The sequence below is a fragment of the Tepidiphilus thermophilus genome, assembly GCF_001418245.1.
Taxonomy (GTDB): domain Bacteria; phylum Pseudomonadota; class Gammaproteobacteria; order Burkholderiales; family Rhodocyclaceae; genus Tepidiphilus; species Tepidiphilus succinatimandens.
Window position 1 is genome coordinate 1 of sequence record NZ_LIPU01000014.1, and the last position, 49,115, is coordinate 49,115.

51 protein-coding genes are annotated in these 49,115 nt (G+C 66.5%); 39 read left to right on the top strand and 12 right to left on the bottom strand.

What is annotated here, in order from left to right; translation table 11 throughout:
- Together ASC37_RS09460 and ASC37_RS09465 are read left to right on the top strand one after the other, a co-directional pair.
- Nucleotides 1–467 (top strand): alpha/beta hydrolase-fold protein (locus ASC37_RS09460; RefSeq protein ID WP_267885682.1); only part of this gene is annotated, 467 nt, incomplete at its 5' end.
- Between the two features lie 238 nt (nt 468–705).
- Nucleotides 706–1,815, top strand: a complete 1,110-nt coding sequence (locus ASC37_RS09465) for a porin (RefSeq protein WP_072247984.1) — start codon at nt 706–708, stop codon at nt 1,813–1,815.
- A gap of 15 nt (nt 1,816–1,830) precedes the next feature.
- Here the strand turns inward: ASC37_RS09465 and fur are convergent, their stop codons facing one another.
- A complete protein-coding gene (gene fur, locus ASC37_RS09470; RefSeq protein WP_055424150.1) occupies nt 1,831–2,265 on the bottom strand; it encodes a ferric iron uptake transcriptional regulator in 435 nt (144 codons plus the stop codon).
- 154 nt (nt 2,266–2,419) lie between these two features.
- Between fur and ASC37_RS09475 the strand changes: the two genes are divergently transcribed.
- From ASC37_RS09475 to greA, 5 genes are all read left to right on the top strand, one after another.
- Complete coding sequence (locus ASC37_RS09475) at nt 2,420–2,863, top strand: outer membrane protein assembly factor BamE (protein WP_072247981.1); 444 nt, start codon at nt 2,420–2,422, stop codon at nt 2,861–2,863.
- Nucleotides 2,860–3,666 (top strand): 4-hydroxy-tetrahydrodipicolinate reductase, encoded by an 807-nt coding sequence (gene dapB, locus ASC37_RS09480; RefSeq protein ID WP_055424151.1) that lies wholly within the window; start codon nt 2,860–2,862, stop codon nt 3,664–3,666. The genes ASC37_RS09475 and dapB overlap by 4 nt, the downstream gene beginning before the upstream one ends.
- A 133-nt stretch (nt 3,667–3,799) precedes the next feature.
- Nucleotides 3,800–4,951, top strand: a complete 1,152-nt coding sequence (carA, locus tag ASC37_RS09485) for a glutamine-hydrolyzing carbamoyl-phosphate synthase small subunit (RefSeq protein WP_232424760.1) — start codon at nt 3,800–3,802, stop codon at nt 4,949–4,951.
- Nucleotides 4,952–5,024: 73 nt separating this feature from the next.
- Nucleotides 5,025–8,258, top strand: coding sequence for a carbamoyl-phosphate synthase large subunit (gene carB, locus ASC37_RS09490; RefSeq protein ID WP_055424152.1), 3,234 nt, complete (start codon nt 5,025–5,027; stop codon nt 8,256–8,258).
- Nucleotides 8,255–8,728: a transcription elongation factor GreA gene (gene greA / locus ASC37_RS09495; RefSeq protein ID WP_028875069.1), complete on the top strand. Its 474-nt coding sequence runs from the start codon at nt 8,255–8,257 to the stop codon at nt 8,726–8,728. Before carB ends, greA begins: the two co-directional genes overlap by 4 nt.
- Here the strand turns inward: greA and yhbY are convergent.
- A complete protein-coding gene (gene yhbY, locus ASC37_RS09500) occupies nt 8,725–9,165 on the bottom strand; it encodes a ribosome assembly RNA-binding protein YhbY (protein ID WP_028875070.1) in 441 nt (146 codons plus the stop codon). The two genes, greA and yhbY, sit on opposite strands and share 4 nt — an antisense overlap.
- Before the next feature lie 45 nt (nt 9,166–9,210).
- On the opposite strand from yhbY, the gene ASC37_RS09505 reads away from it, so the two are divergent.
- The gene (locus ASC37_RS09505) at nt 9,211–9,834 is read left to right on the top strand and encodes an RlmE family RNA methyltransferase (protein WP_028875071.1); all 624 of its coding nucleotides are present in this window, start codon (nt 9,211–9,213) and stop codon (nt 9,832–9,834) included.
- Nucleotides 9,835–9,945: 111 nt separating this feature from the next.
- On the opposite strand, the gene aceA is transcribed toward ASC37_RS09505, so the two are convergent.
- The 6 genes from aceA to ASC37_RS09535 form a co-directional block, all read right to left on the bottom strand.
- The gene (gene aceA, locus ASC37_RS09510; RefSeq protein ID WP_206202240.1) at nt 9,946–11,241 is read right to left on the bottom strand and encodes an isocitrate lyase; all 1,296 of its coding nucleotides are present in this window, start codon (nt 11,239–11,241) and stop codon (nt 9,946–9,948) included.
- A gap of 146 nt (nt 11,242–11,387) precedes the next feature.
- Nucleotides 11,388–11,867 carry a ribonuclease E activity regulator RraA gene (rraA, locus tag ASC37_RS09515; protein WP_055424153.1) on the bottom strand — a complete coding sequence of 160 codons (480 nt, stop codon included), beginning with the start codon at nt 11,865–11,867 and terminating at the stop codon, nt 11,388–11,390.
- Nucleotides 11,868–11,942: 75 nt separating this feature from the next.
- On the bottom strand, nt 11,943–14,225 hold the full coding sequence (gene clpA / locus ASC37_RS09520) for an ATP-dependent Clp protease ATP-binding subunit ClpA (RefSeq protein ID WP_055424154.1): 2,283 nt from the start codon (nt 14,223–14,225) through the stop codon (nt 11,943–11,945).
- 2 nt (nt 14,226–14,227) lie between these two features.
- On the bottom strand, nt 14,228–14,536 hold the full coding sequence (clpS, locus tag ASC37_RS09525; protein WP_055424155.1) for an ATP-dependent Clp protease adapter ClpS: 309 nt from the start codon (nt 14,534–14,536) through the stop codon (nt 14,228–14,230).
- 68 nt (nt 14,537–14,604) lie between these two features.
- Nucleotides 14,605–14,841, bottom strand: coding sequence for a hypothetical protein (locus ASC37_RS09530; RefSeq protein WP_055424156.1), 237 nt, complete (start codon nt 14,839–14,841; stop codon nt 14,605–14,607).
- Between the two features lie 43 nt (nt 14,842–14,884).
- Nucleotides 14,885–16,093, bottom strand: coding sequence for an amino acid aminotransferase (locus ASC37_RS09535; RefSeq protein WP_055424157.1), 1,209 nt, complete (start codon nt 16,091–16,093; stop codon nt 14,885–14,887).
- Nucleotides 16,094–16,193: 100 nt separating this feature from the next.
- Between ASC37_RS09535 and uvrB the strand changes: the two genes are divergently transcribed.
- Entirely contained in the window at nt 16,194–18,281 is a 2,088-nt protein-coding gene (gene uvrB / locus ASC37_RS09540) for an excinuclease ABC subunit UvrB (protein ID WP_055424158.1), read from the top strand.
- A 95-nt stretch (nt 18,282–18,376) separates the two neighbouring features.
- Here uvrB and ASC37_RS09545 read toward each other — a convergent pair whose 3' ends face one another.
- Entirely contained in the window at nt 18,377–21,415 is a 3,039-nt protein-coding gene (locus tag ASC37_RS09545) for an Rne/Rng family ribonuclease (protein ID WP_055424159.1), read from the bottom strand.
- 472 nt (nt 21,416–21,887) lie between these two features.
- Here ASC37_RS09545 and ASC37_RS09550 point away from each other — a divergent pair, with 472 nt between their 5' ends.
- Together ASC37_RS09550 and ASC37_RS09555 are read left to right on the top strand one after the other, a co-directional pair.
- Nucleotides 21,888–22,844: an RluA family pseudouridine synthase gene (locus ASC37_RS09550; protein ID WP_055424160.1), complete on the top strand. Its 957-nt coding sequence runs from the start codon at nt 21,888–21,890 to the stop codon at nt 22,842–22,844.
- A complete protein-coding gene (locus tag ASC37_RS09555; protein ID WP_232424761.1) occupies nt 22,841–23,527 on the top strand; it encodes an HAD family hydrolase in 687 nt (228 codons plus the stop codon). Before ASC37_RS09550 ends, ASC37_RS09555 begins: the two co-directional genes overlap by 4 nt.
- On the opposite strand, the gene ASC37_RS09560 is transcribed toward ASC37_RS09555, so the two are convergent.
- Nucleotides 23,474–24,187: an SAM-dependent methyltransferase gene (locus ASC37_RS09560; protein WP_082438449.1), complete on the bottom strand. Its 714-nt coding sequence runs from the start codon at nt 24,185–24,187 to the stop codon at nt 23,474–23,476. The genes ASC37_RS09555 and ASC37_RS09560 overlap by 54 nt on opposite strands.
- Nucleotides 24,184–24,765: a Maf family nucleotide pyrophosphatase gene (locus ASC37_RS09565; protein WP_055424161.1), complete on the bottom strand. Its 582-nt coding sequence runs from the start codon at nt 24,763–24,765 to the stop codon at nt 24,184–24,186. The genes ASC37_RS09560 and ASC37_RS09565 overlap by 4 nt, the downstream gene beginning before the upstream one ends.
- A gap of 61 nt (nt 24,766–24,826) precedes the next feature.
- Between ASC37_RS09565 and ASC37_RS09570 the strand changes: the two genes are divergently transcribed.
- The 8 genes from ASC37_RS09570 to fabF all read left to right on the top strand — a co-directional run bounded on the left by ASC37_RS09570 (nt 24,827) and on the right by fabF (nt 30,971).
- The gene (locus tag ASC37_RS09570) at nt 24,827–25,303 is read left to right on the top strand and encodes a YceD family protein (RefSeq protein ID WP_141056352.1); all 477 of its coding nucleotides are present in this window, start codon (nt 24,827–24,829) and stop codon (nt 25,301–25,303) included.
- A gap of 62 nt (nt 25,304–25,365) precedes the next feature.
- A complete protein-coding gene (gene rpmF / locus ASC37_RS09575; protein ID WP_055424163.1) occupies nt 25,366–25,545 on the top strand; it encodes a 50S ribosomal protein L32 in 180 nt (59 codons plus the stop codon).
- An 82-nt stretch (nt 25,546–25,627) separates the two neighbouring features.
- Nucleotides 25,628–26,686, top strand: a complete 1,059-nt coding sequence (plsX, locus tag ASC37_RS09580; RefSeq protein ID WP_055424164.1) for a phosphate acyltransferase PlsX — start codon at nt 25,628–25,630, stop codon at nt 26,684–26,686.
- On the top strand, nt 26,683–27,648 hold the full coding sequence (locus tag ASC37_RS09585) for a beta-ketoacyl-ACP synthase III (protein WP_055424165.1): 966 nt from the start codon (nt 26,683–26,685) through the stop codon (nt 27,646–27,648). Before plsX ends, ASC37_RS09585 begins: the two co-directional genes overlap by 4 nt.
- 14 nt (nt 27,649–27,662) lie before the next feature.
- Entirely contained in the window at nt 27,663–28,607 is a 945-nt protein-coding gene (gene fabD / locus ASC37_RS09590) for an ACP S-malonyltransferase (protein ID WP_055424166.1), read from the top strand.
- A 21-nt stretch (nt 28,608–28,628) separates the two neighbouring features.
- Complete coding sequence (gene fabG / locus ASC37_RS09595) at nt 28,629–29,381, top strand: 3-oxoacyl-ACP reductase FabG (RefSeq protein WP_055424190.1); 753 nt, start codon at nt 28,629–28,631, stop codon at nt 29,379–29,381.
- Between the two features lie 83 nt (nt 29,382–29,464).
- Nucleotides 29,465–29,704, top strand: a complete 240-nt coding sequence (acpP, locus tag ASC37_RS09600; protein ID WP_055424167.1) for an acyl carrier protein — start codon at nt 29,465–29,467, stop codon at nt 29,702–29,704.
- 28 nt (nt 29,705–29,732) lie between these two features.
- Entirely contained in the window at nt 29,733–30,971 is a 1,239-nt protein-coding gene (gene fabF, locus ASC37_RS09605) for a beta-ketoacyl-ACP synthase II (RefSeq protein WP_055424168.1), read from the top strand.
- A gap of 360 nt (nt 30,972–31,331) precedes the next feature.
- Here fabF and nadB read toward each other — a convergent pair whose 3' ends face one another.
- Nucleotides 31,332–32,942 carry an L-aspartate oxidase gene (nadB, locus tag ASC37_RS09615; RefSeq protein WP_055424170.1) on the bottom strand — a complete coding sequence of 537 codons (1,611 nt, stop codon included), beginning with the start codon at nt 32,940–32,942 and terminating at the stop codon, nt 31,332–31,334.
- A gap of 143 nt (nt 32,943–33,085) precedes the next feature.
- On the opposite strand from nadB, the gene rpoE reads away from it, so the two are divergent.
- The 20 genes from rpoE to dnaB all read left to right on the top strand — a co-directional run bounded on the left by rpoE (nt 33,086) and on the right by dnaB (nt 48,620).
- Nucleotides 33,086–33,688 (top strand): RNA polymerase sigma factor RpoE, encoded by a 603-nt coding sequence (gene rpoE / locus ASC37_RS09620; RefSeq protein ID WP_028875091.1) that lies wholly within the window; start codon nt 33,086–33,088, stop codon nt 33,686–33,688.
- Between the two features lie 8 nt (nt 33,689–33,696).
- Nucleotides 33,697–34,233 carry a sigma-E factor negative regulatory protein gene (locus ASC37_RS09625; protein WP_055424171.1) on the top strand — a complete coding sequence of 179 codons (537 nt, stop codon included), beginning with the start codon at nt 33,697–33,699 and terminating at the stop codon, nt 34,231–34,233.
- A gap of 5 nt (nt 34,234–34,238) precedes the next feature.
- Nucleotides 34,239–35,201, top strand: coding sequence for a MucB/RseB C-terminal domain-containing protein (locus ASC37_RS09630; RefSeq protein WP_218054559.1), 963 nt, complete (start codon nt 34,239–34,241; stop codon nt 35,199–35,201).
- A 1-nt stretch (nt 35,202) separates the two neighbouring features.
- On the top strand, nt 35,203–35,460 hold the full coding sequence (locus tag ASC37_RS09635) for a glutaredoxin family protein (RefSeq protein ID WP_072247982.1): 258 nt from the start codon (nt 35,203–35,205) through the stop codon (nt 35,458–35,460).
- Nucleotides 35,461–35,518: 58 nt separating this feature from the next.
- Nucleotides 35,519–37,312 carry a translation elongation factor 4 gene (gene lepA / locus ASC37_RS09640; protein WP_055424192.1) on the top strand — a complete coding sequence of 598 codons (1,794 nt, stop codon included), beginning with the start codon at nt 35,519–35,521 and terminating at the stop codon, nt 37,310–37,312.
- Nucleotides 37,313–37,346: 34 nt separating this feature from the next.
- Nucleotides 37,347–38,135, top strand: coding sequence for a signal peptidase I (gene lepB / locus ASC37_RS09645; RefSeq protein WP_055424173.1), 789 nt, complete (start codon nt 37,347–37,349; stop codon nt 38,133–38,135).
- 14 nt (nt 38,136–38,149) lie between these two features.
- Nucleotides 38,150–38,527, top strand: coding sequence for a DUF4845 domain-containing protein (locus ASC37_RS09650; RefSeq protein ID WP_055424174.1), 378 nt, complete (start codon nt 38,150–38,152; stop codon nt 38,525–38,527).
- On the top strand, nt 38,524–39,210 hold the full coding sequence (gene rnc / locus ASC37_RS09655) for a ribonuclease III (protein WP_055424175.1): 687 nt from the start codon (nt 38,524–38,526) through the stop codon (nt 39,208–39,210). The genes ASC37_RS09650 and rnc overlap by 4 nt, the downstream gene beginning before the upstream one ends.
- 40 nt (nt 39,211–39,250) lie before the next feature.
- The gene (gene era / locus ASC37_RS09660) at nt 39,251–40,156 is read left to right on the top strand and encodes a GTPase Era (protein WP_055424176.1); all 906 of its coding nucleotides are present in this window, start codon (nt 39,251–39,253) and stop codon (nt 40,154–40,156) included.
- Nucleotides 40,157–40,162: 6 nt separating this feature from the next.
- The gene (gene recO / locus ASC37_RS09665; RefSeq protein WP_055424177.1) at nt 40,163–40,867 is read left to right on the top strand and encodes a DNA repair protein RecO; all 705 of its coding nucleotides are present in this window, start codon (nt 40,163–40,165) and stop codon (nt 40,865–40,867) included.
- A complete protein-coding gene (locus ASC37_RS09670) occupies nt 40,864–41,613 on the top strand; it encodes a pyridoxine 5'-phosphate synthase (protein ID WP_055424178.1) in 750 nt (249 codons plus the stop codon). The genes recO and ASC37_RS09670 overlap by 4 nt, the downstream gene beginning before the upstream one ends.
- Nucleotides 41,610–42,017: a holo-ACP synthase gene (gene acpS, locus ASC37_RS09675; protein WP_055424179.1), complete on the top strand. Its 408-nt coding sequence runs from the start codon at nt 41,610–41,612 to the stop codon at nt 42,015–42,017. Before ASC37_RS09670 ends, acpS begins: the two co-directional genes overlap by 4 nt.
- Before the next feature lie 13 nt (nt 42,018–42,030).
- The gene (nagZ, locus tag ASC37_RS09680) at nt 42,031–43,092 is read left to right on the top strand and encodes a beta-N-acetylhexosaminidase (RefSeq protein ID WP_055424180.1); all 1,062 of its coding nucleotides are present in this window, start codon (nt 42,031–42,033) and stop codon (nt 43,090–43,092) included.
- 12 nt (nt 43,093–43,104) lie between these two features.
- The gene (gene uvrC, locus ASC37_RS09685) at nt 43,105–44,904 is read left to right on the top strand and encodes an excinuclease ABC subunit UvrC (protein ID WP_055424181.1); all 1,800 of its coding nucleotides are present in this window, start codon (nt 43,105–43,107) and stop codon (nt 44,902–44,904) included.
- Between the two features lie 34 nt (nt 44,905–44,938).
- The gene (gene pgsA / locus ASC37_RS09690) at nt 44,939–45,511 is read left to right on the top strand and encodes a CDP-diacylglycerol--glycerol-3-phosphate 3-phosphatidyltransferase (protein ID WP_055424182.1); all 573 of its coding nucleotides are present in this window, start codon (nt 44,939–44,941) and stop codon (nt 45,509–45,511) included.
- Nucleotides 45,512–45,620: 109 nt separating this feature from the next.
- Nucleotides 45,621–46,004: a 30S ribosomal protein S6 gene (rpsF, locus tag ASC37_RS09695; RefSeq protein ID WP_055424183.1), complete on the top strand. Its 384-nt coding sequence runs from the start codon at nt 45,621–45,623 to the stop codon at nt 46,002–46,004.
- Nucleotides 46,005–46,019: 15 nt separating this feature from the next.
- Nucleotides 46,020–46,331, top strand: coding sequence for a primosomal replication protein N (gene priB / locus ASC37_RS09700; RefSeq protein ID WP_072247983.1), 312 nt, complete (start codon nt 46,020–46,022; stop codon nt 46,329–46,331).
- Nucleotides 46,324–46,572, top strand: coding sequence for a 30S ribosomal protein S18 (gene rpsR / locus ASC37_RS09705; RefSeq protein ID WP_028875107.1), 249 nt, complete (start codon nt 46,324–46,326; stop codon nt 46,570–46,572). The genes priB and rpsR overlap by 8 nt, the downstream gene beginning before the upstream one ends.
- A 13-nt stretch (nt 46,573–46,585) precedes the next feature.
- Nucleotides 46,586–47,035, top strand: coding sequence for a 50S ribosomal protein L9 (gene rplI, locus ASC37_RS09710; RefSeq protein ID WP_055424184.1), 450 nt, complete (start codon nt 46,586–46,588; stop codon nt 47,033–47,035).
- 208 nt (nt 47,036–47,243) lie between these two features.
- Nucleotides 47,244–48,620 carry a replicative DNA helicase gene (gene dnaB, locus ASC37_RS09715; protein ID WP_055424185.1) on the top strand — a complete coding sequence of 459 codons (1,377 nt, stop codon included), beginning with the start codon at nt 47,244–47,246 and terminating at the stop codon, nt 48,618–48,620.
- Nucleotides 48,621–49,115 lie beyond the last annotated feature (495 nt).

Genomic DNA, 49,115 nt, shown 5'->3' on the forward strand with positions numbered 1-49,115 from the left:
AACCCCGGCGTCATGACCAACACCACGGAAATTTACAGAAAAAAGGTTGCACAACCGGCGGGCACGGCGCGCTCGTCTGTGCCCTGAAAAATCCTGGCCGCTACGCCTCGGTCTCGGCGTTTGCTCCCATCGCCAACCCCAGCCGCTGCCCTTGGGGGCAGAAAGCGTTTCGCGCCTACCTCGGGGACGATCCCCAACGCTGGCGGCAATGGGACGCCTGCGCGCTCATCGCCCAGGCCGAGGAACGCCTGCCTCTGCTCGTCGATCAAGGGGCAGCGGACGAATTCCTCGCCGAACAGCTCCATCCGGAAGCGCTCGAAGCCGCCTGTGCCGCAGTCGGGCATCCGCTGCAGCTACGGCGTCACCCCGGCTACGATCACAGCTATTACTTCGTGGCTACTTTCATCGACGATCACCTCCGTCATCATGCACAGGCCCTTCTTGGAGATTATCCAAAAGCATATTAGCTGCCAAAGGCATCTTCCGAGACCGAAACGATGCTAGGCGCACAGCCTGTGCGTCTTGTCTAGCTCGGTTTTTTTCTGATCGGCCCGGCGAGCGTCCTCGAAGCACGAGGCGCTCGCGGGCCTTTTTTACGCATGAAATGATTCGGATCGAAGAAATTTGTGTAAAATCGCCGACGTTTGCAGAAATTAAGAGATTTTCATGCAAAAAACAGGTGCTTTTGCTTTCGCATCGCTCTGGATGATGATGTGGGTTGCGCCGAGCGTCGCTGCGGCGGGAATCGAGCTCTACGGCGTGGCCGATGCCTTTGTGAAATTCGGCGAGTGGCGCGGAGACCAGACCGTTGGCGTCGACGACAGCTGGTTTTCCGGCGACCGCATTGGCTTGCGGGGCAAAGAATCGCTTGGTGATGGGCTCGTCGCCACGTTCGTGCTCGAACAGGGCTACGCGCTGGATACGGGCAAGTCGGAGGTGATGAGCCGCGAGGACTCCCTGAAAAACGAGGGCAGTGAAGTGCTCACGCGTCAGGCGTGGGTCGGGCTGGAAGGGGCGTTCGGGCGGGTGGCGCTGGGGCGGCAGTACGCGCCGGGCTATTTCACCTACGCCTACGACGCTTTGCTATCCGCCGTGCCCAGTCCGCAGAGTTGGCTTTCTTTACTGGGACGATTGTCGATCACGCCCAACTCGCCGGCGCGCTGGAACAACGCGGTGACGTGGGAGGGCGGTTTCCGCTCACTGACTTTTTCCGCCATCCATTCGGCCGGTAACCGCGAGACGGCACGTGCCGATGGTCCGGGGGAGGGCGACGACGACAAGGACGGTGTGGCCCTACGCTACGACGGCGGGGCCTTCAAGGCCGGTGCCATTGCCCATGTGGTCCGTTTCGACGGCGAGCATCTCGTCGGCGGGCGAGTGGCCGATGAAACCCAGAAAGAGGGGTTCTTCGGCGCATCCTACGACTTCGGAGTGCTGCGCTTGGCCGGCTCCTGGCAACGAGGGGTCGATGTCCAGGGAGTGGGTGGTTTCGATGTTTCGATCTGGCAGTTTGGGGTACTCGTGCCGTTTGGGCCAAACAATCTGCACTTCGCTTATGGCAAATCCCGTTTCGAGGGGGTGGGCGGGGGAGAGGGAGGGCGATTCTCGCCTTCGTCATGGACCGTCGCCTGGACGCGGGCGCTGTCGAAGCGAACCACCGCGTATGCCGGTTATACGGCGATCGACCATGACGGCCTGGACTGGGGCCAAATGCAATGGCTGGGTCAGACCGACGCGGCCCGCAACGGCCATGCGGCACAGGAGACGGTCGGTGATACGGGGTTCTTCTTCGTCGGGATGCGGCACGTTTTCTGAACGGTTTGCGCGGCGCTATTCGCCCTTCTGGCGGTTCGGGCAATTCTCGCGCCGGCAGTGGGCGTAGAGGTACATCGCGTGATCGGCAACCTCGAAGCCGCGTTCCTGGGCGATTTCTCGCTGCCGCGCCTCGATCGTCGCGTCGAAGAACTCTTCGATGTGGCCGCAGTCGAGGCACACCAGATGGTCGTGGTGCTCGCCGGCGGCCAGCTCGAAGATCGCCTTGCCCGACTCGAAGTGGTGCCGCTCCAGCACGCCGGCCTGCTCGAACTGGGTGAGCACCCGATAGACGGTGGCGAGCCCGATTTCCACGCCGGCGGCGTCGAGCAGGCGATAGACGTCCTCGGCGGTGAGGTGGCGGTGTTCACCGCTCTGGAAGAGCTCGAGGATCTTGAGCCGCGGGTAGGTGGCCTTGAGGCCCATGTTGCGTAGATTCTTCGTGTTGTCCATCGGCAGAAGCCCTCATCTTGGTGCGTGCGTTCCGGCGGCACGACATGCGCTATGATATAGTTTTTCGCCGTTCGGCAGAACCTTAGTGAGACTCATGTCGCCTCGTATTCTCTTGCCGACCGTCGCGTTGGCGCTGCTCTCGAGCGCGTGCTCGATGGACCGACTGGCGGGCCTGGCTTCGCCCTACCGTGCCGACGTGCGCCAGGGTAATTTCCAGGATCCGGAAGCCGTCTCTCGTTTGGAGAAGGGGATGACGCGCGACCAGGTCCGTTTCCTTCTGGGAACGCCGCTGCTCGTCGATCCATTCCGCAACGATCGCTGGGACTACGTCTACTACGTGAAAAAGGGCGACGGCACGATCCAGCAGCGGCGGCTCACCGTGTTTTTCGAGAACGACGTGCTCGTGCGCGTGGCTGGCGACGTGATGCCGACCGAGGGGGATGCGCCGGTGACGAGTTCCGCACCGCGCGTGGTCGAGGTTCCCGGCAAGCCGCCAAAAGAGGAGAAGAAGAAAAAAGAGGAGCCTGAGCCGGCAAGTGGTGAAGCGGGGGGCGGCGCCGAAACCAAAGGGCAGACGAAAGAGGAGAATGCACCATGAAACCGGTTCGGGTTGCAATCGCCGGCGCGGGCGGCCGGATGGGGCGGATGCTGGTCGAGGCAGCGCTCGAGGATCCGGGCATCGAGCTTGCGGCGGCCTTCGTGCGCCCCGGCAGCGAATGGATCGGCCGCGACGCGGGGGATCCAATTGGACGGAGCACCGGTGTGCTCATCGGCGAAGATCCCGAGACAGCAGTTGCCGCGGCGGATTGCGTCATCGACTTCACGCGACCGGGGGGCACCGTCGGGCTTGTCCGAGTGGCTCAGCGGCTGGGCAAATCCGTCGTGATCGGCACCACCGGGTTCGACGCCGAGCAACGGGCCTTGATCGAACAGGCCGCCAAGGAGATTCCCATCGTCCTCGCGCCCAACATGGCCGTCGGGGTCAACGTCGTCTTCCGGCTGCTGGAAGGCGCTGCCGCCTTGCTCGGTGAGGGCTACGACGTAGAGGTGATCGAGGCGCATCACCGCAACAAGGTCGACGCGCCTTCGGGCACCGCCCTCGAGATGGGGCGCATCCTCGCCCGCGTGCTGGGCCTGGACCTCGAACGCGAGGCCGTCTATGGCCGCCAAGGAGAGGTGGGCGTGCGCCCGTCGCGGCAGATCGGCTTTTCCACCATCCGCGGCGGGGATATCGTGGGGGACCACACCGTGCTCTTTGCCGGTACCGGTGAGCGCATCGAGATCACCCACCGTTCGCAGAGCCGCATGCCCTATGCCGTGGGGGCCATGCGTGCGGCGCGTTTCCTGCAGGGGCGCCCGCCCGGTCTCTACGACATGCGCGACGTGCTGGGCTTGCGCTGAAAGGCGCGGCGATTGCCGCCGGCAGGTTTTCGCGGTAAAATATAAATGTAAAGAACGGGATGGCGAAGCGCGCCCATCCCGTTTTTTTCGGCGGGCAGCTCACGCACCGCTGAATCCACTGCAAGGAGCCGTCGTGTCTTTCAATCCCGCGATCCTCGTCCTTGCCGACGGAACGGTGTTCCACGGCGAGGGCATCGGTGCGACCGGTCACACCGTCGGTGAGGTGGTGTTCAACACCTCGATGACGGGCTATCAGGAAATTCTCACCGACCCGAGTTATTCCCGGCAGATCGTCACGCTCACCTATCCGCACATCGGCAACGTCGGCGTCAACGACGAAGACCTCGAATCCGACCGGGTGATGGCCGCCGGTCTGGTGGTGCGCGACGTGCCGCTTCTGGCGAGCAACTTCCGCATGCGCCGCACTTTGCCCGAGTCTCTGCGCGACGAAGGGGTGGTGGCGATCGCCGGCATCGACACGCGCCGCCTCACCCGCATCCTGCGCGATCGCGGTGCGCAGGCAGGCGCCATCGTCACGGCCCCGGTGGGCAAGACGCCGGACGTGGCCGAGGCGCTCGCCCTGGCGCGCGCCTTCCCCGGCTTGGCCGGCATGGATCTGGCCAAAGAAGTGAGCCGGCGTGACGTCGCCATCTGGCACGAGGGCGAATGGGAGCTGGGGCGCGGTTACGTGCCGGCCGGCGAAGGGCCGCGGCACGTGGTGGTCTACGATTACGGCGTCAAGCGCAACATCCTGCGCATGATCGCCGCGCGCGGCTGCCGCGTCACGGTGGTGCCGGCGCAGACCCCGTTCGAACAGACGCTCGCGCTCGCGCCCGACGGCATCCTGCTCGCCAACGGGCCGGGCGATCCGGCCGCCTGCGGTTATGCGATCGCCACCGCGCGCGAGGCGATCGCGCGGCGCATTCCCACCTTCGGCATCTGCCTGGGGCACCAGATCCTGGGGCTTGCCTCGGGGGCGAAGACGGTGAAGATGAAGTTCGGCCATCACGGCGCGAACCATCCGGTCAAGGATCTCGACACCGGGCGCGTGTACATCACCAGCCAGAACCACGGCTTTGCCGTGGATGCCGACACGCTGCCGGCCAATTGCCGCGTCACGCACGTCTCGCTCTTCGACGGCAGCCTGCAGGGGATCGAGCGCACCGACGCGCCGGCCTTCGGCTTCCAGGGCCACCCCGAGGCGAGCCCGGGGCCGCACGACGTGGGGTATCTCTTCGACCGTTTCGTCGCGCTGATCGACGCGCACCGCAACCAACGTCCATGAGTTTTTCCGCCGCCGGCCCCGTCCGTCACGAGCGGGCGGGGCCGGCGGCTACCTACCGACGACAGGGAACGACATGCCCAAGCGTACCGACCTCCACAGTATCCTCATCATCGGCGCCGGCCCGATCATCATCGGCCAGGCGTGCGAGTTCGACTATTCCGGCGTGCAGGCGTGCAAGGCGCTGCGCGAGGAAGGCTACCGCGTGATCCTGGTCAATTCCAACCCGGCCACGATCATGACCGACCCGGAGACGGCCGACGTCACCTATATCGAACCGATCACCGCCGCCGTGCTCGAGCGCATCATCGACAAGGAGCGGCCCGATGCGCTGCTGCCCACCATGGGGGGGCAGACAGCCTTGAACTGCGCGCTCGAGCTCGCCCGCAGCGGGGTGCTGGCGCGCTATGGGGTGGAGCTCATCGGCGCGCGTGAGGAGGCGATCGACAAGGCCGAGGACCGGCAGAAATTCAAGGAGGCGATGACGCGCATCGGGCTGGAGTCGGCGCGCTCGGGTATCGCCCATACCTTGGAAGAGGCGATGGCCGTGCAGGCACGGATCGGCTTTCCGGTCATCATCCGGCCTTCCTTCACCCTTGGGGGCACGGGCGGGGGCATCGCCTACAACATGGAGGAGTTCGTCGAGATCTGCAAGCGGGGGCTGGATGCGAGCCCCATCAGCGAACTGCTCATCGAAGAGTCGCTCATCGGCTGGAAGGAATTCGAGATGGAGGTCGTGCGCGATCGCGCCGACAACTGCATCATCGTCTGCTCCATCGAGAACCTCGACCCGATGGGCGTGCACACCGGCGACTCGATCACCGTGGCGCCGGCGCAGACGCTCACCGACAAGGAATACCAGCGCATGCGCGATGCTTCCCTTGCCGTGCTGCGCGAGATCGGGGTCGACACGGGCGGCTCCAACGTGCAGTTCGCCATCAACCCCAAAGACGGGCGCATGATCGTGATCGAGATGAACCCGCGCGTGTCGCGCTCCTCGGCGCTCGCCTCCAAGGCCACGGGCTTTCCCATCGCCAAGGTGGCGGCCAAGCTCGCCGTGGGCTACACGCTCGACGAGCTCAAGAACGAGATCACCGGCGGGGCGACGCCGACCTCTTTCGAGCCCACGATCGATTACGTGGTCACCAAGGTGCCGCGTTTCGCCTTCGAGAAATTCCCCCAGGCCGACGACCGGCTCACCACGCAGATGAAGTCCGTGGGCGAAGTGATGGCGATCGGCCGCACCTTCCAGGAATCGTTCCAGAAGGCGCTGCGCGGGCTGGAAGTGGGGGTCTATGGGCTCGATGAGCTCGACGCGGATCGCAGCGAACTGGAGCACGAGCTGGCCAACCCCGGCCCACAACGCATCTGGTACGTGGCCCAGGCCTTCCGCGAGGGCTATGCGCTCGCCGACGTGCATCGCCTGTCGCACATCGATCCGTGGTTCCTCGCCCAGATCGAGGATCTCGTGCGCACGGAGCAGTCGCTCATGGGCCGCTCGCTCGAGGCGATCGACGCGGCGCAGATGCGCGCGCTCAAGCGCAAGGGATTCTCCGACCGGCGGCTCGCCAAGCTGCTGCAGCGCGACGAGACCGCCGTGCGCCTGCACCGGCATGCCCTGGGGGTGCGTCCGGTCTATAAGCGGATCGATACCTGCGCGGCCGAGTTCGCCACCCAGACGGCCTACCTCTATTCCACCTACGAGGAAGAGTGCGAGGCGGCCCCGAGCAACCGGCGCAAGATCATGATCCTGGGCGGCGGACCCAACCGTATCGGCCAGGGGATCGAATTCGACTACTGCTGTGTGCATGCGGCGCTCGCACTGCGCGAGGACGGCTTCGAGACCATCATGGTCAACTGCAACCCGGAGACCGTGTCCACCGATTACGACACCTCTGACCGGCTCTATTTCGAACCGATCACGCTGGAAGACATCCTCGAGATCGTCCACGTCGAGCGCCCGGAAGGGGTGATCGTGCAGTTCGGCGGCCAGACGCCGCTCAAGCGCGCCAGGGCGCTGGAGGCGAATGGCGTGCCCATCATCGGCACCGCGCCCGATGCGATCGACGCGGCCGAGGACCGCGAACGCTTCCAGCAGCTGCTCATGCAGCTGGGCCTGCGCCAGCCGCCCAACCGCACCGCGCGCACGCCCGAAGAGGCGTTGCGGCTGGCCGCCGAGATCGGCTATCCGCTGGTGGTACGCCCGAGCTACGTGCTCGGCGGGCGCGCCATGGAGATCGTGCACGAGCAGAAAGACCTCGAGCGCTACATGCGCGAGGCGGTGAAGGTGTCGAACGACTCACCCGTCTTGCTCGACCGGTTCCTCAACGACGCCACCGAGGTCGACGTCGACGCACTCGCCGATGGCAAGGACGTGGTGATCGGCGGCATCATGGAGCACATCGAAATGGCCGGCGTGCATTCGGGCGATTCGGCCTGTTCGCTGCCGCCCTACACGCTCGCGCCGGCCGTGCTCGACGAGATGCGCCGCCAGACGGTGGCCATGGCCCGGGCGCTGGGCGTTGTGGGCCTGATGAACGTGCAGTTCGCCATCCAGGGAGAAGGGGAGAAGGCCGTCGTCTATGTGCTGGAGGTCAATCCGCGCGCCTCCCGCACGGTGCCTTTCGTCTCCAAGGCCTGCGGCGTGCCGCTCGCCAAGGTGGCGGCACGCTGCATGGTGGGACGCCCGCTCGCCGAGCAGGGAGTGACGCGCGAGATCGTGCCGCCCTATTATTCGGTGAAGGAGGCGGTCTTCCCCTTCGTGAAATTCCCCGGGGTCGATCCCATTCTCGGCCCTGAGATGAAGTCGACCGGCGAGGTGATGGGAGTGGGCCAGACCTTCGCCGAAGCCTTTTACAAGGCGCAACTGGCGGCGGGCGTGCGGTTGCCTACCAAGGGGCGCGCTTTCATCAGCGTCAAGCCGAAGGACCGTCCCGCGGCGGTGGAAATCGCCCGCAAGCTGCACGCGCTCGGCTTCGAGCTGGTGGCTACGCGCGGCACGGCCGGCGTGATCGCCCAGGCTGGAATTCCCGTGCGCGTGGTGAATAAGGTGACCGAAGGGCGGCCGCACATCGTCGACATGATCAAGAACGGCGAGATCGATCTCGTCATCAATACGGTCGAAGAGGCGCGCCAGGCGGTGCTCGATTCGCGCTCCATTCGCACGAGCGCGCTCGCGGCCAAGGTCTCGGCGATCTTCACCACCATCGAAGGGGCCGAGGCCGCTTGCCTGGGCATCGAACAGGCAGGACGCTACGACGTGTATTCCTTGCAGTCGCTGCATGCCCGGTTGCGGGAGGAGGCGAGATGAAATACCCCATGACCGTCGAAGGTGCAGAGAAACTGCGCCAGGAATTGCATCGTCTCAAGACCGTGGAGCGGCAGGCGGTGATCGCGGCGATCGCCGAGGCGCGCGCCCACGGCGATCTTTCCGAGAACGCCGAATACGACGCCGCGCGCGAGCGCCAGGCGTTCATCGAGGGGCGCATCCAGGAGCTGGAGGCGAAACTGGCCAATGCCCAGATCATCGACCCGAAGACGCTGGATGCCGACGGGCGGGTCGTGTTCGGCGCCACCGTCGAACTCGAGGATCTGGAAAGCGGCGACAAGGCGTGCTACCAGATCGTCGGCGACGAAGAGGCCGACGTGAAGGCAGGGAAGATCTCGGTGAGCTCGCCGATCGCCCGCGCCCTCATCGGCAAGTACGCCGGCGACGTGGTTCAGGTGCAGACGCCGGGGGGTATGCGCGAGTTCGAGATCCTGGACGTGCGCTACGTCTAAGGCTTGCGGCTCCGCCCCTTGGCGGGGCGGCGTTGGCGTGCCGCCTTGGCTGCGGTGCGCGCTTCGATGAGCGCGCGCAGCCGGGCTGCCCGGGCGAAGGACTTGGCCGATTTTGCATGCGCTGCCGGGGCGGTGGGCTTTTCCGCCGCTGCGCGCGGGGTGGCCTCGGGTTTGGGGCGCCACAGCACCAGCAGGTTGCCGATGTGCTGTACCGGCGCGCAGTCGAGCCGCTCGCAGATCTCGGCCATGAGTGCTTCGCGCACCTCGCGCTCGGAGCCGGCCACCCGTACTTTGATGAGCTCGTGCGCCGTCAGCGCCCGGTCGATCTCCGCAAGTACCGCCTCGGTGAGGCCCTTGCTCGCGATGATGACGACAGGATTGAGGTGATGGGCCTGGGCGCGCAGCGCCCGGCGGGTGTGACTGTCGATCTGGCGCATGGAATGGGGTTTCGCAGCCTAAAACGGAATTTTAACGCAAGGACGATGGGAAAGAACAAAAGCCACCGGGACTGGATCCACCGGCATCTGAACGATCCTTACGTGCAGGAGGCCACCCGCGCCGGCTACCGCTCGCGGGCGGCGTTCAAACTACTCGAGATCGACGACAAGGATCGGCTGCTGCGCCGCGGACAGTGCGTGCTCGACCTGGGTTCGGCGCCAGGGGCTTGGTCGCAGGTGGCGCGCGAGCGCGTGGGGGAGACGGGGCGGGTCTTCGCCCTCGATCTGCTGCCCATGGCGCCGATTCCCGGCGTGGATTTCCTGCAAGGGGATTTCACCGAGGAGGCGACGGAACGGGCGCTGGAGGCGCTGCTCGCCGGCGCAGTGCTCGACGTGGTGCTGAGCGACATGGCGCCCAACCTCTCGGGTATCGCCTCGGTCGATCAGGCGCGTGCAATGCATCTGGCGGAACTCGCGCTCGATTTCGCCGTGCGCCACCTGCGCCCTGAAGGGGTCTTTCTCATCAAGGTGTTCCAGGGAGAAGGGTTCGACGACTTCCGCCGGGCGTTGGGCGCGGCGTTTCGCAGCGTGGCGGTGCGCAAGCCCAAGGCTTCGCGCGATCGCAGTGCGGAGGTGTATCTGCTCGGACGGGGACTGCGCGGCGCTTGAACGCTTGAGTGCGAAGGGCAGCGTGTCAAAGAAAAAAGGCCGGTTTCCCGGCCTCAACTTTGTCTGCGCGCGGCCGTCTGGTGCGGCCGCGGACTCCCCCCTCTCTCGTGATCAGTGGAACTGCTCTTCTTCGGTCGAACCGGTGAGCGCGGTGACGCTGGATTGTCCCCCCTGGATCACCGTGGTCACGTCGTCGAAATAGCCCGTGCCGACTTCGGCCTGGTGCGCCACGAAGGTGTAACCGCGTTCGCGGGCGGCGAATTCGGGTTCCTGCACTTTCTCGACGTAGGCCGACATGCCGCGGCGCACGTAGTCATAGGCCAGGTCGAACATGTTGTACCACATGGAGTGGATGCCGGCGAGCGTGATGAACTGGTACTTGTAGCCCATGGCCCCGAGTTCGCGCTGGAACTTGGCGATGGTGGCGTCGTCCAGGTTCTTCTTCCAGTTGAAGGAGGGCGAGCAGTTGTAGGCGAGCAGCTTGCCGGGGAATTTGGCATGCACCCCTTCGGCGAATTTACGGGCGAATTCGAGATCCGGCGTACCCGTTTCGCACCAGACGAGATCGGCATAGGGCGCGTAGGCGATCGCACGGGCGATGGCCTGCTCCAGACCGTTGCGGGTGCGATAAAACCCTTCGGCGGTGCGCTCACCGGTGAGGAACGGTTTGTCGTATTCGTCGTGATCCGACGTGAGCAGGTCGGCCGCTTCGGCGTCGGTGCGGGCGATGACCAGCGTGGGCACGCCGCAGACGTCGGCGGCAAGCCGTGCGGCGACGAGTTTCTGCACGGCTTCGGAGGTCGGCACCAGCACCTTGCCGCCCATGTGGCCGCATTTCTTCACGGAGGCGAGCTGGTCTTCGAAGTGCACGCCCGAGGCGCCGGCGCGGATCATGGCCTTCATGAGCTCGAAGGCGTTGAGCACGCCGCCGAAACCGGCCTCGGCGTCGGCGACGATGGGCGCGAAGTAGTCGATCCAGCCTTTGTCCCCGGGGTTGAGTCCCTTGCTCCACTGGATCTCATCGGCGCGTTTGAAAGCGTTGTTGATGCGCTCGACCACCACCGGCACGGAATTGACCGGGTAGAGCGACTGGTCGGGGAACATGGCGCGGTATTCGTTGTTGTCCGCGGCCACTTGCCAGCCGGAGAGGTAGATGGCCTTGACGCCGGCTTTCACCTGCTGCATCGCCTGACCGCCGGTGAGCGCGCCGAGGCAGTTGATGTAGGGCTCTTCGTGCAGCAGCTTCCACAGTTTCTCGGCGCCGCGGCGGGCGAGGGTGTATTCAGGGGTGACCGAGCCGCGCAGCCGCACCACGTCTTCGGCGGTGTAGGGGCGCGTGATGCCTTTCCAACGGGGGTTCTCGGCCCAGTCTTTTTTCAGAGCGGCGATCTGCTGTTGACGATCCATGACGGTTCCTTCCATGAGAGAGGGGAAAAAGCCCATGAGCAAAGCTCATGGGCTGCATGGTACGTCAGCTCGAGCGCGACGTCAACAGTCTTATATAAGACATAAGATAAGGCAAGCGTGCCGCGGCATCACGCCGCCTTTATGGTTCATACGAGGGGCGCGTCGGATACGATCACGCCGTCTTCGTCGGCGTAGGCAAACATCCCTGGCGCGAACGTGACGCCGCCGAAACTCACCGGCACGTCGCGTTGCCCTTCGCCGCGCTTGACGGTTTTCATGGGATGGGTGGCAAGCGCCCAGACACCCAGCGGAAGCCGGCCGATGGCGGCCGAATCGCGGATGCAGCCATAGACGACGACTCCGGCCCAGCCGTTCTTCACCGCGAGTTCGGCGAGATTGTCGCCAAGGAGCGCCCGGCGCAGCGATCCTCCGCCGTCGATCACCAGCATCGCGCCCTGGCCGGGCTCAGCGAGCATCTCGCGCACCAGGGCATTGTCCTCGAAAATCTTCAGGGTGCGCACGGGCCCGCCCGCGGCGCGGGCGCCGCCATAGGAGCGCAGCATGGGGGCGAGCACGCGCACGCGGTCTTCGTGCGCGTCGCACAGGTCGGCGGTATGGAAGTCCATAAAAAATCTCCGGTCGGTGGAAGACGACCGGAGATTCTAGCAGCAGCTCGGACGCGGGATGGCGTCCGCCCGGGTTCAGGATTCGAGCACGGCCTCTTCGTCGAAGAGGAGTTTCACCTTGCCTTCGGCATCGACGTCGATCGTCACGTGCCCGCCGTTGACCAGCCGCCCGAAGAGGAGCTCGTCGGCGAGCGCGGCGCGGATCGTGTCCTGGATGAGCCGGGCCATGGGACGCGCGCCCATGAGCGGGTCGAACCCCTTGGCGGCGAGCCAGGCCTTGAGCTCGTCGGTGAAGTGCACCTCGACCTTGCGCTCGTGCAGCTGGGCTTCGAGCTGCATGAGGAACTTCTCGACCACGCGCTGGATGATTTCGTTGTCGAGCGGCTTGAAGGAGATGATCGCGTCGAGCCGGTTGCGGAACTCCGGCGAGAAGATCCGCTTGAGCTCGCCCATCTCATCGCCGGCCTCACGCTTGGAGGCGAAGCCGATGGTGCTCTTTTGCATCGTCTCGGCACCGGCGTTCGTCGTCATGATGATGATGACGTTGCGGAAGTCGGTCGAGCGGCCGTTGGCGTCGGTGAGCGTGCCGTGGTCCATCACCTGCAGCAGGATGTTGAACACGTCCGGGTGCGCTTTCTCGATCTCGTCGAGCAGCAGCACGCAGTGCGGTTTCTTCATCACCGCTTCGGTGAGCAGCCCACCCTGTTCGAAACCGACGTAACCGGGGGGTGCGCCGATCAGGCGGCTGACGGTATGCCGCTCCATGTACTCCGACATGTCGAAGCGGATGAGGTCGATCCCCAGCGTGTAGGCGAGCTGGCGCGCGACCTCGGTCTTGCCCACGCCGGTGGGGCCGGAGAAGAGGAAGGCGCCGATGGGTTTTTGCGGATTGCCCAGGCCCGAGCGCGACATCTTGATGGCGCGCGCGAGCGCTTCGATCGCCGCGTCCTGTCCGAAGACGACGCTCTTCAGGTCGCGCTCGAGGCTGGCGAGTTTCTCGCGGTCGTCGGCGGCGATGGTGCGCGGCGGGATGCGGGCGATCTTGGCGACGATCGCCTCGATCTCGCCTTTGCCGATCACTTTCTTCTGCTTGTTCTTGGGCAGGATCTTCTGCGCCGCGCCGGCTTCGTCGATGACGTCGATCGCCTTGTCCGGCAGCTGACGGTCGGTGATGAAACGCGCCGCGAGCTCGGCGGCGGCGTGCAGCGCCGCGGTCGAGTATTTCACGTTGTGGTGCGCTTCGAAGCGGCTGCGCAGCCCCTTGAGGATGGCGATGGTGTCTTCCACGCTCGGCTCGGGCACGTCGATCTTCTGGAAGCGCCGCGACAGGGCGTGATCCTTCTCGAAGATCTGGCGGTATTCGGCGTAGGTGGTGGCGCCGATGCACTTGAGCTGGCCGCTGGAGAGCGCCGGCTTGAGCAGGTTGGAGGCATCCAGCGTGCCGCCCGAGGCCGCCCCCGCACCGATGAGGGTGTGGATCTCGTCGATGAAGAGGATGGCGTTGGGCCGCTCCTTGAGCTGCTTGAGCACGGCCTTGAGGCGCTGTTCGAAGTCGCCGCGGTATTTCGTGCCGGCAAGCAACGCCCCCATGTCGAGCGCGTAGACCTGGGCGTTGGCGAGGATCTCGGGTACCTTGCCTTCGACGATCATGCGCGCGAGCCCTTCGGCGATGGCCGTCTTGCCCACGCCGGCCTCGCCCACCAGCAGCGGATTGTTCTTGCGCCGGCGGCAGAGCGTTTGGATGACGCGCTCGAGCTCGGTCTCGCGGCCGATGAGCGGGTCGATCTTGCCTTCGCGGGCGAGCTGGTTGAGATTGACGGTGAAATTCTCCAGCGCACCGCCGTTGCCCTGCGGCGTTGTTTCTTCTTCCTCACTCCCCTCGTGCTTGGCCTTGCTTGCTGCGGCTTCGCCTGGCGCGGCGTTGCGCGACTTGACGATGCCGTGAGAGAGGTAATTGACGAGGTCGAGCCGGGTGATCTTCTGCCGCTGCAGCAGATAGAGTGCGTGCGAATCCTTCTCGCCGAAAATCGCCACCAGCACGTTGGCGCCGACTACTTCGGATTTGCCCGAGGATTGCACGTGCAGGATGGCGCGCTGGATGACGCGCTGGAAACCCAGCGTGGGCTGGGTGTCGACTTCACCGTTGCCCAGCACCCGCGGTACGTGCGTGTCGATGAACTGCGACAGTTCTCGGCGCAGTTCATCGAAATTGGCCCCCACGGCACGCAACGCATCGGCCGCCGACGGGTTGTCGAGCAGCGCGAGCAGCAGGTGTTCGACGGTGACGTACTCGTGCCGCTTCTGCCGCGCGTCGACGAACGCCATGTGTAATGTGACTTCTAGCTCTTGGGCGATCATTTTCAAACTTCCTCCATGACGCAGGCGAGGGGGTGTCCGTGTTGCCGGGCAAAGGCCGTGACTTGTTCGACCTTGGTGGCGGCGATGTCTTTCGGATAGACGCCGCACACTGCCATCCCCTCATGATGGACTTTGAGCATGATTTGCGTCGCGCGTTCGCGGCCCATGTGAAAAAAACGCTCCAGCACGATCACGACGAAGTCCATGGGGGTGTAGTCGTCGTTGAGCAACAGCACCTTATAGAACGGCGGGGGGGAAACCCGCGCCTCTTCCTCCTCGAGGATCGGGGTGGTGGTATACCGTGTCGTCATGGTTTCATTCTAATGCGTCCGCGCCCAAACGCAACCCCAGCGCCGACGATGGGATCGATTCGTCGCGCTCAATCGTCGCGTTCGGAAAAGTCGCTCTCGATGCGGTCGATCAGGGCGTGGAAGATCTCGCGCACCTGGCGTTCGCTCACGCCCATGAGGAGCGCGTCGTCGAGGGCATCCTTGAGCACCTGGGCGAGCTCTTCGAGGTTCTCGCGCAGGACTTTGCGCTTTTCCGTGCAGCCGATCGCCTCGCCCGAGGGGGTGCGCCAGACGAGGTGTTCGAGGAAGGTGTCGAGTTCGTTCATGGGAGGAGAGAGTGCCGCCCCGGGCGGGGCGGCGGAAAGGGGCTCAGCCGCGCAGGACGGCGGCGATCGCTTCGGCGACGTAGTCGAGGTTGCGCGCATTGAGCGCGGCGATGCAGATACGCCCGGAGCGCACGGCGTAGATGCCGTATTCGCTCTTGAGCCGTTCGACCTGCTCGGGGGTGAGCCCGGTGTAGGAGAACATGCCGCGCTGTTCGGTGACGAAGGAGAAGTCCTTGCCCGGCACGGCGGCTTCCAGCCGCTGCCGCAGGCCCTCGCGCATGGCGCGGATGCGCCGGCGCATGCCGCCGAGCTCTTCTTCCCATTGCGCGCGCAGCTCGCCGGAGGCGAGCACGTCGGCTACGAGCGCCGCGCCGTGCGTGGGCGGGTTGGAGTAGTTGGTGCGGATGACGCGCTTGAGCTGCGACAGCACTCGCTCGGCCTCGTCGCGCGAGCCGGTGACGATGGACAGCGCCCCGACGCGCTCGCCGTAGAGGGAGAAATTCTTCGAAAACGAACTCGAGACGAAGAAGGGGATGCCAGCTGCGAGGAAGTGGTGCACCGCCGCGGCGTCGGCGTCGATCCCTTCGGCGAACCCTTGGTAGGCCATGTCGAGGAAGGGGACGAGCTCGCCCGCCACGCAGGTCTGGGCGACTTCCTGCCACTGCGCTTCGGTGAGGTCGGCCCCGGTGGGGTTGTGGCAGCAGGCGTGCAGCACGACGATGCTGCGCGGGGCCATGGCCGCGAGCGCCGCCTTCATGCCGGCGAAATCGACGCCGCCGGTGGCGGGGTCGTAGTAGCGGTAGGTGCGCACGGGAAAGCCCGCCGCCTCGAAGATGCCGCGGTGGTTTTCCCAGCTGGGGTCGGAGATGTAGACGGTGGCTTCGGGCACGATGCGCCGCAGCAGATCGCCGCCGATGCGCAGCGCCCCGGTGCCGCCCAGCCCTTGGGCGGTGACGACGCGCCCTTCGGCGAGCAGCGGGGAATCGGCACCGAAGAGCAGGCGCTGGACGGCGCCGGTGTAGGCCGCCGGGCCTTCGATGGGCTGGTAGCCGCGCGGCTTGGCCTGACGCACGCGCGCTTCCTCGGCGGTCTTCACCGAGGCGAGCAGCGGGATGCGCCCTTCTTCGTCGTAATACACGCCCACGCCGAGGTTCACTTTCTGCGGGCGTGGGTCGGCGGCGAAGGCTTCGTTGAGTCCGAGGATGGGGTCGCGCGGCGCGAGTTCGACCGCGGCGAAGAGGCTGCGAGACATGGATCGGGGCTCCTGGGGCTGGACCATCGGGCTGTGCCTTGCGGGAACCCGCTTCGGGGTAAGATGTCGCAAGGCTACCGCAGAAAAATGGAATTGTAGCATGGCCGAACTTCCTTCCTCCAGCGGGCGCTTCGTGCGTTTTCCCGGCAGTCCGTTCGAGCTTTTCCAGCCTTATCCGCCGGCCGGGGACCAGCCGCAGGCGATCGAGGCGCTGGTCGCGGGCATCCGCGACGGGCTGATGTACCAGACGCTGCTGGGGGTGACCGGTTCGGGCAAGACCTACACCATGGCCAATGTCATCGCCCGCTGCGGGCGCCCGGCCCTGGTGATGGCGCCGAACAAGACGCTCGCCGCGCAGCTCTACGCCGAGTTCCGCGAGTTCTTCCCCAAGAACGCCGTCGAGTACTTTGTCTCGTATTACGACTATTACCAGCCCGAAGCCTACGTGCCGAGCCGCGATCTCTACATCGAGAAGGATTCGAGCGTCAATGCGCACATCGAGCAGATGCGCCTGTCGGCCACCAAGAGCCTGATGGAGCGGCGCGACGTGGTGATCGTGGCCACCGTTTCGTGCATCTACGGCATCGGCGATCCGGTCGATTACCACTCGATGGTCTTGCACCTGCGCGAGGGCGAGCACATGGGGCAGCGCGCCATCATCGAGCGTCTGGTGCAGATGCAGTACGAACGCGCCGACGCGGATTTTCGCCGCGGAACCTTCCGCGTGCGCGGCGAGGTGATCGACGTCTTCCCGGCCGAGAGCGCGGAGTACGCGCTGCGCATCGAGCTCTTCGACGACGAGATCGAGCACCTCACGCTCTTCGATCCGCTCACCGGGCATCTGGTGCATAAGCTCGTGCGCTTCACCGTCTATCCTTCGAGCCACTACGTGACGCCGCGCGCCACCGTCCTGCGCGCGATCGATTCGATCAAGGAGGAGCTGCGCGAGCGCAAGGCGTGGCTATTGGAGTGCGGCAAGCTGGTGGAGGCGCAGCGTCTGGAGCAGCGCACGCTCTTCGACCTGGAGATGCTCTCGGAGATGGGGTTTTGCAAGGGGATCGAGAATTATTCCCGGCATCTTTCGGGACGCCGTCCGGGCGAGCCTCCGCCCACCCTCATGGACTACCTGCCGGCCGATGCGCTGCTCTTCATCGACGAGTCGCACGTGACGGTGGGGCAGATCGGGGGAATGTTCCGCGGCGACCGTTCGCGCAAGGAGAATCTCGTCGAATACGGGTTTCGCCTGCCCTCGGCGCTCGACAACCGGCCGCTCACGTGGGAGGAGTTTGAGCGTTTGATGCCGCAGACGATCTTCGTCTCGGCTACGCCCGGCGAGTACGAGGCGACGCACCAGCAGCAGCTCGTGGAGCAGGTGGTGCGCCCCACGGGTCTGGTGGACCCGGAGGTGATCGTGCGGCCGGCTTCGACCCAGGTCGATGACCTGCTCGCCGAGGCCAAGCGCCGCGTGGCCGCCGGTGAGCGGGTGCTGGTGACCACGCTCACCAAGCGCATGGCCGAGGATCTAACGGAGTATCTCAACGAGAACGGTGTGCGGGCGCGCTACCTGCATTCGGACATCGACACGGTCGAGCGGGTGGAGATCATCCGCGACCTGCGTCTGGGCGAATTCGACGTGCTGGTGGGGATCAACCTGCTGCGCGAGGGGCTGGACATCCCCGAGGTGTCGCTGGTGGCGATCCTGGACGCGGACAAGGAGGGGTTCCTGCGCTCGGAGCGCTCTCTCATCCAGACGATCGGCCGGGCGGCGCGCAACCTCCACGGCACGGCCATCCTCTATGCGGACAGAATCACCGAGTCGATGCGCCGCGCCATCGACGAGACCGAACGGCGCCGCGCCAAGCAGCTCGCCTACAACGCCGAGCACGGCATCACCCCGCGCGGCGTGACCAAGCGCATCAAGGACATCATCGACGGGGTCTATGACGAAGAGGGCGAGGGGCGTCACGCGGTGCGCCGCGCGCCCGCTTCGGGTGAGGCGCATTGGGAGGAGGCGGTCGACCCGGCCGACGAGAAAGCGGTGGCCAGGGCGATCGCCCGTCTGGAGAAGGAGATGCTGGAGCACGCGCGCAATCTGGAGTTCGAGGCGGCGGCGCAGGTGCGCGACCGGCTCTTTCGCCTGCGCGAACGTGTCTTCGGTGCCGATCCCCACGCATCGCTCGAGGAGTAACGCAGGCGAAGAAAGGGACTCCTCGAATGACCTACTGCGCGACGGTTCTTCGAGCTGCCCCAAGGTGAGGGGCGCGGCGTTTGCCGCGCCCTTTTTCAGGCGGCGGGAGGCTGCTCGCCGGTGAGCTCCGGCGTCGATGCGGCAGCGGTTTGCTTGGTCTCGACCTGCACCAACGGGCCTTCCTCGACCTTGGGCGGGCGCACCACGGGGCGACCGAGCTGCACGATCACTTCGGTGGGCTTGAGCCCGGCGAGCTTGGCCGGATCGGTTTCCACCCACTGCAGGCCGGCGGCGGCGAGGATCTCGCGCAGGGCTTGCGGCGTCATCTCCGGTGGCGGCGGGGGGGCCACGACCTCCGCCTTCGGCGTGGCGGATCCGGACGGCGTGGAGGGGGTCTCCTCTGGCCGGAGTTCGCTTGCCGGCACGGAGACGGCCGTTTCCTCGCCCGCTGGAACCGCCGGCGACTCTTGGGTGGCGGCCGTGCGGCTGGGCGGCGTCTGCTCGGCGGGCGCCGCCTCGGTGGCCGGAGCGCTTGGGGACGGCATCGGCGTAGCCAGATCGGTGAGCGGTACGGTGGCGATTTCGACCGCCGTCCCGCCTTCGGGCCGATCGCGCCGTGCTGCCTCGGGTTCGCCCCGCGGCGTGGAGATCTCGGTCTGGCTGGCGGGAGCGGCCGTGGCCGTGGTGGGAAGGGCTTCGGGCTCGGAGGCCGCGCCTGCGCCGTCCCGCCCGACCGTCGGCGCGGGGAGTTGCGGTGGCACGAGGGTGGGCAGGTTTTCCGGCGCGGGGGCGGCGGATGACGCTTCGGGCAGAGGCGCGGCGGCGTCATCGCGCTTTTTCGCGGACCTGCGCGGCGGCTGGGCCTCGACGGCCTGGGCGTCCTCATCGCTCGCAGCGGGTTCGGCCTCGGCCTGCGCCGTTTCTTCGGTTTCGGCGGATTCGATCACCTCTGCCGATTCACCCACGGCCTTGCGGCGTGAGCGCGAGCGGCGGCGGCGTTTGGCAACGGTCTCGGACGTGGTGTCCTCGCCGGCCGCTGGCAAGACCAGTTCCAGCGTTTCTCCGGTTTCCTCCACGGCAGGCGACGGCGTGGGCTCGGCGCTAGGGGCGGAGACGGGCGTCCGGGGCGCTTGCGGTGCGCCGGGCAGGGCTTCGGGAACGGGGCTCGGAAGAGGCGCTTCGACGGGCGTACGCTCGCTGCGGCGTTCCGTCGCTTCTTCACGGCGCCGGCCCGGTTCGCGCGGCGGCCGCTCGCTGCGGCGGGATCCTTCGGCGCTACGGGGCGGGCGCGGTTGACGCCGGCTTTCAGGGCGTCGGGGCGCTTCGGCGGCGGATTCGGCTGCCGCGGGGGCTGGGATGGGCGCTTCGGCCTTGGCTGCTTCGCCCTCGCCTGGGCCCATGAGGCTGCGCAGCCAGGACTTGAGGCGCTGCACCAAGGGAGCCGGGGCCGCCGGTTTGGCCGCAGCGGCTTCGGCGGCAGGCGCGGGGGTCGGCGTGGGGGCCGGTGCGCTCGGCGAAGGGGGCGGCGTTTCGGGGGTGATGCCCTTGACGGCCGCTTCCTGGCGTCGGGCGGGTTTCTCGGTGAGCTCGGTGACACGGCTGGATTCGGGGGCGGGCGGGGTGGCCAGCTCGTAGCTCACCAGGGTGACGTCGTGCGTGTCGAGCTGGTCGTGGCGCAGGCGCACCACCTCGTAGGCCGGAGTTTCCAGGTGGCGGTTGGGGATGACGACGATACGCACCTTGTGCCGCGCTTCGATGCGGGCGACGTCGACGCGCTTCTCGTTGAGGAGATAGGTGGCGACGTCGACCGGAACCTGGGTGTAGACGGCAGCGGTGTTCTCCTTGATCGCCTCTTCCTCGATCAGCCGCAGGATGTGCAGCGCGGCCGATTCGGTGCTGCGGATGTGGCCGGTGCCGGTGCAGCGCGGGCAGGTGATGTAGCTCGTTTCGGCGAGCGCCGGACGCAGCCGCTGGCGCGAGAGTTCCAGCAGACCGAACTTGCTGATCTTGCCCAGCTGTACGCGGGCGCGGTCGTGCTTGATGGAATCCTTGAGGCGGTTCTCGACCTCGCGCTGGTTCTTGGCCGACTCCATGTCGATGAAGTCGATGACGATGAGCCCGCCGAGGTCGCGCAGGCGCAGTTGCCGCGCGATTTCGTCGGCTGCCTCCAGGTTGGTCTTGAAGGCCGTCTCTTCGATGTCGGCTCCTTTCGTGGCGCGACCGGAGTTGACGTCGATGGCGACCAGCGCTTCGGTGTGGTCGATGACGATGGCCCCGCCGCTCGGCAGATTCACCTGGCGCGAATAGGCCGTCTCGATCTGGTGCTCGATCTGGAAGCGGGAGAAGAGGGGGACGTCGTCCTGGTAGCGTTTGACGCGCGGCACGCAGTCGGGCATGACGTGGGCCATGAATTGGCGCGCCTGCTCGTAGATGTCGTCGGTGTCGCAGAGGATCTCGCCGATGTCGGGCTGGAAGTAGTCGCGGATCGCCCGAATCACCAGGGCGCTTTCCTGGTAGATGAGGAAGGGGCCGGATTGCGAGGCGGCGGCGTCTTCGATCGCACGCCACAGCTTGAGGAGGTAGTTGAGGTCCCACTGCAGTTCTTCGCGCGTGCGGCCGATGGCGGCAGTGCGGGCGATCAGGCTCATGCCTTCGGGGACGTCGAGCTCCTCGAGCAGGGCTTTGAGCTCGGCGCGCTCCTCGCCGTCGATGCGCCGCGACACGCCCCCGCCGCGCGGGTTGTTGGGCATGAGTACGAGGTAGCGGCCGGCGAGCGAGATGTAGGTGGTGAGCGCCGCCCCCTTGTTGCCACGCTCGTCTTTTTCCACCTGGACGATGAGCTCTTGCCCGACCGAGAGCGCGTCCTGCACCCGGGTGCGGCCGTTGGCCTCGGTGCTCTTCCAGTAGGTGCGGGCGACTTCCTTGAAGGGAAGAAAGCCGTGGCGATCCTCGCCGTAATCGACGAACACCGCCTCGAGGCTGGGCTCGATGCGGGTGATCACCGCTTTGTAGATGTTGCCTTTGCGCTGTTCGCGGCCGGATCCTTCGATGTCGAAATCGATCAGCTTCTGGCCGTCGACGATGGCGACGCGCAGTTCCTCTGGCTGCGTCGCGTTGAAGAGCATGCGTTTCATCGTGTCGTCACTCCCGCGCTGCGGGCGGACGCGAACGGGCAGCGGCCCGGTGAGGGTCGACGTCAGCGCGCGGAGGCGCCGTTCCGCGGCGGCCGTTGAGGCCGCACGGGGCAAGGGACTGCGCCGTGCAGTGCGGGAGGCGTGGGGCCTGGATTCGGTGGCACCATGTCGTCGATCATCTCTTCGGTTCTGCCGCACCGTTCGGGGTGCGGCGGACTGCATTCCTGTTCGTGTCCGCCCGAGCCGTTCAAGTTGAGAAAAAAGTCGATAAGGCCGGGCGAGCCTGGTGTTCCGCCGGTTCATCCAACGCGGCGCCGAAAAGACGGGCGCCGGGTCGGAGGGGTTGTTCGATTCCGGTCGGGCGGGAGCACGGCGTCTTCTCGACGGGCTCGACCGCTCGAAGTCGGTCCACTCCGGGTGGACGTTGCACGACGACTCGACCGTGAATCGAAGCGATAGTATATTCGGGAAGATGATGGAACGCAAAATTTCTCCCGCGGCGCAGGAGTGGTGCGTCGACGAGGCGGGCGCAGGACAGCGCCTGGACAACTACCTCTTGCGCCACCTCAAGGGGGTGCCGAAGAGCCATGTCTATCGCATCATCCGCAGCGGCGAGGTGCGCGTCGACGGGCGTCGGGCACAGGCGCAGACGCGCCTGGCGCAAGGGCAGCGGGTGCGGGTGCCGCCAGTGCGCGTGGCCGAGGCGCCCGTGCGTCCGGCGATTCCCGCCGGGCCGCCGCTGCCGGTGATCCATGAGGACGAAGACTTGCTCGTCCTCGACAAGCCGGCCGGGTTGGCGGTGCATGGCGGCTCCGGCGTCGCGTTCGGGGTGATCGAACGCTTGCGCGCCGAGCGACCCGGGGCGTCGCTGCTCGAGCTGGTGCATCGGCTCGATCGCGAGACTTCCGGCCTGCTGATGGTGGCCAAGCGCCGCTCGGCCCTGAAAGCGCTGCAGGATGCCCTGCGCGCCGGACAGGTGCGCAAGCGTTATCTCGCCTTGGTCCATGGCCTCGTCGAGCACCCTTTACAGCACGTGCGCGCGCCGCTCTTCAAGTACCTCACGGCCGAAGGGGAGCGGCGCGTGCGCGTGAGCCCCGAAGGGAAGGTCGCGCACAGCATCGTGCGGCGGCTGCGGCGCTGGCCGCAGGCGGGTTATACCCTGGTCGAAGTGGAACTGAAGACGGGGCGCACGCATCAGATTCGCGTGCATATGGCGCATCTGGGGCATCCGCTGGTGGGCGACGAGAAGTACGGCCGTTTCGCCGCCAACAAGGCGTTGGCGCGAGCGGGATTCGATCGCATGTTCCTGCACGCGGCATTTCTTGCTTTCGTGCATCCGCGCTCGGGGCTGCGTCTCGAACTGGAGGCGCCGCTGCCACCGGAGTTGGGGGAATTCTTGGCCGGTCTGGGGCCGGGGGAGGAAGGGTGAGCGCATTCGAGCTGGTGGTGTTCGATTGGGACGGCACGCTGATGGATTCGACGGCGGCCATCGTCCGGGCGATGCAGCGCGCCGCCGAGGAGCTGGGGATTGCGCCGCCACCGGCCGAGCGGGCGCGCCACGTGATCGGCCTGGGGCTGGCCGATGCTTTGCGCCAGGCGCTGCCGGAGCTGCCGCCGCAGCGCTATCCGGAGATGGCGGCGCGCTACCGCCACCATTACTTATCGCATGACGGCGAGCTCGCCCTCTTTCCCGGCGTCGAGGAGCTCCTTGCGCGACTCGTGGCCGCCGGGCGCTACGTGGCGGTGGCCACCGGCAAGAGCCGGCTGGGGCTGGAGCGGGCGCTCGATCATTCGGGCCTGCGCCGCTACGTGATGGCCTCGCGCACGGCCGATGAGTGCCATTCCAAGCCGCATCCGCAGATGCTGCAGGAGCTGCTGGAGGAATTCGCCGTGCCGCCCGAGCGGGCGGTGATGATCGGCGATACGACGCACGACCTGCTCATGGCCCAGGCGGCGGGGACGGCCGGCATCGGCGTGGCCTACGGAGCGCATCCGCGCGAGGCGCTCGCGGCGCTGCGGCCGTTGTCGGTGGTGGATGCGCCGCGTGCGCTCGCGCCGCTATTGCTGGGCGAGGAAGCCGAAGACGGTCGGGCGCTTGCCCAGCGTCGGTAAAGGCTCGGCGCGCCAGCGCGCGACGGGGGCGGTGCGGATCCACTGATCCGGCTGGGTGAGGTGGCAGGCCACGCACAGCAGCGTCGTCGGCACCAGCACCTGCGCCAGGGTTTCGAGCATGCGCTCGTTGCGATACGGCGTTTCGATGAAGAACTGGCTCTGCCTCCGGGCGCGGGATTCTGCTTCCAGCGCGGCGATGGCAGCGGCGCGCTCTGACGGCGGGATCGGCAGGTAGCCGTGGAAGGCGAAACGCTGGCCGTCGAGGCCGCTGCCCATGAGCGCGAGCAGGATGGCCGAGGGGCCGACGAGGGGGACTACGGCGATGCCGCGTCGATGCGCCCGGGCGACCAGCGCTGCTCCCGGGTCGGCCACGCCGGGACAGCCGGCATCCGACATCAGACCGAGGTCCTCGCCTTCCAGGCAAGGGGCGAGCAGCACGTCCAGGGCGGCTGGGGCAGGAGATTCGGGGAGGCGCTGTAGCAAGAGTGCGGCGATCGGCCCCGGGTGTCCCAGGCGCTTGAGGGCAGCGCGGGCCGGTTTTTCGTTTTCGACGACGAAACGGCGCAGGCGCTGTATTTCGCGCAGGTGCTCGGGGGGCAGCAGCGGCGGACCTCCGTCGCCGAGCGGCGTGGGGATGAGCAGCAGGCGCCCCGGGGTCACGGCAGCGCCCAGCCGAGGCGGCGCAGCATCCGCGCCGTAGCGATGAGCGGCAGGCCGATGAGGGCGGTGGGATCGCTCGATTCGACCGCCTCGAGCAACGCGATGCCGAGCCCCTCGGCCTTGGCGCTGCCAGCGCAGTCGAGCGGCCGTTCGCGCTCGACGTAGCGCACGATCTCCTCGTCGGTGAGATCGGCGCGAAAGCGCACCCGGGTGGGCACGAGTTCGGTCTGGACGTGGCCCTCTTCGTCGAGCACGCACACGGCGGTGGAGAATTCCACCGTCTGTCCGCGCATGCGCCGCAACTGCTCGATGGCGCGCTGCGCGCTGCCGGGCTTGCCGAAGCGCTCATCGCCGAGGTGGGCGACCTGGTCGCTGCCGATGACGTGGCAAGCTTCGCCGAGCGTTGCCGCGACCGCGCGGGCCTTGGCTTCGGCCAGTCGCCGTGCCGTCTGTTCCGGCGGCTCTTCGGGCAGCGGCGTCTCGTCTACCTGCGGAGCGATGGCGACGAATGGTACGCCGAATCGTTCGAGGAGCTGGCGGCGGTAGGAGGAGGTCGAGGCGAGGATCAGGCGGGGCATGGTAGTATTTTTTGACAAAAACGTCGGGAAATCTTATCATTATCGACTTATGTCGCAAAACGTGATTGTGTCCGATCCGCTGGCGTTCGCCCGGGATGCCGCTTCGCTCTCCGGCGAGTTCGGCTCGGCCGAGCTGCCGCGTCTGGCCGCTTCCTCGCTCGAGCTGGGGGCGGTGCGCTGGCATGTCTCGGGGCTGCGCCTCGAGGATGGCCGTGCCGCGCTCGAGGTGAGCGCGCAGGGTGTGGCAGTGCTGCGCTGCGAGCGTTGTCTGGAGCCGATGGACTGGGTCTTCGCCGTGGCGCGGCGCCTGTCGCTGTATCGCGCCGACGAGCTCATTCCCGACGAGGAGCTCGAGGACGAATCCTGCGACGCGATCCACTTTGCCGGCACGATTGACGTGGCGAGCCTCGTCGAGGACGAGATCCTGCTCGAGTTGCCCGTTTTTGCGCGGCACGAAGTCTGCGAGCCACCGGGGCCGTGGGAGGCAGGCGAGAAGCCGTCGCCTTTTGCAGTCTTGGCGCAGTTGAAGCGTTCGTGAGATAATACCCAGCTTTTTGGCCGGCATCGTCCGGCCGGTTCGAACGAGAGGAGTATCCGGTCATGGCCGTTCAGCAGAACAAGAAGTCCCCTTCCAAGCGTGGGATGCACCGTGCGCACCAGGCGCTGAAGAATCCGCCGATCGCCGTCGATCCGACCACGGGTGAAGTGCATCTGCGCCATCACGTCACGCCGAGCGGCTTTTACCGTGGCCGCAAGGTGATCGACGTCAGCGGCGAGTGATCCCTGCGTTTCTGCGCCCGATGATCTCGTGCAATCGTTCGCGCTGCCTGGTGCCGCGGTTGCACGTTTTTTGTGACCGATCATGACGGATTCCGAGAGCGAAGGCTCGCTCGTGCTCGCCGTCGATTGCATGGGCGGCGATCATGGCCCTCAGGTCACGCTGCCGGCGATCGAGGCGTTCTTGCGCCGGCGCCCCGGCGTGTCGGTGCTGGCGGTGGGGCAGCCAGAGGCGCTCGAAGCGGAAGTCGCGCGTCTGCGGCGTCGCTTTGGCGGGCGCATCGAGCTCGCGCCGGCTTCCCAGGTCGTCGGGATGGACGAGGCGCCCACTTCCGCCATGCGCAACAAGAAGGATTCCTCCCTGCGCGTGGCCATCGAGCAGATCAAGGCCGGCCGGGCGCAGGCGGCGGTCTCCGCGGGCAATACCGGGGCGCTGATGTCGATCGCGCGCTTCGTGCTGAAGACGCTGCCCGGCATCGATCGCCCGGCGATCGCCACGGTGCTGCCGGCGCGCGGCAGCCGCGTCTGGGTGCTCGACCTGGGGGCCAACGTCGATTGCACCGCCGAGCACCTGCGCCAATTCGGCATCATGGGGTCGCTGCTCGTATCCGCGGTCGAACAGGTGGAGCGCCCGCGGGTGGGGCTGCTCAACATCGGCACCGAGGACATCAAAGGCAATCAGGTGGTGCGCGAGGCCGCGGCGCTCTTGCGTACCACCGATCTCAATTTCGTCGGCAACGTCGAGGACATCTATTCCGGTCAGGCGGATGTGGTGGTGTGCGACGGCTTCGTTGGCAACGTCGCCCTCAAGACCACCGAGGGCCTGGCGCAGATGCTCGCGCTCATCCTGCGCGAGGAATTCAACCGCAATCTGCTCACCCGCCTCATGGGGCTGGCGGCCTATCCGGTGCTCAAGCACTTCAAGGCCCGCGTCGATCCGCGCCGCTACAATGGAGCGGTGCTGGTGGGGCTGCGCGGCGTCGTGGTGAAGAGCCACGGCGGGGCCGATGCCTATGCCTTCGGCCAGGCGCTGGATCGGGCGGCCGAGGCGGCAGCGCATCGCCTGGTCGAGCGCATCGAACAAAAAATGGCCGGGGCGTGGCCGCGGGCCGCTTCGCCCGTCACCGAGGTGTCATCGTCATGAGATTTTCCCGCATCATCGGCACCGGCAGCCATCTGCCCGGTGTGCCCATCACCAACGACGATCTGGTCGCGCGTGGCATCGAAACTTCGGATGAATGGATCCGCACGCGCACCGGCATCGCCGCGCGGCACTTCGCTGCCGAGGGGGAGATGGCGAGCGACCTGGCGCTCGTGGCCGCACGTCGCGCCTTGGAGCAGGCAGACTGCCGCCCCGACGACATCGACCTCATCGTGCTTGCCACCTCCACGCCCGATTACGTCTTTCCGAGTACCGCTACGCTTCTGCAGGCCAAGCTCGGCATGACCAACCGGGCGCCCGCCTTCGACGTGCAGGCGGTGTGCAGCGGCTTCATCTATGCGCTGGCGCTCGCCGACAAATTCCTGCGCCTGGGGGAGGCGCACCGGGCCCTGGTGGTCGGGGCGGAGGTCTTCTCCCGCATTCTGGATTGGAACGACCGCTCCACCTGCGTGCTCTTCGGCGACGGGGCCGGTGCCATCGTACTCGAAGCCGACGAACTGCCCGGCATCCTCGCCACGCGCCTGCACGCCGACGGGCGGCACCATGCCGAGCTATGGGTGCCGGGTCAGGTGGGCGCGGGCAAGGTACAGGGCGACCCCTTCGTGCGCATGGAGGGGCAGGCGGTATTCAAGTTCGCGGTCCAGGTGCTCGCCGAGGTGGCGCACGAGGTGCTCGATCTGGCCAAGCTTCCGGTGGAGGCGCTCGACTGGCTGATCCCGCATCAGGCCAACGTCCGCATCCTGCAGGCTACGGCCAAGCGCCTGGGCTTGCCGCTCGAGCGGGTCATCAGCACCGTGGATCGGCACGGCAACACTTCGGCGGCTTCCATTCCGCTGGCGCTCGATACCGGCATCGCCGAGGGCAAGATCCGTCCCGGCCAGACGCTGTTGCTCGAAGGGATCGGCGGCGGGTTTACCTGGGGCGCGGCGCTGCTGCGCTATTGAGGAGACGGAGAATCATGCGCTTCATGTTCGTGTTCCCCGGCCAAGGCTCGCAGTCCGTCGGTATGATGGCTTCTTATGAGGGGCTGCCGGCCATCCGTGAGACCTTTGCCGAGGCGAGCGACGTGCTCGGCGAGGATCTGTGGGAGATGGCCCAGTCCGGCCCGGCCGAGCGGCTCTCGCTCACGGTCAACACCCAACCCCTCATGCTCACGGCCGGCGTGGCCGTGTGGCGTGCCTGGCGCGCTCTGGGTGGCCCCGAGCCGGCGCTCCTTGCCGGACACAGCCTGGGGGAATATACGGCGCTGGTGGCTGCCGAAAGCCTGTCGTTCGCCGATGCGTTGCCTCTCGTGCGGTTGCGCGCCCAAGCGATGCAGGAGGCGGTTCCGGCCGGGGTCGGTGCCATGGCCGCGGTGATGGGGTTGGATGCCGCGGCCGTGGAAACCGTCTGTCGCCAGGCCGCTGCCGAGACCGGCGAGACCGTCGCCCCGGCCAATCTCAATGCCCCGGGGCAGATCGTCATCGCCGGGCACAAGGGGGCCGTCGAGCGCGCCGCGGTACTCGCCAAAGAGGCCGGGGCCAAGCGCGCCGTGCCGCTACCCGTGAGCGCTCCTTTTCACTGCGAACTGATGAAGCCGGCCGCCGAGCGTCTGGCCGAGCGCCTCGCGGGCATCGCGCTGCGCCCGCCGCGCATTCCCGTGCTGCACAACGTCGATGTCGCCGAACACCGCGACCCCGAAGAGATCCGCCGGGCGCTCGTCGAGCAGGCCTGGCGCCCCGTGCGCTGGATCGAGACGATCGAAGAGGCGGCCCGCCGCGGCATCACGCACGTCTATGAATGCGGGCCCGGCAAGGTACTCGCCGCGCTCACCAAGCGCATCGTCAAGGATCTCGACGGTGGGGCGCTCGCCGACGCGGCGAGCCTGCGTGCGGCGCTCGAGGCGCTTGCTGCCCAGAGCTAACGAGGACAAGGGGAAGACATGATCCAGTTTCGCCTCGACGGCCAGACGGCCGTCGTCACCGGCGCCTCCCGCGGCATCGGACGCGCCGTCGCGCTCGCCCTGGGACAGGCGGGGGCCAAGGTGATCGGCACGGCGACCACCGATGAGGGCGCCGCCGCCATCTCCGAGGCGCTGCGCGCCGAGGGTATCGCCGGCGAAGGAATGCGGCTCGACGTCACCGACGCCGCTGCGGCCGCCGCCTTCATCGGCGCTGTCGAACGGGATCACGGTCCCATCGCCGTATTGGTGAACAATGCCGGCATCACCCGCGACAACCTCGCCTTGCGGATGAAGGACGAAGAGTGGGATGCCGTGCTCGACACCAACCTCAAGGCGACCTTTCGCCTGTGCAAGCTCGTACTCAAGGGGATGATGAAGGCGCGTTACGGCCGCATCGTCAATCTCACCTCCGTGGTGGCGCACTCGGGCAATCCCGGTCAGGCCAATTACGCCGCGGCGAAAGCGGGCGTGGCCGGCATGAGCCGCTCGCTCGCGCTGGAGCTGGGTAGCCGCGGCATCACGGTCAATTGCGTCGCCCCTGGCTTCATCGACACCGACATGACCCGGGCGCTCGGCGACGAAGCCCGCAACGGCCTGGCCGCCCGCATCGCCCTGGGGCGGTTCGGCGCGCCCGAAGAGGTGGCCGCGGCGGTGCTCTTTCTCGCTTCGCCGGCGGCCTCCTACGTCACCGGCGCGACGCTGCACGTCAATGGCGGCATGTACATGGCCGCTTGATGGTGTAACCTTCCGTTGCAAACTTCCCAAGTTTGGTAGAATAACCCCGTTTTTTCCACATCCCGTTCAAGGAGTTTCCTGAAATGGAAAACATCGAGCAGCGTGTCAAGAAAATCGTAGCCGAGCAGCTGGGCGTCAATGAATCCGAGATCAAGAACGAATCCTCGTTCGTCGACGATCTCGGCGCCGATTCGCTTGACACCGTCGAACTGGTGATGGCGCTGGAAGAAGAATTCGAATGCGAGATTCCGGACGAAGACGCCGAGAAGATCACCACGGTGCAGCAGGCCATCGACTACATCACCAATCACGTCAAGAAATAATCCTTTTTCTTCTCCCGCGGAGCCAACCTTGACCCGTCGCAGAGTCGTCGTCACCGGGATGGGGATCATTTCCCCGGTCGGCAATACCGTCGAAGAAGCCTGGGCCAACATCGTCGCCGGGCGCTCCGGCATCGTTCCCATCAGCCGTTTCGATGCTTCCGGTTTTCCGGTGCGCATCGCCGGCGAGGTCAAGGGGTTCGACGTCGAGGCCTACATCCCCAAGAAAGAAGCGCGCCGCATGGATACCTTCATCCACTACGGGATGGCGGCCGGCATCCAGGCCGTGCGCGATTCGGGGCTTGAGATCACCGAAGACAATTCCGAGCGCATCGGCATCAACATCGGCTCCGGCATCGGCGGTCTGCCGATGATCGAAGAGACGCACGGCGAATTCCTCAAAAGTGGCCCGCGGCGCATCTCGCCTTTCTTCATTCCCGCCACCATCATCAACATGATCTCCGGCCACCTGTCGATCCATTTCGGCATCAAGGGGCCGTGCCTGGCGATGGTGACCGCCTGCAGTACCGCCACGCACTGCATCGGCGAGGCGACGCGCATGATTCAGTACGGTGACGTCGATGTGATGATCGCCGGCGGGGCCGAATCGACCGTGACGCCGCTGGCGATCGGCGGCTTCGCCTCGGCCAAGGCGCTCTCCACGCGCAACGACGAGCCCGAACGGGCGAGCCGCCCCTGGGACAAAGACCGCGACGGTTTCGTGCTCGGTGAGGGAGCAGGGGTGTTGGTGCTCGAGGAATACGAGCACGCCAAGGCCCGCGGCGCGCGCATCTATGCCGAGGTGGCCGGCTACGGTATGAGCGCCGACGCCTTCCACATGACGGCGCCGTGCGAGGATGGCGATGGGGCGATGCGCTGCATGCGCAACGCGCTCAAAGACGCGCGGATGGCGCCCGACGAGATCGACTACATCAACGCCCACGGCACTTCCACGCCGCTGGGCGACGTGGCCGAGACGCTGGCGGTGAAGCGCACTTTCGGCGAGCACGCGCGGCAGCTGGTGGTGAGCTCGACCAAGTCCATGACCGGGCACCTGCTGGGCGCGGCCGGCGGGGTGGAGGCCGTATTCACCGTGCTCGCGCTGCATCAGCAGATCGTGCCGCCCACCATCAACCTCGAAGAGCCCGGCGAGGGGTGCGATCTGGATTATTGTCCCAACGTCGCCCGCCCCACGCGCATCCGTGCCGCCCTGTCCAATTCCTTCGGCTTTGGCGGCACCAACGGCACGCTGCTCTTCAAGCGGGTCTGATCCATGGAGGGTACGGCGCAGCCCTACCGGCTCGTCGTGCCCTTGCCGCGGTATTCGACCGGCCTGGCGCTCGCTCTGGTCGCGGCGGGGTTCGTCCTCTCCTTCGTATATTTTCCTTGGCCCAAGGCGGTCGCACTCGCCGTCGCCTTTGTGGCTGTCGGCATCCGGTGGCACCGGTCGTGTTCCGCTACGAAGGCCCTGTGGTTGTGGCCCGGCCACCACCTTGCATTTGCCGCGGACGATGCGCCGCGCCATCGCACCGACGCCTGGCGCTTCGGCCCCTGGGTGATCTTGCGCGCTTGCCCGCGGCGCGGCGGCCGCGGCGCAACTTATCTCATCGAGCTGCCGTCCTTGTCCGAGTCAGACCGTTGGGCTTTGGCGCACTGGTGTGCCACTGGCCGGCCGCCGCGGTCTTAGGATGGTATCGCGGGCGACCGGCAGCATCTCGGGATAGTCCTTGGTGTAATGCAAGCCGCGGCTCTCCTTTCGTCTGAGCGCGCAGCGCACGATGAGCTCGGCCACCGTCACCAGGTTGCGCAGCTCGATGAGGTCGTTGCTCACCCGGAAATTCGCGTAGTACTCGGCGATCTCGCGCTCCAGCAACCGGATGCGGTGCATCGCCCGCTGCAGGCGCTTGGTCGTGCGCACGATGCCGACGTAGTCCCACATGAAGCGGCGCAGCTCGTCCCAGTTGTGCGCGATCACCACTTCCTCGTCGGCGTCGGTCACGCGGCTCTCGTCCCAGTCGGGCAGCGGCAGGGGCGCGCGCCGAGGCTGCGCCAGCATGTCCTGCACCGCGGCTTCCCCGAAGACGAGGCACTCGAGCAGCGAATTGCTCGCCAGGCGATTGGCGCCGTGCAGCCCCGTGCAGGTCGACTCGCCCACCGCGTAGAGGTGCGGCAGATCGGTGCGGGAAGCCAGATCCACCTTGACGCCGCCGCAGGTATAGTGCGCCGCCGGCACCACCGGGATCGGCTGCTTGGTGATGTCGATGCCCAGTTCCAGGCAGCGCGCGTAGATGTTGGGAAAATGGCTGCGGATCCAGTCCGCATCCTTGTGCGTGATGTCGAGATAGACGCACTCGATGCCGAGCCGCTTCATTTCGTAGTCGATGGCGCGCGCCACGATGTCGCGCGGCGCGAGTTCGGCGCGCGGGTCGTGTTTTGGCATGAAGCGCTCGCCATTGGGCAGCCGCAAGATGCCGCCTTCGCCGCGCACTGCCTCGCTGATGAGGAAAGACTTGGCGTGCGGGTGATAGAGGCAGGTGGGATGGAACTGGATGAACTCCATGTTTGCCACGCGGCAGCCGGCACGCCAGGCCATGGCGATGCCATCGCCCGTGGCGGTGTCCGGGTTGGTCGAATAGAGGTAGACCTTGCCCGCGCCGCCGGTGGCGAGCACCGTGTGCCCGGCGGAGAAGGTGCGCACGTGTCCGGCCTGCCGGTCGAAGACATAAGCGCCGAGGCACCCCAGTTCGGGCCGACCGATCTTCGCGCCGGTGATGAGGTCGATCGCGATGTGGTGCTCGAACACCTGGATGTTCGGATGCGCTTTCACCTTGGCGGTGAGCGTCTGCTGCACGGCCGCACCGGTGGCATCCGCCGCGTGGATGATGCGCCGCTGCGAGTGTCCGCCCTCGCGGGTGAGATGGTACTGGCCGCGCTCGTCGCGCGAGAACGGCACCCCTTGGGCGATGAGCCAGTCGATGGCTTTCTTGCCGCGTTCGACCACGAAGCGCACGGCTTTCGGGTCGCACAGCCCTGCGCCGGCTACGAGCGTGTCGCGCACGTGCGCTTCGATGCTGTCGGCATCGTCGAGCACCGCCGCGATGCCCCCTTGGGCATAGGCGCTGGCGCTCTCCATCAAGGTGCGCTTGGTGACGAGGGCGACCTTGTATTGGTCGGCGAGTTTCAGCGCCACGCTCTGACCAGCGAGGCCGCTGCCGAGGATGAGGACGTCGAAGTGTTCCATCGCGGACAGGAAAGAGGGGGTGGGGAATCGAAGGGTATCACAACGGCGGAACCAAATCGCCGCTCCCGAAGTCGATTTCGGCAAATGTCGGCGAAGCGAGTGGGTATAATGAACTTCCGACAGGGAAGTCAGGCTCGCTTTCGATGACCAACCGAGAAATCGACCAACAGCTCGTGGCGCGCGCGCGGCAAGGCGACAAGAACGCCTTCGGGCTGCTCGTGTCGAAATACCAGCGCAAGGTGCAGCGGTTGTTGTCGCGCCTGGTGCGCGACCCGGCGGAGGTGGAAGACTTGACGCAGGAGACCTTCATCAAGGCGTATCGGGCGCTCGACTCGTTTCGCGGCGACAGCGCCTTCTACACCTGGCTCTACCGCATCGCCATCAACACCGCAAAGAATCACCTGATGGCCTCCAACCGCCGTCCAGCGGTGAGTGCCACCGTCCATGAAACGGAGGAGGGAGAGACGTGGGACGAACTCGACACGCTCAGCGACAGCGAGACACCGGAAAACCTGCTCCTCACCCAGGAGATCGCCCAGACGGTGGAAGAGGCGATCCAGTCCCTGCCCGAAGAATTGCGCATCGCGATCACGCTGCGCGAGCTCGAAGGGCTCAGCTATGAAGAAATCGCCCAGGTGATGGGCTGCCCGATCGGCACCGTGCGCTCGCGGATCTTTCGCGCCCGGGAGGCGATCGCACACCGTTTGCGGCCGCTGCTCGACACGGCCCCAGATCGACGTTGGTAGGAAACGACATGATGCGCGACACGAAAACGACTCCAGAAGCGCTGTCGGCCCTGATCGATGGTGAGCTCGACGGCGCTGACGCCGCGTTTTGGGCCGAACGGCTCGCGAGCGACCCGGCATTGTCGGGGCGCTGGGCGGCCTATCATCTCATTGGCGAAGCGCTGCGCGGAGAGCTCGCCACGCCGATGCGTGATCTACGGGCATCCATCCTTGCCCGCATAGACGCCGAGGCTCCAGCCCTGGCAGTCGTGCCGCTGCCCCGGCGACCTGCCGCCAACGAGCCCCGTCTGCGCTGGATGGCCACGGCCGCCGCCGTGGCGGTGGTCGCCACCGCTGGCTGGGCCGTGTGGCAGGCGCCGCGTGAAGCGGGCGGCGAGGCCTTGCCCCTGCGCCAGGCTGCTGCCGATGCGGCTCCCCAGGTCCAGGAGGAGGCGAGCGTCGACGAGCGCTTCTACTGGGTGGCCTATGGCAACGCGCATGGGGCCAATGGTCCCGGCAGCCTTCGTTATGCCCGAGTGATGGCGCAGACGCGAGGTACGCATTGATGCCCGTGGCTCGCACACTGACGGTGGCGCTGTGCCTCGCTGCCGTGCTCGCCGCCGCCTCCGCCCGGGCGGCAGAAGACCTGCAGCGTTGGGTCGAACGGGCGCTCGCCCCTTCTGCCGCCGATTATCACGGTACGGTGGTCCTGCAGATCGGTGACAAGATGCAGACCCTGCGCGTGACCCATCTGCTCGCCGACGGCAAGCCCCTGGAATGGGTCGAGGTGCTAGAAGGCGCGCCGCGCGAGACCATACGCATCGGCGACGAGGTCCGCTGTTTCCTGCCCGAGGATCGCGTCGTCCTGATCGATCGCGCTGCCGGGGCCGCGGGGCTTTCCTATCATCCGGTCGGCTCCGTCGGTCGCATCGAATCGTCCTACCGTCTCGAATCCTTGGGCATGGACCGCGTCGCCGGGCGCGAGGTGCTCGGCGTGCGCTTCGTGCCGCGCGATGCCTTGCGCTTCGGGCAGGATTGGTGGATCGATCGGGAAAGCGCGGTCGTGCTCAAACGGGTGGTGTGGGAAGAAACGCCGGCCCGCGCCCTGGAAACGCAGACTTTCTCCGATTTTCATTTGGGCGCCGCGACCCAGACCGCCGTCGTCCGGCAGAAATTCTCCTCCCGCAGCGAGTGGCGGCACGTCGACCTGCGGGGCAAATCCGTTGGCGCCAGTGAAACCGGCTGGGAGTTCGGCGCCTTGCCGTCCGGGTTTCAGCTCGAGGGGATCCTGCAGCGCCGCGGTCCCTCGGGCAAGACGGTCACGCAGTGGCTCATCGGTGATGGGCTCGTTACCGTGTCGGTCTTCTTCGAGCCCTGGGAGGGAACCGAGACCTCCGAGCAAGTCGAACGTTTCGGCGCGACGACGGTGGTGCGGCGCCAGGATCCGGGTGCCTTGCGTACCGCCATGGGGGAAGTGCCGTCTGCGACGCTGCAAGCCCTCTTGGCCGCCATGACGCGCAAAGGGGGGTCCTGAAGTGCCGCGTTCGCGCGAACTGTGGCTGCTGTCGCGCCCGCAATGCCATCTGTGCGATGAGATGCTGGAAGAATTGGCGCCCATCGCGCAACGCCATGGCTTTTCCGTGGTCAAACGGGATGTCGATGCGGATCCGGCCTGGCGCGAGCGCTACGGCCGGGCGATTCCGGTCGTGCTGCATGGCAACGTGGAGTTGTGCCGCCATCGCTGCGATGCGGCAAAAGTTCATGCCTATTTATCCCGTTTTCCGTTAGAATGATCCCAATGAACCGTCCTTGCCGCTCCTCACTGCCCTGCGGGGCTTTTTTTGTTTGCCGATGAAAAACATACGCAACTTCTCGATCATCGCCCACATCGACCATGGCAAGTCTACGCTCGCCGATCGGCTCATCCAGTATTGCGGCGGCCTGTCCGAGCGCGAGATGGAAGATCGCGTGCTCGACTCGATGGATCTCGAGCGCGAGCGCGGCATCACCATCAAGGCGCAGACCGCCACGCTCAGCTACCGGGCGCGCGACGGCCAGACCTACGAGCTCAACCTCATCGACACCCCGGGGCACGTCGATTTCTCCTACGAGGTGAGCCGCTCGCTGTCGGCCTGCGAGGGGGCGCTGCTGGTGGTCGACGCTTCCCAAGGGGTGGAGGCGCAGACGGTGGCCAACTGCTACACCGCCATCGAGCTCGGTGTCGAGGTGGTGCCGGTGCTCAACAAGATCGACCTGCCGCAGGCCGATCCGGAACGCGCGCGCGCCGAGATCGAAGACGTCATCGGCGTGGATGCGAGCGAAGCCGTGCTGTGCTCGGCCAAGACGGGGCTGGGCATCGAAGAGGTGCTCGAAGCCGTGGTGCGCCGGGTGCCGCCGCCGCGTGGCCGGCCCGACGCGCCCACCCGCGCGCTCATCATCGATTCCTGGTTCGACAACTACGTCGGCGTCGTCATGCTGGTGCGCGTGGTCGACGGGCGGCTCGCCCGCGGCGAGCGCATCCGCCTGATGTCGACCGGGGCCGAATATACGATCGAGCGGCTCGGCGTCTTTACGCCGCGCTCGCTCGAGCGCGACGCGCTCGAGTGTGGCGAAGTGGGCTTCGTGGTGGCCGGCATCAAGGAATTGCGCGCCGCCAAGGTCGGCGACACGATCACCACCTTGCCCCGCGCCGCCGCCGAGCCGCTGCCCGGCTTCCGCGAGATCAAACCGCAGGTCTTCGCCGGCCTCTATCCGGTGGAGTCGAGCGAATACGATTCCCTGCGCGAGGCGCTCGAAAAGCTCAAGTTGAACGACGCGGCGCTGCAGTTCGAGCCCGAGACCTCGCAGGCGCTGGGATTCGGCTTTCGCTGCGGCTTCCTGGGACTGCTGCACATGGACATCGTGCAGGAGCGGCTCGAGCGCGAGTTCGGCCAGAACCTCATCACCACGGCGCCTTCGGTCGTCTATGAAGTGGTGCTGCGCTCGGGCGAGGTGCAGCGCATCGAAAACCCCTCGCGCCTGCCCGATCCGAGCAAGATCGAAGAGATCCGCGAACCCATCATCACCGCGCACATCTTCGTGCCGCAGGACTACCTCGGCCCCGTGCTCACCCTGTGCAACCAGAAGCGCGGCGTGCAGATCGACCTGCGCTACCACGGCCGCCAGGTGCACGCCATCTTCGAGCTGCCGATGAACGAAGTGGTGATGGACTTCTTCGACCGCTTGAAGTCCGTGTCGCGCGGCTATGCCTCGCTCGACTACGAATTCAAGGAATACCGCCCGGCCGATCTCGTCAAGCTCGACGTGCTCGTCAATGGCGAGAAAGTCGATGCGCTCTCGGTGATCGTGCACCGCGCCAGCGCCCAGCGCCGCGGTCGCGAGCTCGTGGAGAAACTGCGCAGCCTCATTCCGCGGCAGATGTTCGACGTGCCGTTGCAGGCGGCGATCGGCTCGCACATCATCGCGCGCGAGACGATCAAGGCGCTGCGCAAGAACGTGCTCGCCAAATGCTACGGTGGCGACATCTCGCGCAAGAAAAAGCTGCTGGAGAAACAAAAGGCCGGCAAGAAACGCATGAAGCAGGTCGGCAACGTCGAGATCCCGCAGGAAGCCTTCCTCGCGGTGCTGCGTACCGACGAAGCCTGAGCGGCCTCGCTGCACTCGTCCAAGGCAGGGAACCATGAATTTCGCGCTGATCCTCTTTCTGCTCACGCTCGCCACGGGCGTGCTGTGGGCGTTCGATCGCTGGGTGGCGGGCAAACGCCGCCCAGAGGGCGCTCCTGCACCCTGGTGGGTCGAATATGGAGCGAGCTTCTTTCCGGTGATCCTCGCCGTCTTTGCATTGCGCTCCTTCGTGGTCGAGCCGTTCAAGATCCCCTCCGGCTCGATGATCCCGACGCTGCTCGTGGGCGACTTCATCCTGGTCGACAAATTCTCCTACGGCATCCGCCTGCCGCTATTGAACCGCGTCGTCATCCCCGTGGGGCACCCGCAGCGCGGCGAGGTCATGGTATTCCGCTACCCGGCCGATCCTTCGGTCGATTACATCAAGCGCGTCGTCGGCCTGCCGGGGGATTACGTCGAATATCTCGACAAGAAGCTGCGCATCAATGGCGTGCCGGTACAATACGACCCGCTACCGGACTATTTCCATCCCGATCGGTTGTATTATTCCACCCGCTGGCGCGAGCATCTGGGAGAGCATCCGCACGACATCCTCGTCGATGACGTCGCCCCTCCTTTCGTCACGCAGCGGCTCGAGTTTCCCTATGCCGACCGCTGCGAATACAACCGGCGGGGAGTGCGCTGCTTCGTGCCGCCTGGCCACTATTTCGTCATGGGCGACAATCGCGACGGCAGCAGCGACAGCCGGGTGTGGGGCTTCGTGCCGGAGGAAAACATCGTCGGCAAGGCCTTCTTCATCTGGCTGAACCTCTCCGACCTGTCGCGCATCGGTCGAATCCAATGAAAAGGAGCGCAGGCATGGACACAGTGATGAGACGGGGGCAACGCGGGGTCAGCTTGCTGGGAGTGATCTTCTGGGGCGTGATCGTCGGCCTCGGGCTGATCCTCGCCCTGCGCATCGTTCCCGTCTATACCGAATATGCCGCAGTCAAACGCGCCATCTCCGAGCTCGCCCAGCGGGCCGAGCCGCAGACCCCGCCCTCGCAGCTACGCAGCGAATTCGACAAGTTCGCCACGATCGATGATTTCACTTCCGTGAGTGGGCGCGACCTCGTCATCACCCGCGAAGAGGGGCGCACGAAAATCGAAGTCCATTACCAGCGCCTCGTTCCCTTGTTCGCCAACGTCAGCCTCGCCTTCGATTTCGAGGCCCACGGTACGATAGGCGCGCCATGAGTGAGGCAGGAAGACGGTGGCAGGCGCTGCAGGAGCGCCTCGTTTATCGTTTCCACGATCTCGATCTGCTCACCACCGCCCTCAGACACCGTAGCGCGGGCGAAGGACACAACGAGCGCCTAGAGTTCCTCGGCGATGCCGCGCTCGACCTGGCGGTGGCCGAGCTCCTCTATCGCCGCTATCCCGAGGAGCCTGAAGGGATCCTCTCGCGCGCCCGCGCGAGCCTCGTGCGCCAAGAAACTTTGGCCGCAGCCGCCCTGCGCCTGGGGCTGGACGAGTTGCTCGTCATCGGCGAGGGCGAGCGGCGCGCCGGCGGCAACCGTCGCCCTTCGCTCCTTGCCGACGCGCTGGAGGCCATCGTCGGCGCGGTGCTGCTCGACGGTGGCTATGAGGCCGCGCGCGAGCTGGTGGCGCGCGTTCTCGAGCCGGAACTCGCCGCGCTCGGCCCGCTCGAACGCCTCAAGGATCCCAAGACCCGCCTGCAGGAATGGCTGCAAGGGCGGCATCACCCCGTGCCGCGCTACGAGATCGTCAGCGTCAGCGGCCCGGCGCACGCGCAGCACTTCAGGGTGCGGGCGCAGGCCGAGGCGATCGGGCTTTCCGCCGAGGGCGAAGGGCCCAGCCGCCGCGCCGCCGAACAAGACGCCGCCGCCAAGATCCTGGCGCAGTTGGGAGAGACCTGAACCCTTGCCCGCGCCCTGCGGGCACTTTGCCTGAGTTCCGATGAACGATACTTCTTCTGCTTCCGCCTTTCGCGCCGGCTATGCCGCCATCGTCGGCCGGCCCAACGTCGGCAAATCCACCCTCACCAACCGCCTCGTCGGCCACAAGGTGAGCATCGTCTCGCGCAAGCAGCAGACGACGCGCCACCGTGTCCACGGTATCCTCACCACCGACCGGGCGCAGTTCGTCTTCGTCGACACGCCCGGCTTCCAGACGCGGCACAAGCGCGCCCTCAACCGGCTGATGAACCGCACGGTCACCCAGGCGCTCTCCGAGGTCGACGTCATCGTCTTCGTGATCGAGGCTTGCCGCTTCACGGCCGAGGATGCTCAGGTCATGGACCTGCTGCCGGAGCACGTGCCGGTCGTGCTCGTCATCAACAAGGTCGACCGGTTGAAAGACAAGAAGCTGCTGCTGCCCTTCATCGCCGAAATGGCGCAGCGCCGCCCCTTCGCCGAGATCGTGCCGCTGTCGGCGGAAAAGGACGAGCACACCGACGAGCTCCTGCGGGCCCTCGAACCCTATCTGCCCGAGGGCGAGCCGATCTACGACCCCGACATGATCACCGACCGCAGCGAGCGTTTCCTCGCCGCCGAATACCTGCGGGAAAAAGTCTTCCGCCTCGTGGGCGACGAGCTGCCCTATGGCATCGCCGTGGAGATCGAGCGCTACGAAACCGAGGGAAACTTGCGCCGTATCTATGCTTCAGTGATCGTCGAGCGCGAACCGCACAAAGCCATCATCATTGGCCGCGGGGGTGAGCGCATCAAGCGCATCGCCACCGAGGCACGCCAGGAGCTGGAAAATCTGCTGGAGGCGCGCGTCTATCTCGAAGTCTGGGTCAAGGTGCGCAGCGGCTGGGCCGACGACGAACAGGCGCTGCGCTCTCTGGGCTACGACGGCTGAGGGCGCATGACGCGGCGGCAACGGGTCGAGGCCGAGCCCGCCTACGTCTTGCACGCGCGGCCTTGGCGTGAAACGAGCCTGCTGCTCGAGGTGCTCACGCTCGAACACGGGCGCTTGGCGCTTGCCGCCAAAGGGGCGCGCCGCCCTGGCTCCCAGCTGCGCCCGGTGCTGCTCACTTTCCAGCCCCTCGTGCTCGGCTGGAGAGGGGCGGGCGAAGTGCGTACCCTCACGCGGGCCGAGTGGGCGGGGGGTGTGCCGCTGCCGCGAGGAAGGGCTCTGTGGTGCGGGTATTATCTCAACGAGCTGGTGCTGCGGCTGCTCGCGCGCGAGGATCCCCATCGCGAGGTCTTTCTCGCCTATGACACAGCGGTGCGCGCGCTCGCCAGGGGGGAGGCGCTCTCGCCCGTGCTGCGCCGCTTCGAGCTCGCCTTCCTCGCCGCGCTGGGCTACGGTCTGGATTGGCCGCAAGCCGCAGCCGGGCGCTACCGCTTCGAGCCGCGTGCGGGCCTGGTGCTGCTTGCTGAGGGGGAAACGGCAAGATCAGGCGAGGCAATACTGAGCGCCGAGACGCTGGAAGACGTACGCGCCGGCCGCTGGAGCCGGCCGGAGACGCTCGCCGAAGTGCGCGCGCTCACGCGCCGGCTCATCGACCACGCCCTCGACGGGCAGGAATTGCAAGCACGACGCATGTTACGGGAGCTGCTCGAATGATCGAACTCGGAGTGAACATCGACCACGTTGCCACCCTGCGCCAGGCGCGCCGCACCTATGAGCCTGATCCGGTGTGGGCCGCGGTGGAGGCGCACCTCGGCGGGGCCGACGGCATCACGGTCCATCTGCGCGAGGATCGCCGTCACATCCAGGACGCCGACGTCCGGCGCCTGCGCGAGCTCACCCAGATCAAGCTCAATCTCGAAATGGCGCCCACCGACGAAATGGTGGCGATCGCCTGTTCCCTGAAACCCGAGATGGCCATGCTGGTTCCCGAGGGGCGCCAGGAGATCACCACCGAAGGGGGGCTCGACATCGTGCGCGACGAGGCCCGCCTGCGTGGCGTGGTCTCCCGTTTGCGCGACGCCGGCATCGTCGTCAGCGTCTTTCTCGATGCCGATCCCCGCCAGGTCGAGGCGGCGAGCCGCATCGGCGCCGAAGTGTGCGAGGTGCATACCGGTCCCTATGCCCACGCCTTCCATGCCGCCGGGCGCGATCTGGAGCGTCCCGCCGTGCAGGCCGAACTCGACAAGGTGCGCCGCGCGGGGGAGGCGATCGTAGGGCTGGGCATGCGCTTCAACGCCGGGCATGCCCTCAACTACTACAACGTCCAGCCGGTGGCGGCGCTACCGGGCGTGCGGGAACTGCACATCGGCCATGCCATCGTCAGCCGCGCCGTCTTCACCGGCCTGCGCGAGGCCGTGCGCGAAATGAAGCGGCTGATGCGCGAGGCCGCGGCCCGATGATCGTCGGCGTGGGTACCGACCTCGTGCGCATCGATCGCCTCGCCGCGGCGCTGGCGCGCCACGGTACGCGCTTTGCCGAACGCATCCTCGCCCCGGCCGAGCGGGAAGCCTTCTCCCGCGCCCTCGCGCCCGAGCGCCTGCTCGCCAAGCGCTTCGCCGCCAAAGAGGCTTTCGCCAAGGCCTGGGGCACCGGGCTTGGGGCGGCGCTCGGCTGGCAGGATCTATGGGTGGCGCACGACGCGCGCGGACGCCCCTTCTTCGCCTTCGCCGAGGCGCTCGCGGCGCGACTCGCCGCGGCCGGCCTGCGGGCGCACCTGAGCCTCTCCGACGAGCGCGAGCACGCCGTTGCCTTCGTCGTGCTCGAGCGCGCCGAGGGCGAATCCCCGCTTTTCCCTCCCGCCTGAAAAGTTCCTTCTCATGGACCACACCGCCCTACCGCCCGGCCTCTTGATGATCGATCTCGCCGGCCTCGAACCGAGCCCGGAAGAACTGCGCCGTCTCGCCCATCCGGCCGTGGGCGGCGTCATCCTCTTTGCCCGCAACTATCGCGATTCGACCCAGCTCGCCGCCTTGGTCCAGGCGATACGTTCTGCCCGCCCAGGGCCGCTGGTCATCGCCGTCGATCAGGAAGGTGGGCGCGTGCAGCGTTTCCGCGGCGACGGCTTCACCCCGGTCGCCCCCATGCGCCGGCTCGGCGACGAATACGAGCGTGATCCCGAGCGGGCGGTGATGCTGGCCTACGACGTCGGCCTCGTCCTCGGCGCGGAACTCGCCGCGCACGGCATCGATCTCACTTTCGCGCCGGTGCTCGACGTCGAAGCTGGCGTGAGCGCGGTGATCGGCGATCGCGCCTTCAGTCACGATCCCGCCGTGGTCGCGCGCCTTGCCCAGGCGCTGGTGGCGGGGCTTGCCATGATGGGGGTGCGCGCCGTCGGCAAGCACTTTCCCGGTCACGGTGCGGTGGCGGCCGATTCGCACGAGACGCTGCCGGTCGATTCCCGCCCTTTCGAGGCGATCTGGCAGCGCGACCTCGTGCCCTACCGCCATCGACTCTTGCGTTCGCTGGCCGGCGTCATGCCCGCCCACGTGCGCTATGAACGCTGTGCCCCGGAACCTGCGGGGTTTTCCGCCTTCTGGCTGGGCGAAGTGCTGCGCCAACGGCTCGGTTTCCGCGGGGCCATCCTCTCCGACGATCTGGGCATGGCCGGGGCAGGGGCCGCGGGGGATGAGCCTCAGTCCCGCGTCGCGGCGGCGCTGTCGGCCGGTTGCGACCTGGCGCTCGTGTGCAATCGCCCCGACTGGGTGGCGCACCTGCTCGAAGCGGCGTGGCCCCAGGCGGCACCCGATGCGATCGCCCGCCGCCAAGGACTGCTCGGTTCTCCGCGCATCCCCGATCCCTTCGAGCTCGAGCTCTTCGAACCCTACCTGCAGGCGCGCGAGCGCGTACGCGACTGGTCGCAGCGCCATGCCTGGTTCTGATCCGTTCCTGCCATGAAGTTCGACGCTTCCGCTTTCCTGCAGACGGTGCCCGAATCGCCCGGCGTCTATCGCATGATCGGCGCCGACGAGACCGTGCTCTACGTCGGCAAGGCGAAGAACCTGCGCCGACGCCTGGCGAGCTACTTCCGCGCCCGGCTGCCGAGTCCGCGCATCGCCTTGATGGTGCGCCAGATCGAACGCGTCGACATTTCGCTCGTGCGCTCCGAGGCCGAAGCGCTCATCCTCGAGAATCACCTCATCAAGACGCTGGCACCGCGCTACAACATCCTCTTTCGCGACGACAAATCCTATCCTTACATCCGGCTCACCGGCGGCGACTTTCCCGCCATCCAGACCTACCGCGGTGCCCTGCACAAGGGGGAGCGCTATTTCGGCCCCTATCCGAACGGCTGGGCGGCGCGCGAGAGCATCCAGCTCGTGCAAAAGCTCTTCGAGCTGCGCACCTGCGCCGATTCGGTGTTCCGCAACCGTTCGCGCCCCTGCCTGCTGCATCAAATCCACCGCTGCACCGCCCCCTGCGTCGGCAAAGTGAGCGCAGAGGAATATCGGCAGCAGGTCGAAATGGCCGCGCGCTTTCTCTCCGGCAAGTCGACCGAGGTGATCGAGACGCTCACCGTGGCGATGAATGCGGCAAGCGAGCGGCTCGACTTCGAAGAGGCCGCCCGGCTGCGCGACCGCCTCCGGGCGCTGCAGTCGGTGCTGCACCAGCAGGCGGTCGACAGCCGCCGCGACGAAGACGTCGACATCCTCGTCGTCCTCGCGCACGCCGGGCTCGTGTGCGTGAACCTCGCCATGGTGCGCGGCGGGCGGCATCTCGGCGACCGTCCCCTCTTTCCGCAGCAGGCCGAGGGCGCCGAGCCGGTTGACGTGCTGCACGCCTTCCTCGAGCAGCACTACCAGGACCGGCCTTGGCCCGATCGCATCCTCACCAACCTCGCTTCGCCGGAACTCGCCGAATTCGTGGAATTCCTTGCCGAACGCCCCATTGCCGTGAGCGCCGGGCGCGGTGCCACCGACCGCGCCTGGCTGGAGATGGCCGAAGCGAACGCCCGGGTGGCGATCGAGGCGCGTGCGCGCGGCGGTGAGCGTGCCCGAACCCAGCTGCAGGAGCTGGCTGCGGCGCTCGACCTGCCCGAGCCGCCGCGGCGCATCGAATGCTTCGACATCAGCCATACCATGGGCGAGGCCACCGTGGCCTCCTGCGTCGTCTGGGAGGGGGAGGGGATGAATCCCTCGCAATACCGGCGCTACCACATCGAAGGCATTACGCCGGGCGACGACTATGCCGCCATGCGCCAGGTGCTCACCCGCCGCTATGAGCGGGTCGCCGAGGGCGAGGCGCCGCGCCCGGATCTCGTGCTCATCGACGGCGGCAAGGGGCAGCTCGAGGTCGCCGCCCGGGTGCTCGACGAACTCGGGCTCGAGCTGCCGCTCGTGGGCGTGGCCAAGGGCGAAGCGCGCAAGCCCGGCCTCGAGACCCTCGTTTTCGCCGACGGACGGGCGCCGCTGCAGCTGCCACCCTCCTCGCCGGCGCTGCATCTCATCCAGATCGTGCGCGACGAAGCGCACCGCTTCGCCATCACCGGACACCGCGCCCGTCGCGCCAAGGCCCGCACCGGTTCCCGCCTCGAGGACATCCCCGGCATCGGCCCCAAACGGCGCAAGGCGCTGCTCGCAGCCTTCGGCGGGCTCGACGGAGTGAAGGAGGCCACCGTCGAAGACCTATGCCGCGTGCCCGGCATCGACCGGCAGCTCGCCCAAACCCTCTATAATGCGCTGCACGGCCACTGACGGCAGACAGGCGCACGAAGGAACAGGGCGAACGATGCACTGGAACATTCCCAATCTCCTCACCTGGGGGCGAATTGCCCTCATCCCCGTCTTCGTCCTGCTCTTCTATCTTCCCCAGGGCTGGCTGCACCCCCAAGTCATCAATCTTTGGGCCACCGTCATCTTCACCGTGGCCGCGATCACCGATTGGCTCGATGGCTACCTCGCCCGTCGGCTCAGGCAGCAGTCGCGCTTCGGCGCCTTCCTCGACCCGGTGGCCGACAAGCTGATGGTCGCGGCCGCCCTCATCGTCCTCGTCGATCTGGGCCGGGCGCATGCGCTTGCCGCCCTCATCATCATCGGGCGCGAGATCACCATCTCGGCTCTGCGCGAATGGATGGCCGAACTCGGCAGCCGCGGCTCGGTGGCCGTGGCCTTCATCGGCAAGCTGAAAACCACCGTCCAGCTCATCGCCATCCCCGTGCTCCTCTACTGGAGCCCCTTGCCGCACTTCGATACCCCCTTCTGGGGGCAGGCGATGCTCTGGCTGGCAGCCCTGCTCACCATCGTCTCCATGGTCTATTACCTTCGCCGCGCCTGGCCGCTGCTGCGCGAGGGCATGGCCTGAACGTCTGTCGCTTGCTGGACAACCCCATCGTTCGCCGCTATACTAATCGTTTCCCTTGCCTCACCGGACCGCATGCCGGGAGGCTGCTCGTCAACCACAAGGAGTCTACATGCGCCACTACGAAATCGTCTTCATCGTCCATCCGGACCAGTCCGAACAGGTTCCGGCCATGGTCGAGCGCTACCGCAACCTCATCACCGGCCGCGGCGGCAAGATCCATCGCCTCGAAGACTGGGGGCGCCGCCAACTCGCCTATCCCATCCAGAAAGTGCACAAGGCGCACTACGTCCTGATGAACATCGAGTGCGACGGCGAGACCCTCAACGAACTCGAGACCGCCTTCAAATTCAACGACGCCGTGCTGCGCCACCTCACCGTGCGCATGGACAAGGCCGTCACCGAGCCTTCGCCGATGATGAAGGAAGAGAAGTCCCGCTCCCTGCTGGAAGCGCCAGCGGCCGAATCCGCCGCCGAAGCCAGCCCGGCGGCCTGAGGCTTTGTCCGCCCGGTGTGCAACCGCGTGGAACTCGACGGCGTGTTGATCTCCAGCCGCGGCCTGCGCTACACGCCGGCAGGCATCCCGGTCTTCGAGGGCGTGCTCGCGCATCGTTCGACGCAGACCGAAGCCGGAGCCGAGCGCCGCATCGAATTCGAGCTCGGCATCAAGTCCTTGGGGGAATGCGGACGCCGGCTCGCCGAACTGCCGCTGGGAACCCGGATCCGCTGCCTCGGCTTCCTCGCCGCTCGCACCCTGAAGAGCCGCACGCCCATTCTGCATATCACCGAATTACGACACATGGAAGGAAACGAACATGGCTAGACCCGAACGGGGCGGACGCGGATTCTCCCGCCGCCGCAAATACTGCCGCTTCACGGCCGAAGGCATCGAGCAGATCGACTACAAAGACGTCGAGCTGCTGAAAGACTTCATCACCGAAGTCGCCAAGATCATGCCGGCGCGCATCACTGGCACCAGCGCCCGCTACCAGCGCCAGCTCGCCACCGCCATCAAGCGTGCCCGTTTCCTGGCGCTGCTGCCCTACACCGACCAGCACGAGTGAGCGGAGGCCCGACATGCAAGTCATCCTGATGGAGAAGGTCACCAACCTCGGCAACCTCGGCGACATCGTCAAGGTCAAAGACGGCTACGCGCGCAACTACCTCATTCCCCAGAAGAAGGCCAAGCGCGCCACGCCCGAGAACATCGCCGAATTCGAACGCCGCCGCGCCGAGCTCGAGCGCCAGCAGGCCGAGAAACTCGCCGCCGCCCAAGCGCTCGCCTCGCGCCTCGAAGGCATCACGGTGCAGATCACCCGCAAGGCTGGCGAAGACGGCCGTCTCTTCGGCTCGGTCACCAACATCGACATCGCCGAAGGTCTGCAGCAGCTGGGCTATGACATTCCCCGCGCCCAGATCCTCATGCCTCAAGGCCCGATCAAGAGCGTCGGCGAGACCGAGCTCGAGATCGCGCTGCACACCGACGTGCGCGTCACCATCAAGGTCTCGGTGCTCGGCGAGCACTGATTCCTGCCGTACGCCTCGCCCGACGAGCGCCGTGCCTTCAGGTCCGGCGCTCGTTGCTTTTTCGGCGTTAGAATGAACCCATGCCTCGGGTCTCGAGATCCGCGGGGCAACTCCCGACGGGAACCTCCTCTTCACAGAGATAATCTGGCGTGGGAGCGGTGTAACCTTTTCCAAGCCATTTCGCCCGGTCACGGGTGTGGATTGAACCATGTCTGACGAACTTCTGCTCGCTCCTTCCTCCACGGGTTTCAAACTACCGCCGCACTCGCTCGAAGCTGAACAGGCGCTGCTCGGCGGGCTGCTCCTCGACAATACCGCCTGGGATCGCGTCGCCGATCTCGTCGGTCCCGACGACTTCTACCGCGACGAGCATCGGCGCATCTTCCGCCACATCAGCCGCCTCGTCGAACAAGGTCGCCCCGCCGACGTCGTCACCGTCCACGAATCGTTGGAAAAAAGCGGAGAGGCGGAAGCCGCCGGCGGCCTCGCCTACCTTGCCGAACTCGCCAACCAGACGCCGTCGGCTGCCAACGTCCGCCGCTACGGCGAGATCATCCGCGAGCGCGCCATTCTGCGCAAACTCATTGCCGTGGCCGACGAGATCGCCGCCTCCGCCCTCAGCCCCATGGGGCGCGAAGCCAAGTCCTTGCTCGACGAAGCCGAAGCCAAGATCTTCGAGATCGCCGAAGCCGGTGCCCGCAGTCTCACCGGCTTCATTCCCATCGGGCAGGCGCTCAAGCTCGTCGTCGACCGTGTCCAGGAACTCTACGACCGAGCCGACCCCAGCGAGGTCACCGGCATTCCCACCGGCTACGTCGATCTCGACGAAAAGACCTCTGGCCTGCAACCCTCCGATCTCATCATCCTCGCCGGTCGCCCCGCGATGGGGAAGACGACGCTTGCGCTCAACATTGCCGAACACGTCGCCATCCATCAGCGCCTGCCGGTGGCGGTCTTCTCCATGGAGATGCCCAGCACCCAGCTCGCCACGCGCTTCCTCGCCTCGCTCGGGCGCATCGACATGCAGAACTTGCGTCGAGGGCGCCTCTCCGACGACGATTGGCAACGTCTGACCGCCGCCATGGGCAAGCTCTACGAAGCCCCCATCTTCATCGACGAAACCCCTGGCTTGAACCCGATCGACCTCCGTGCCCGCGCCCGACGTCTCGCCCGCCAATGCGGCAAGCTCGGACTCATCGTCATCGACTATCTGCAGCTGATGACCGGCACCCGCGAGAGCGACAATCGCGCCACCGAACTCTCCGAAATCTCCCGCTCGGTGAAGTCCCTCGCCAAAGAGCTCAACGTGCCCATCATCGCACTCTCCCAGCTCAACCGCAGTCTGGAACAGCGCCCCAACAAGCGCCCGGTCATGTCGGATCTGCGCGAATCTGGCGCCATCGAACAGGATGCGGACATCATCATGTTCATCTACCGCGACGAAGTCTATAACCCCGACACGCCCGACAAAGGCGTGGCCGAGATCATCATCGCCAAACACCGAAACGGTCCTACCGGAACCATCCGCCTCAGCTTCTTCGGCGAGCACACCCGCTTCGAGAGCTTCGCCTCTGCGGCGTTTTGAAGCGAGTCGGCGCTGGCATCGGCTGCCTCTATGAAGGGATAAGCAAAAACCGCGCCACATCTCTTTGCGCCCCCTTGCATTCTGTGGCGCGACCCCCTACAATGCGCCCTCTCTCGCGCTGCTGCTGCTGGAAGCGAATGGGCGAAGCGGTGGGAAGGCCTGTGGAGCCGGGTCGAGGCAGTACGAAGGGGCTGGCTTCGAAGGTATGTTGTCAACAAATAGAACTGTCCGGTTTCGTAGCACATAAACTGTCCGCTTTTCCGAGCCGGGGAGGGAAGGCGTGAAGGGCGTAGCCCGGAGCGCCTTCCCTCCCCGGCAGGCGCCGCGGCGGACCTACGCGACAACCTGCAGTTCGGGGGTTTGCAGCTGACCGTCAGCCGTGTAGCGCGCGAGCCTTCTCGGGCCATGGAAGATCGCCAGCCGCCCGTCCAGGTAGCGATGCACCCGTACCTTGACCTTCACGTAGTGCATGCGATAGCGATCCGGCGGGATTTG

Bases quoted from the DNA above. Each gene is read 5' to 3' on its own strand.
- ASC37_RS09465 (WP_072247984.1), top strand. From the start codon at position 706: ATGATGATGTGGGTTGCGCCGAGCGTCGCTGCGGCGGGAATCGAGCTC.
- fur (WP_055424150.1), bottom strand. From the start codon at position 2,265: ATGGACAACACGAAGAATCTACGCAACATGGGCCTCAAGGCCACCTAC.
- ASC37_RS09475 (WP_072247981.1), top strand. From the start codon at position 2,420: ATGGACCGACTGGCGGGCCTGGCTTCGCCCTACCGTGCCGACGTGCGC.
- dapB (WP_055424151.1), top strand. From the start codon at position 2,860: ATGAAACCGGTTCGGGTTGCAATCGCCGGCGCGGGCGGCCGGATGGGG.
- carB (WP_055424152.1), top strand. From the start codon at position 5,025: ATGCCCAAGCGTACCGACCTCCACAGTATCCTCATCATCGGCGCCGGC.
- greA (WP_028875069.1), top strand. From the start codon at position 8,255: ATGAAATACCCCATGACCGTCGAAGGTGCAGAGAAACTGCGCCAGGAA.
- yhbY (WP_028875070.1), bottom strand. From the start codon at position 9,165: ATGCGCCAGATCGACAGTCACACCCGCCGGGCGCTGCGCGCCCAGGCC.
- ASC37_RS09505 (WP_028875071.1), top strand. From the start codon at position 9,211: ATGGGAAAGAACAAAAGCCACCGGGACTGGATCCACCGGCATCTGAAC.
- aceA (WP_206202240.1), bottom strand. From the start codon at position 11,241: ATGGATCGTCAACAGCAGATCGCCGCTCTGAAAAAAGACTGGGCCGAG.
- rraA (WP_055424153.1), bottom strand. From the start codon at position 11,867: ATGGACTTCCATACCGCCGACCTGTGCGACGCGCACGAAGACCGCGTG.
- clpA (WP_055424154.1), bottom strand. From the start codon at position 14,225: ATGATCGCCCAAGAGCTAGAAGTCACATTACACATGGCGTTCGTCGAC.
- clpS (WP_055424155.1), bottom strand. From the start codon at position 14,536: ATGACGACACGGTATACCACCACCCCGATCCTCGAGGAGGAAGAGGCG.
- ASC37_RS09530 (WP_055424156.1), bottom strand. From the start codon at position 14,841: ATGAACGAACTCGACACCTTCCTCGAACACCTCGTCTGGCGCACCCCC.
- ASC37_RS09535 (WP_055424157.1), bottom strand. From the start codon at position 16,093: ATGTCTCGCAGCCTCTTCGCCGCGGTCGAACTCGCGCCGCGCGACCCC.
- uvrB (WP_055424158.1), top strand. From the start codon at position 16,194: ATGGCCGAACTTCCTTCCTCCAGCGGGCGCTTCGTGCGTTTTCCCGGC.
- ASC37_RS09545 (WP_055424159.1), bottom strand. From the start codon at position 21,415: ATGAAACGCATGCTCTTCAACGCGACGCAGCCAGAGGAACTGCGCGTC.
- ASC37_RS09550 (WP_055424160.1), top strand. From the start codon at position 21,888: ATGATGGAACGCAAAATTTCTCCCGCGGCGCAGGAGTGGTGCGTCGAC.
- ASC37_RS09565 (WP_055424161.1), bottom strand. From the start codon at position 24,765: ATGCCCCGCCTGATCCTCGCCTCGACCTCCTCCTACCGCCGCCAGCTC.
- rpmF (WP_055424163.1), top strand. From the start codon at position 25,366: ATGGCCGTTCAGCAGAACAAGAAGTCCCCTTCCAAGCGTGGGATGCAC.
- plsX (WP_055424164.1), top strand. From the start codon at position 25,628: ATGACGGATTCCGAGAGCGAAGGCTCGCTCGTGCTCGCCGTCGATTGC.
- ASC37_RS09585 (WP_055424165.1), top strand. From the start codon at position 26,683: ATGAGATTTTCCCGCATCATCGGCACCGGCAGCCATCTGCCCGGTGTG.
- fabD (WP_055424166.1), top strand. From the start codon at position 27,663: ATGCGCTTCATGTTCGTGTTCCCCGGCCAAGGCTCGCAGTCCGTCGGT.
- acpP (WP_055424167.1), top strand. From the start codon at position 29,465: ATGGAAAACATCGAGCAGCGTGTCAAGAAAATCGTAGCCGAGCAGCTG.
- nadB (WP_055424170.1), bottom strand. From the start codon at position 32,942: ATGGAACACTTCGACGTCCTCATCCTCGGCAGCGGCCTCGCTGGTCAG.
- rpoE (WP_028875091.1), top strand. From the start codon at position 33,086: ATGACCAACCGAGAAATCGACCAACAGCTCGTGGCGCGCGCGCGGCAA.
- ASC37_RS09625 (WP_055424171.1), top strand. From the start codon at position 33,697: ATGATGCGCGACACGAAAACGACTCCAGAAGCGCTGTCGGCCCTGATC.
- lepA (WP_055424192.1), top strand. From the start codon at position 35,519: ATGAAAAACATACGCAACTTCTCGATCATCGCCCACATCGACCATGGC.
- lepB (WP_055424173.1), top strand. From the start codon at position 37,347: ATGAATTTCGCGCTGATCCTCTTTCTGCTCACGCTCGCCACGGGCGTG.
- ASC37_RS09650 (WP_055424174.1), top strand. From the start codon at position 38,150: ATGGACACAGTGATGAGACGGGGGCAACGCGGGGTCAGCTTGCTGGGA.
- rnc (WP_055424175.1), top strand. From the start codon at position 38,524: ATGAGTGAGGCAGGAAGACGGTGGCAGGCGCTGCAGGAGCGCCTCGTT.
- era (WP_055424176.1), top strand. From the start codon at position 39,251: ATGAACGATACTTCTTCTGCTTCCGCCTTTCGCGCCGGCTATGCCGCC.
- recO (WP_055424177.1), top strand. From the start codon at position 40,163: ATGACGCGGCGGCAACGGGTCGAGGCCGAGCCCGCCTACGTCTTGCAC.
- ASC37_RS09670 (WP_055424178.1), top strand. From the start codon at position 40,864: ATGATCGAACTCGGAGTGAACATCGACCACGTTGCCACCCTGCGCCAG.
- acpS (WP_055424179.1), top strand. From the start codon at position 41,610: ATGATCGTCGGCGTGGGTACCGACCTCGTGCGCATCGATCGCCTCGCC.
- nagZ (WP_055424180.1), top strand. From the start codon at position 42,031: ATGGACCACACCGCCCTACCGCCCGGCCTCTTGATGATCGATCTCGCC.
- uvrC (WP_055424181.1), top strand. From the start codon at position 43,105: ATGAAGTTCGACGCTTCCGCTTTCCTGCAGACGGTGCCCGAATCGCCC.
- pgsA (WP_055424182.1), top strand. From the start codon at position 44,939: ATGCACTGGAACATTCCCAATCTCCTCACCTGGGGGCGAATTGCCCTC.
- rpsF (WP_055424183.1), top strand. From the start codon at position 45,621: ATGCGCCACTACGAAATCGTCTTCATCGTCCATCCGGACCAGTCCGAA.
- rpsR (WP_028875107.1), top strand. From the start codon at position 46,324: ATGGCTAGACCCGAACGGGGCGGACGCGGATTCTCCCGCCGCCGCAAA.
- rplI (WP_055424184.1), top strand. From the start codon at position 46,586: ATGCAAGTCATCCTGATGGAGAAGGTCACCAACCTCGGCAACCTCGGC.
- dnaB (WP_055424185.1), top strand. From the start codon at position 47,244: ATGTCTGACGAACTTCTGCTCGCTCCTTCCTCCACGGGTTTCAAACTA.